The following is a 54,864-nucleotide window of genomic DNA, read 5'->3' as shown; positions in this document are numbered from 1 at the left end:
ACTGGTCGAGCGCGGTCTGGCGGTCTGGTCCGGCGACAGCGAGGAAGGAAAGCCGACCCAGCTGATCGTCCGCGGCCGGGCCAATCTGCTCGAAGGCCTGGCGGATGTTGCCGATCTCGATCGTTTGCGGCTGCTTTTCGACGATCTCGAAAAGAAGGACAGTCTGATCGAGATTCTTGATCTCGCCGAAAAGGGGCCGGGCGTCCGGATCTTCATCGGCTCGGAAAACAAGCTGTTTTCGCTTTCCGGCTCGTCGCTCATCGTGGCGCCTTATCGCGACGGCGAGGACCGCATCGTCGGTGCCGTCGGTGTCATCGGGCCGACGCGGCTCAATTATTCCCGCATCGTGCCGATGGTGGATTACACCGCGCAGCTGCTTGCCAGGCTGTCGCGCTGAATTTTGCGGCCGGACCGGCCCAAGTTTCCCAGCAAGCCTTGATTTTTCCACCTTAAACCTCGATATCGGGCACAAATCCAAGCCCGTAAATCGAAGTCAAGAATAACCGGAGACCGTCATGACCGACGAAACCAACAAGAACGGACCTGACGCAACTGCCGCGGAGAACACCGCGGAAGCCGTAGCATCTGCTCTTGAGGACGCGGCCAACCAGAAGAATGCCGAGGCGCCTGCCGCCGAACCTGATCCGCTGGAATTGCTGAAGGCCGAGAACAACGAGTTGCGCGACCGTTTCCTGCGGCTTGCCGCTGAGATGGATAACCTGCGCCGCCGCACCGAACGCGAAATCAAGGACGCTAAGTCCTATGCGGCGGCCGGCTTTGCGCGCGACATGCTCGCCGTTTCGGACAACCTGCGCCGGGCGCTGGACGCCGTGCCGACCGAAATGCGCGCCACGGCAGATGCCTCGCTGACCACGCTCCTGGAGGGCGTCGAGATGACTGAACGCTCGATGCTGTCCGCTCTGGAGCGCCACGGCGTGAAGAAGATCGATCCTGAAGGCCAGAAGTTCGACCCGAATTTCCACCAGGCTATGTTCGAAATCCCGAACCCTGCTGTCCCGAACAATACCGTCGTCCAGGTCGTCCAGGCCGGTTTCACGATCGGTGAACGCGTGCTGCGGCCCGCTATGGTCGGTGTCGCAAAAGGTGGACCGAAGGCGGAGGCCTCTGCAGAAGCCGCCGGTGAGAAGAGCGCCTGAAGTCTTTGAGAAGCAGGCGATAAGCCTGCTTCTCATTCTAGGCCGGACACTCCCGTTGGTGTTTGCTCGTCGGACTGGCGATTGTTCCAGATCCGTTGAGTTTCCACGCATAATCCCCGCGAAATGCGGCTCAAAAACAAAACCGCCCGGCGCTTTGACAGCGGCCGGGCGGTTCGTTTCGTCCCCACGAATGCATATGCCGTCAGGCGGCGTGGTTGGCCTGTTCCTCGTTGAGGAAGGCATAGATCGCCGAAGCGGAATCGGTCTTGCGCAGCTTGGCGACGAGATCCTGGTCGCGCAGGACGCGGGCGATGCGCGACAGGGCCTTCAGGTGATCGGCGCCGGCGCCTTCGGGTGCCAGCAGCAGGAACACCAGATCGACCGGCTCGTCGTCGAGCGCTTCGAAATCGACCGGCGCTTCAAGGCGTGCGAAAATACCCTTGATCGACGAGATGCTGTTGAGCTTGCCGTGCGGGATGGCGATGCCGTGGCCGACGCCGGTGGAACCGAGCCTTTCGCGCTGCAGGATGATGTCGAAGATTTCTCGTTCGCTCACGCCTGTCAACTTGGAAGCCTTGGCCGCCAGCTCCTGCAATAGCTGCTTTTTGGAGTTTACCTTTAGGGCAGGAATAATCGCATCTTGCTGCAGCAAATCTGCCAATGCCATTCTCTTCATCCTTCGTGCCGCAAGAGCTTGTGCCCTAGGCGAAGGGGAGCGCCGTCTCCGACGCTCTCCCCAAGTTGTTAGTTCTTGATATTGGTGGAATCGATCCAGCCAATATTGCCGTCATTGCGGCGGTACACAATGTTCAGATGTTCCTTGCCGGGGCTGCGGAACAGAAGAACAGGCTCGTCTGTCATATCAAGTGCCATGACGGCGCTTGCGACCGTCATTGTCTTCAACTGCTTCGAACTTTCCGCGACGATGGTCGGCGCGAAATCCTCGGGCACTTCCTCCCCTTCATCCGGTACGCTGTCCATAACAGTGTAGGCAACTTCCGCATAACCATTCACATGGTTGCCGGCATGATGATCCTTGAGCCGCCGCTTGTAGCGGCGCAGACGTTTTTCGATCCGCTGTGCTGCGGCATCGAAACTGATCTGCGGATCATTCGCCTCGCCGGCCGCATGCAGGACGATCCCGGTATCGAGATGCACCTTGCAGTCGGCAGAAAAGCGCGAACCAGCCTTTTCCACGATGACTTGGCCTGAGTAGCCTCCGTCGAAGTATTTTGTAACCGCTTCTCCGATTTGGTCCTCGATCCTTTGACGGAACGAATCGCCAATTTCCATATGCTTACCGGATACACGCACACTCATGGAGTTCTTCCTTCTTGTCGTGACTTGCGTGTTCCAGTCTACGCCAAGCCGTCCCCGCATCCAAGCCGTTCACATGCGACTGGGCCAAATTGCTGCAATCGATGCCTGTCTGGATAATGGGATACGTTTCGTGCCATGCCCCGTGCAGTTGCGGCGGGCTTCTAGCGCCCGATGTTTTAAATGTCAACGGCAGCGGACCTCGGGATTTCTACGTAGGCCTGTGGAAACCCGGGTGTTTCGCCGGTATCTCAGAACGCCGCGACCCCCGCGATCGCGCGCTTTTCGCGACGGCGCTGGACGGAAGAAGGAATGTTCATCGCCTCGCGGTACTTCGCGACGGTCCGGCGCGCGAGCTCGACCCCGCCGCGTTTCAGGCTGACGACGATATCGTCGTCGGAGAGCACCGTCTCAGGCGTCTCCTGGGCAATCAACAGGCGAATCCGATGGCGCACGGCCTCCGCCGAATGGCTGTCGCCGCCCTCTTCGGCCGAGCCGATCGACACCGTGAAGAAATATTTGAGTTCGAACAGCCCCCGCGGCGTCAGCATGTATTTGTTGGAGGTTACGCGGCTGACCGTCGATTCATGCATCTTGATCGCTTCGGCGACGGTCTTGAGGTTGAGCGGGCGCAGGTGATCGACGCCGTGCATCAGGAAGGCATCCTGTTGCCGGACGATTTCGGCGGCCACCTTCATGATCGTCTTGGCCCGCTGGTCGAGGCTGCGCGTCAGCCAATTGGCATTCTGCATGCATTCGGAAAGGAAGTTGTGGTCGTCCCCGTTTTTCGGGCAGTGCTTGGACACCGTCTGGAAATAGCTGTGGTTTACCAGGACGCGCGGGAGGGTGTCCGGATTGAGCTCGACCATCCAGCTGCCGTCGGGCGCCGCGCGCACAACGATATCCGGCGAAATCGTCTCAGACATGCCGCGCTCGAAGCCGGCGCCGGGCTTCGGGTTGAGACAGCGGATTTCTGCCAGCATGTCGATGAGGTCTTCGTCGTCGACGCCGCAGATCTTTCGAAGCGAGGCGAAGTCGCGTTTGCCCAGCAGATCCAGATGTCTGATCAGCGCATCCATGGCCGGGTCGAGCCGGTCTTTTTCCCGAAGCTGGATTGCCAGACATTCGCTGAGCGATCGCGCGAAGACGCCCGGCGGATCGAGCGTCTGCAGCGAGCGGAGGATGGCTTCTACATTCTCGGCGCTTTTGCCGAGGCGGGCGGCAATCTCCTCGATGTCGCCGAGCATATAACCGGCCTCGTCCAGCTGATCGACGAGATGCTGGGCAATCAGGCGGTCGGCCGCATCGACGATCAGGAAGGGGATCTGCTGGTTCAGGTGATCGCGTAGCGTCACTTGGCCGGCGACGAAATCATCCAGGTCGTAGTCTTCGCCGGCATCGCCGCCCGGCATCGATTTCCATTGGCTGAGCAGTTCCGGGGCGTCGGCGCGCCGCGCCGGGCCATCGTCGGGGAAGACGTTTTCGAAGCCCGTGTCGAGCCCTTCGCCAAGCCTTTCGGCGCTGATGGAGGAGGACCCCTCGTACCAGCCGCTATCGACTTCGGCCACTGCCGAACTCTCGCGGCCTTCGGTCGGGTCAAAGTCGTCGGCGGTTTCGAAGCCTGTTTCCGCGTCGTTTTCGCTCTCGTTTGACGTAATTTCGAGCAGCGGGTTCTTTTCGACTTCCTGGGCGATGAACTGGTTGAGTTCGAAATGCGTCATCTGCAGCAGCTGGATGGATTGCATCAGCTGCGGCGTCATCACCAGCGATTGGGTTTGGCGTAGGAAAAGATTAGCGGATAAACCCATGGCGGACGCGAAACTCCCGTGCAATCCCCTTGAACCACCCGGTCATGGATGGCGGACGCTCGTTTTCGGCCAAGCCCCCACAAGGCCGAATTTGCATCTGGCACAAGAATTGCTTTTTTGAAAGATTTGGTCAAGCGCTGCAGTGCGGGAAAGTAAATTTCTTTGGCGCGCTGCAGCGACCGGAACAGCGTCTAGAGGCTGAACTTGTCGCCGAGGTAGAGGCGGCGAACGTCCGGGTTGTTGACAATGTCGTCCGCCCGGCCGTGGGTCAGCACTTCGCCCGCATGGATGATGTAGGCCCGGTCGATCAGGCCCAAGGTCTCGCGGACGTTGTGGTCCGTTATCAGAACGCCAATCCCGCGTGCCGTCAAGTGGCGCACGAGGTTCTGGATGTCGGAAACCGAAATAGGGTCGACGCCCGCGAAAGGTTCGTCGAGCAGCATGAAAGCGGGGTCGGTCGCCAGCGCTCGGGCAATTTCAAGGCGCCGGCGCTCACCGCCGGAAAGCGCAACGGCCGCCGTTTTCCGAAGCTGGCTGATATGGAACTCTTCCAGCAGTTCGTCGAGCTTGCGTTCCCGCTTGTCCTTGTCGGGCTCGTGGACTTCCAGCACCGCCCGGATGTTTTCCTCGACGGTCAGGCCGCGGAAGATCGATGCTTCCTGCGGCAGATAACCTACGCCCAACCGGGCGCGGCGATACATCGGCATGCGGGTGACTTCGTTGCCGTTGATCGCAATCATGCCTTCGTCCACCGGCACAAGGCCGGTGATCATGTAGAAGCAGGTCGTTTTGCCCGCGCCGTTCGGCCCGAGCAATCCGACGGCCTCGCCACGGCGCACGACCAGCGACACGCCGTTGACGACGCGACGCGTGTCATAGGTCTTCGAAAGCCCATGCGCGACAAGCGTGCCCTCGTAGCGCGCTTTATCGCGTACGACGAAGGGTTCGGGCGCGGACGGCTTCCTTGCCGACAGACTGGTGATGAACGGTATTTTCACGTCAAATGTCTATTATTGCTTCGGTCGCGATTTCGGATCGAGCAGGATCTCGACACGCCCGCCACAGGCGTCAAGCTTGGCCTGGCCGGTTTCCATCAGGACGGTGAGTTTGCAGCCCTTGAAGACGTTGGGACCTTCAGACAGTACGACCTGTTTGCCGGAAAGCACGAAGGTTTGGGATTTCATGTCGAACTCGCCCTTTTCGGCGGTGGCCTGCTGGGTGCCCGAGGTCAGGAATACCGTCTCGTCGAGGAATATCTTGTCGATATTGGCGTTGCCCGAGGTCACCGAGCCACCTTCACCCGTATAAAGAACCGTCATCTTGCCCGCCTTCATCGTGGTCGTGCCCTGCACGACCTGGACGTTGCCGGTAAAATAGGCCTTCTTTTCCTGCTCCTTGATCTCGAGTTGGTCACTCTGGATCTGGATCGGTTGGTCGCCGGAAAGCTTCAGGCCTTCCATTTGGCTGGTGGTCGTCTGGGCATGTGCGGTCGCTGCTAGACAGGAAATAAATCCTGCCGCGATCAGAACTGCGGCATTGCGTGTAAGAAGGCGGCGATTGATCATGACGGCCGGGCTCTACTTGCCTTTGTTGCGGATGGTGGCTGGATCGAGATGGACGCGAACCTGGCCTTTGAAGGTGATGGTATGTCCCTTATCCGTTATCTTTAAAGACTCTGCAACGATAGAGCCTTCTTTCATGGCGATATCGACGTGCTCGGGTGAATTCATCACACCAGCATTGATATCGAGATGGGCGGACTTGAAGCGGGCGGTGATCCCGTTGCTCAGATTGACGTCGAACGGAGAGTTCAGATCGAGCATGTCCGTGCCGCGGTCGAAGTCGGCGCCGGTCGCGATGACCCTCGCGATAACGTCGTCGTTGACCGGTACGGCGGCCTTGACGTCCTCGAGCGTGATCATGTTCGAATTCTTGATATCCTGCAGCGCACGGCTGGCGGTCATCGAGTAGCTGATGCCGTCCTTGTTGCGGCCAGAAATCGCCGGTCGTTCCATGACGATCTTGCCGTTTTCGATCCGCGCGTTTTCAATCGAAAGGTTTTCCGGCAGGTAGGCGCGGACGATTGAGATAGCGATGAAGGCGGCAGAAATCACGCCGGCCAGGATCGGCAGCAGTATCTTGAGCTTACGCACGAGCGAGGAATGCGCCAGCGCCGCCTGGTAGGCATCCGCGCGCGGCTCCAGCGCCGCAGTAAAGCCTGCCGTTTTTCGAATATGCTGCAGCATGAGTGCCGGGTTGTTCCTTCTAGCTCGTTTCCACGCCCCATCTCGGCAATGCCGATGGAACCGGTAGGAGCTTTGCTTTGTCCGCCAATATGGTTTTTATTCAATCAACAAACAATAATGGGCAACATAAAAACGTGATGTGAGCCGCTGCAAAACGCGCTAGAGAGCCTATTTAGCAACGACGGTTCGTCTCGAAGGGTGATTTTATGGATCAAATGGCAATCGCGGACCGGCGCTCCCTGCGCCGCAAGCTGAGTTTCTGGCGGGTCGTTGCACTTGTCTTCCTGGTCGGTATCGGTTTTGCGCTCTATCGTGCCGTTGCCGGCGAGAGTGCCGGATCCGCCTTGCCTCATGTCGCCCGCATCGAAATCTCTGGTTTGATCACCGATGACAAGGAATTGCTGGAGCGCCTCGCCAAGATTGCCGAAAGCAGCCAGGCCAAGGCGTTGATCGTCTCGATTTCCTCGCCGGGCGGGACGACCTATGGCGGCGAACGCATCTTCAAGGCGATCCGCAAGGTTTCCGAAAAGAAGCCGGTCGTTTCCGATATCCGCACGCTGGCCGCATCTGCCGGCTATATGATTGCCACCGCCGGCGACCAGATCGTCGCGGGCGAAAGCTCGATCACCGGTTCGATCGGCGTGATCTTCCAATATCCGCAGGTCGATGAGGTGATGAAGAAGGTCGGCGTCTCGCTGGAGGAGATCAAGTCGGCGCCGCTGAAGGCCGAGCCGTCGCCCTTCCATCCCGCGAGCGAGGAAGCCAAAACGATGATCCGCAGCATGGTGATGGACAGCTATGCCTGGTTCGTCGATCTCGTTGCCGATCGCCGCAAGATGCCGCGCGACGAGGTGCTGAAGCTCGCGGATGGCACGATCTTCACCGGTCGCCAGGCACTCAACGTCAAGCTGGTCGACAAACTTGGCGGCGAGGAGGACATCCGCGACTATCTGGAATCACGGGGCATCTCGAAGGACCTGCCGATCGTGGACTGGAAGGAGCGTAAATCTTCCTCGTCCTTCTGGCTCGCGAGTGCCATCAGCGAGGTGTTGAACCTCTCCGGTCTCGGCCAGGCAATCACTCCCGACGTCCTTCGCGTCTTCGGCGCCGACAAGTTGTTTCTTGACGGTCTTGTCTCCGTTTGGCAGGTTGGGCGCGGTTAAAAATCTAAACTTTTCAGGGGGCAACCGTGATCAAGTCAGAACTGGTGCAGATCGTTGCGGCTCGCAATCCGCATCTCTACCATCGCGACGTCGAGAACATCGTCAATGCCGTGCTCGACGAGATCACAGATGCCTTGGCAGGCGGAAATCGTGTCGAACTGCGAGGCTTCGGCGCGTTTTCGGTGAAGAATCGTCCCTCACGGTCCGGTCGCAACCCGCGCACCGGCGAGAGCGTGTTTGTCGAGGAGAAATGGGTTCCGTTCTTCAAGACAGGCAAGGAATTGCGCGAGCGCCTGAATCCGGGTCTCGACGACGAAGAGGATTGATCCTTCGCGCGCGGCTTTCGCCGCCCTTGAAACCCCACAAAGCGCGCCTATTCTGCAACAGATGCTGGTAAAACAGCAGACAGTCTGCTGCCGGAGATTCACATGGATAAGTTCAAAAGGATCGTCTCGCTCGTGGTCTTCGTGCCGCTCGGCATCGTGCTGATCGTGCTCGCAGTCGCGAATCGCCAGATGGTCACCCTGGCGCTCAACCCCTTCCGGCCTGAAGACGGCATGTTGGCGGTCAGCGCACCCTTCTTTCTATTTCTGTTCCTGGCCTTGCTGATCGGCATGTTCATCGGCTCGTTCGTGACTTGGTGGAGCCAGGGCAAACATCGCAAACAGGCTCGCGTCGAAGCACGCGAAGCGGTCCGATGGCAGAACGAGCACAAGGCTGCCGTTGCTGGACGGCCGGCCTCGGCGCAACTTCCTTCGAAATGAATTCAGGCAAGGTAAAAATTAGGCTTGCGCGGCCTTGGCTACCACAGCCTTGTTGAAATCCGCGAAAAACTGGCCGGCGAGCTTCTGCGATGTCGAATCGATCAGTCGCGAGCCGAGCTGCGCGATCTTGCCACCCACCTGAGCTTTGGTGGAGTAACGAAGCAGCGTGTCGCTGCCGTCGTCGACCAGCGTGACAGTGGCGGAACCCTTGGCGAAACCTGCGATGCCGCCCTTGCCTTCGCCTGAGATCGTGTAGCTTTCCGGCGGGTTGATATCGGAGAGGGTCACCTCGCCGGAAAAGCTCGCCGAGACCGGGCCGACCTTCAGCTTGACGGTTGCCGAAAGCTCGGTCGGAGACTTCTGTTCGAGCGTCTGGCAACCGGGGATGCACTGGCGGAGGATTTCCGGATCGTTCAACGCCGCCCAGACCACTTCGCGGGGTGCTGCAATACGTTCTTCGCCGCCCATATCCATGTGATGATCCTCCGTCCACCGTTGCTAGACTTATTGCAAGGGCGATGATCTTTGCCAAGGGGGACAAAAGGCGGACACGCCGGAGCCTCAATAAAACACGCCGCCATAGGCTCCCCGGCTTTGAAGAATGGCCGGCAAATGCTATCTGCTGCCCAAGTCTCAAAAATCCAAGCGGATGAACGTATTGAAGAACAAGGAAAGGCGGCCGGGTGAAAAAGCCCGGAGCGAGGCCGGCAACAGGTCCTCCCGCGGGTACGCCGCCGCAAAACCCGCGTCGGCCGCAGCACCGGCGGAAACCCGCCCGCTTTTGCCGCGCAGCGGCGAGCGGCCGCCCGAGCGCGTGCCGATCATTCTCGAATCGTCCGGTGCCGGTGATTTTCACCTGGTCGACAGCGGCAACGGGCTGAAACTCGAGCAATACGGTCCTTACCGCATCGTCCGGCCGGAAGCCCAGGCGCTCTGGCAGCCGTCACTTCCCGCCCACGTCTGGGAAAAGGCGGATGCACTCTTCACCGGCGATACGGATGAGGACGGCATGGGTCGCTGGCGCTTCACCAAGGAAGCCCTTGGCGAAACCTGGCCGTTGTCGCTGCTCGGCACCGATTTCCTCGGTCGCTTCACGTCCTTCCGCCATGTCGGCGTCTTCCCGGAGCAGATCGTCCACTGGGAGTGGATGAAGAACTGCATCGAGGAGGCGAAACGCCCGGTGAAGGTACTGAACCTGTTCGGTTATACGGGCGTTGCCTCGCTGGTCGCGGCAGCTGCCGGCGCCGAAGTTACCCATGTGGATGCCTCCAAGAAGGCGATCGGCTGGGCGCGAGAAAACCAGTCGCTCGCCCGCCTCGACAAGGCGCCGATCCGCTGGATCTGCGAGGACGCCATGAAGTTCATCCTGCGCGAGGAGCGTCGCGGCAACCGCTACGATATCATCCTCACCGATCCGCCGAAATTCGGCCGGGGCCCGAATGGTGAAGTCTGGCAGCTTTTCGATCATCTGCCGCTGATGCTCGACATCTGCCGCGAACTGCTGTCACCGAAGGCAATCGGCCTGGTGCTGACCGCTTATTCCATCCGCGCCAGCTTCTACTCCATCCACGAACTGATGCGCGAGACGATGCGCGGCGCCGGCGGCGTCGTGGAATCGGGCGAGCTCGTCATCCGTGAGGCGGGGCTGGACGGCAAGACGCCGGGCCGCGCGCTTTCCACATCTCTTTTCAGTCGCTGGGTGCCGGCATGACCGACGATTTTCAGAAATCCGGACCACGACGGGTCGGTCAGGTGAAGGAAGTCACTTCGCTTTCCAATCCGATCATCAAGGACATCAAGGCGCTCACCAACAAGAGAGACCGCGAAGAGAGCGGCACCTTCATGGCCGAGGGCCTGAAGCTCGTCATCGACGCATTGGAGCTCGGCTGGGAAATCCGCACGCTGGTCTATGCCAAGGCGGCCAAGGGCAAGACGCTTGTCGAGCAGGTTGCGGCAAAGACCGTCGCCCATGGCGGCCTGGTGCTGGAGGTCAGTGAGAAAGTGCTCTCGTCGGTCACCCGCCGCGACAACCCGCAGATGGTGGTCGGCATTTTCGAGCAGCGCTGGAAGAAACTTGAGGACCTGAGGCCGGGCAGGGACGAGACGCTGGTGGCGCTCGACCGTGTGCGCGACCCCGGCAATCTCGGCACCATCATCCGCACCGCCGATGCGGCAGGCGCTACCGGAGTGATCCTGGTCGGCGAATGCACCGACCCGTTTTCGCTGGAAACCGTGCGTGCCACCATGGGTTCGGTCTTCGCGGTGCCGGTTGTCAAATGTTCGGCGGAAGAATTCCTGAGCTGGCAGAAGCGCTCCGGCACCCAGGTCGTGGCGACCCATCTCGCTGGCGCCGTCGATTATCGCACCGTGGATTATTCGAGAAAGCCGGTCGTGCTGCTGATGGGCAACGAGCAGTCCGGCCTGCCGGACAATCTTGCCAGGGCCGCCGATCGCACCGTTCGCATTCCTCAGCAGGGCAGGGCAGATTCGCTCAACCTCGCCGTTGCGTCCGCCGTGATGCTCTTCGAGGCCCGCCGCCATCTGCTGACCCTGGACGACAAGAAATGACCGGACGCGTAGCCCTTCTTTCGCGGCCTCCGGTGGCTCTGATCGTCATCGTCCTCGCCGTCATTCTCGATCAGGTGGTGAAGATTGCCGTCGAGAATTATCTTCCGATGCAGGAAGCAGTGCCGCTGGTGCCGCTTTTGGCGCTCTACCGTACCTATAATCTCGGCGTCGCCTTTTCCCTTCTGTCCGGCATGGAGCGGGAATTCATCGTCGGCATGCGGGTGCTGATCGTCGCCTTCGTGCTCTGGCTCTGGCGCCGCACCCCGAAGGAGCGGCCTTTCGCCCATGCCGGGTTCACGCTGATCATCGCTGGCGCGATCGGCAACCTGATCGATGGTTTCGCCTATGGTCACGTGATCGACTACATCCTGCTCCACACCGAGACCTGGTCCTTCGCGGTCTTCAACCTGGCGGACAGTTTCATCACCATCGGGGCAGGCCTGGTGATCCTCGACGAGCTGGTCGGGCCGAAAAAGGTGGATCAGTAAAATTTTACCTGATTGCTCTAAGGATTGGGAAAGAAACCTCGTTAGTCTTTCCCAATGCGAGATATTGCCGACATACATGAACGTATCTCCAAGGCGTTCGGGTCTTCCCCGGCGGCCGACATGGCCGAACCCGTGGTCGAAAAGGTCGTGCCCGCATTTGGCGTGCAGCGGGGTGAGGGAAAGCCTGCATCACGCAGCGTATTTGCCTCGCTCTTTTCCCGGATCTCCGAGTGGCGCCGCCAGCGCACGGTTCCCCGGCTCCAGCACGCCTTGAAGAATGCTGAGGCGGCCAGCGCTGCGAAATCCCGGCAGATCGCCACCGTCGTCCATGAAATCCGCACGCCGCTCAACGGCATTCTCGGCATGACCCATCTTCTCGGCCAGACCAAGCTGACGGCGGAACAGCAGAACTATCTGAGCGGCATTCGCCAGTCCGGTTATGCCCTGGCGCAGCTCGTCGAAGATCTCCTCGACTATTCGACGCTGGAAGCCGGCCGTTTCCGGCTCAACAACCGGGCGGAAAATCTCCGTCATCTCATCGAAAACGTGGTCGAGATGCTGGCGCCGCGCGCCCATGAGAAGCGGATCGAGATCGCCGCGACGGTGGCCGCTGATCTGCCCGACCTCCTCGATTTCGATCCGGGACGTATCCGGCAAGTGCTTTTCAACGTCATCGGCAATGCCGTGAAATTCACCGCCCATGGCGGCGTACTGGTGCAGGCTGCGGTCGATGACGGCAATGTCGCTATCGCCGTCATCGATACCGGTCCCGGCATGGCGCCAGAGGAGCTGAACCAAGTTTTCGGTGAGTTCGAGCAGGCAGGCTCCGCGGAGGCCCGCAGCGGCGGCACCGGTCTCGGTCTAGGCATTGCCTCCCGCATCCTGGCGGAGTTCGGCGGATCGCTTTCCGTCGCCAGCCAGAAGGGGGCCGGCAGCACGTTCACCATCCGCTTCCCCTTGCATTTCGCGGAAACGGCGCAATCGGGCACAGGCGAACGCAACCAGTTGCTCGCGATGTCCCGCGTTCTGCTTCTGGCGCCGGAAGGGCCTGCCGCGAAGGCGACGGTCGCGACGATCGAAACGCTTGGCGGTCGCTGCCGGCACGTCGCCAACACGGCCGACGCGCAGATGCTGATCGACCGCGCCGAGACAGGGCCGCTGGCCTATACTGACCTGATCGTCGATCACCGGCTTGCCTCCGATTATGCCAATGAAAAGGCGCATGCGCCGCTTCATCGCATCCTGCTCGTCAACCCGGAGGAACGCGCTTCCCAGCCTCAGGATTTCTTCGATGCCTGGCTCATCCGGCCGCTCCGGGAAAAATCCCTGATCGATGTCTTGAGCGGCCGCCTGCGCGGCTTCGGCACACGCGACGCGCTCAACGATAACCAGGCCATGCCGCCGCCGCCCGTCATCGAAAAGCATGGCGAAGGGCTCGACGTGCTGCTCGGCGAGGACGATCCCGTCAATGCGCTGATCATCCGCTCGGTTCTGACAAAGGCCGGACATCGCGTCCGTCTCGTCGGTGATTTCCCCAACCTGATCGAGGCGGTACTCAACCGGGACACGCCGCTCGATCTCATCATTTCCGACATGTACATGCCTGGAGGGGATGTTTTCAACCTCCTGGCGGCACTGCGTGGCGAGGAGCAGAACGGCGTCCGGTCTCTGGTTCCGGTGATCGTGCTGACGGGCGAGAGCCGCGAAGCGACGCATCGCGAGGCGCTTCTGAATGGGGCCAGCCGTGTCTTCGCAAAGCCGGTCGATCCGCTGACGCTACTGGAGGAGGTTCGAATTTTGGGAGTTCTCTCCACCGAGCGCCAACAGGCGCGTTGACGCGACCACTCCTGGAACCTATTATGACAATGGATGTCACGTTCTTGTCGCAGAGAAGTGATTTAAGGCGGTGATCAAACCGGGACGGGGAGAATCACCTTGGCAATCGAACTCCTGAACCGTGAAGTGATACCTGAAACAAACCAGGCGCCGGCCTCTGCTCCGGTAAGCGGCGATGTCTTCGGCCGCATTGGCACGCTCGAAACTCGGCTTGCCCGCAGCGAGCGTGAAATCGATGCCGCGCAGGCGGTTCGCTATCGCGTCTTCGTTGAAGAAATGCACGCGACACTCAGCCCCGACGCCATGCGCCGCCGCCGCGACGTCGATGCCTTCGATGCGATCTGCGACCACCTTCTGGTCGTCGACAATGCAATCGAGGGTGACATCGAAGATCAGATCGTCGGCACTTACCGCCTGCTGCGCCAGGAAGTGGCGTTAGCCAATAACGGCTTCTATTCGGCATCGGAATTCGACATCGAGCCGCTGCTTGCGCGTCATCCCGACAAACAGTTCATGGAGCTCGGCCGCTCCTGCGTACTGCCCGACTACCGTACCAAGCGCACCGTCGAACTGCTCTGGCAGGGCAATTGGGCCTATTCGCTGAAGCACGGCATGAACGCGATGTTCGGCTGCGCGTCCTTCCCGGGCGTTTCGCCCGAAGAACACGCCATGGCGCTGTCTTTCCTGCACCACACGGTCTCGACCAAGGGCGATTGGGCGGTTTCGGCACGGCCGGAACTCTATCGCCCGATGGACCTGATGCCGATGGAGGACGTGAATACCCGCAAGGCGCTTTCCTTGCTGCCGCCGCTGATCAAGGGATATCTGCGCCTCGGCGCCATGGTAGGCGACGGTGCGGTTATCGACCACGCTTTCAACACCACCGACGTTTTGATCGTCCTGCCGATCGCCTCGATCTCCGACCGCTACATCAGCCACTTCGGCGCCGATGCGGGACGGTTCGCGAGCTAACGGACAAGCCTTATGGGACCGTCGTATTGTGCGATGGTTTCATCCGAAGTCAGCAGCAGCATGCCTTCGGAAATACTCTGCGCGATGAGAATCCGGTCGAACGGGTCCTTATGGATCGGAGGTAGGCTCTCGACAGCAAGAGCATGCTCGGTGCTCACGTGTAATTCCTGAAATCCATTGTCGAGCAAAGCGCGATGTAAAACGCGCGGACTGATATTGAAACCACTACGATTGAGCGCTCGTTTGATAATCAGCTCCCAGAGGCTGGCGGCACTGAAGAAAAGCTCATTTTCCTCATCTTCAATGATGGCGCGCATTTCGTCGGTGAGCTTTGGCGCATCGTCGGCGAACCAAGCGAGGATATGAGAATCCGGGAGAACTCTCATTCTCCGTAAAACATCTCTTCAATTTCCTTGGCGAACATTGTGTCGAAATCGTCGGGAACGGATGCATAGCCTTTTAGAAAGCCAGCCCGTCTTTTCTTCTTCGGCGCTTCCTCCAGCGGCACGACCCTCACCATCGGTTTGCCGGCCTTGGCGATGACGAAAGCTTCCCCGTTTGCTGCCTCTTCGACGAGGCGCGACAGATGGGTTTTGGCTTCATGAATGTTGATAGTTTTCACAAGCAAACCGCCGGGTGGACTTAGTCCACTCGGAGGTTGATTGTAAGAAAACCACTTACGTCCCGGCGTTGTAAGCCGCGATTGCTGCCATATTGACGATATCGCTGTCCTTGGCACCCATCGAGGTGATCTGTACCGATTTGTCGAGGCCGACGAGCAGCGGACCGATCACTGTCGAAGCGCCGAGTTCCTGCAGCATGCGGGTCGAGATCGAGGCCGAATGGATCGCCGGCATGACGAGCACGTTGGCTGTTCCCGAGAGCCGGCTGAACGGGTATTGCTCCATCCGGTGCGGGTTGAGCGCCACGTCCGCGGCCATCTCGCCGTCATATTCGAAATCCACGCGACGCTGGTCGAGGATCTTGACCGCCTCGCGAACCCGCTCCGAACGCTCGCCGATCGGCTGTCCGAAGGTGGAATAAGCAAGCATCGCGACACGAGGCTCGTAGCCCATGCGCTTTGCGACGCGCGCGGCTTCGACGGCGATATCGGCGAGATCCTCCGCATTCGGCATATCGTGGACGGCGGTATCGGCGACGAAGATCGTCCGGCCGCGTGAGATCACCAGCGATACGCCGATCACCTTGTGCCCTGGCTTCGGATCGATGCAGCGGCGGACGTCCTGAAGCGCCGTCGCATAATTGCGGGTCGTGCCGGTTACCATCGCATCCGCGTCGCCGATGGCGACCATGGTCGCGGCGAAGTGGTTGCGATCGTTGTGGATCAGGCGCTGGACGTCGCGATAGAGGAAGCCTTCGCGCTGCAGGCGCGCGTAGAGATGATCGATATAGGCATCGAGCCGATTGGAAAGACGCGCGTTGACGATTTCGACGCCGGTGCGGTCGAGGTCGATGCCCGCCTTTTCCGCCGTCGTGCGGATGACGTCGTCGCGGCCGAGAAGGATGGCAGTGCCGAGCTTCTGGGTGGTGAAGGAAATCGCCGCGCGCATGACCTGCTCTTCTTCGGCCTCGGCGAAGACAACCCGTTTCGGAAAGCGGCGAACGCGTTCGTAGATGCCCTGCGTCGTCGCGGCAATCGGATCGCGACGGGCGGAAAGTTCCCGGCCATAGGCGGCCAGGTCGGCGATGTTCTTGCGGGCGACGCCGCTTTCCATCGCAGCTTCCGCGACGGCAACCGGGATCGCCGAGATGAGGCGCGGGTCGAACGGAACGGGGATGATGTATTGTGCACCGAAGCGGGGGCGGTTGCCCTGGTAAGCGGCGGCGACATCATCCGGCACGTCTTCGCGGGCGAGATTGGCGAGCGCATTGACGGCAGCGATCTTCATCGCATCGTTGATCTGGCTTGCCCGGACGTCGAGCGCGCCGCGAAAGATATAGGGGAAACCGAGGACGTTGTTGACCTGGTTCGGATAGTCCGAACGTCCGGTCGCCATGATTGCGTCGTCGCGAATGCGGGCGACCTCTTCCGGGGTAATTTCCGGATCGGGATTGGCCATCGCGAAGATGATCGGCCTGTCCGCCATCGAACGGATCATCTCTTCGGTAAAGGCGCCCTTCTGGGAAAGGCCGAGCACGACGTCCGCGTCCTTCATGGCCTCGGCGAGGGTCCGCTTGGCGGTGTTCACCGCATGGGCGGACTTCCACTGGTTCATGCCTTCGGTACGGCCCTGATAGATGACACCCTTGGTGTCGCAGAGAATGACATTTTCCGAATTGAAGCCCATCGCCTTGATGAGTTCGACGCAGGCGATCGCCGCGGCGCCGGCGCCGTTGCAGACGAGCTTGGTGGTCTTGAGGTCTCGGCCGGTCAGTTCCAGCGCGTTGATCAGGCCAGCGGCGGCGATGATCGCCGTGCCGTGCTGGTCGTCATGGAAAACCGGGATGTCCATCAGCTCGCGCAGGCGGCTTTCGATGATGAAGCATTCCGGCGCCTTGATGTCCTCGAGGTTGATGCCGCCAAAGGAAGGGCCGAGGAAGCGCACGCAGTTGATGAATTCGTCGACGTTTTCGGTATCGACCTCAAGGTCGATCGCGTCGACGTCGGCGAAGCGCTTGAACAGCACGGCTTTGCCTTCCATCACCGGTTTCGAGGCGAGCGCCCCAAGATTGCCGAGACCGAGGATCGCCGTGCCGTTGGAGATGACGGCGACCATGTTGCCGCGTGTCGTGTAGTCATAGGCGGTTGCCGGGTTTGCGGCGATGGCCAAGACCGGCACGGCAACGCCCGGCGAATAGGCAAGCGACAGGTCGCGCTGGGTCGCCATCGGCTTGGTGGGATTGATTTCGAGTTTACCGGGGCGGCCTTCCGAATGGAAATCGAGTGCTTCCTGTTCGGTTACGGAAGCGCGCGAACGTGCGGCCTTCTCCGTGGCCTTGTCCTTAGCAGGCATGTCTCCTCCAGCTTTTTGTGGGCAGCCGTCCTCTAGGCCGCGGCAGATGTTGTCTTTCAGGTGTCTTCATCGATAGTGTCGCAAGTTCCAGCGCGCAACAAAAAATCGGTTCCGTGACCCAGTTTGAAAGATTCCCCATCGACGCCCTGAATACTGCCGAGCTTGCCTCGGAGGAAAGCCGCGCCTCGGCAACGCCGATGATGGAGCAATATATCGAGATCAAGGCGAACAATCAGGGTTCGCTGCTCTTCTACCGCATGGGCGATTTCTATGAGCTCTTCTTCGAGGATGCGGTCGATGCGTCTCGCGCGCTCGGCATCACGCTCACCAAGCGCGGCCAGCATCTCGGCCGCGAAATCCCGATGTGCGGCGTGCCGGTGCATGCCGCCGACGACTATCTGCAGAAGCTGATCTCGCTCGGTTTCCGCGTCGCAGTCTGCGAACAGGTGGAAGACCCGGCGGAGGCCAAGAAACGCGGCTCGAAATCGGTGGTGAAGCGTGACGTCGTGCGGCTGGTGACGCCGGGCACGATTACCGAGGAAAAGCTCCTCTCACCGTTCGAGTCGAATTACCTGATGGCGCTCGCCCGCATCAAGGGAGCCGCCGAACCGCTTCTGGCGCTTGCCTGGATCGATATCTCGACCGGCGTCTTTCGGCTGGCGGAGACCGATCAGTCCCGGCTGCTCGCCGATATCCTGCGCATCGATCCACGCGAACTGATCCTGCCGGACACGATGTTTCATGATGCCGAACTGAAACCCGTCTTCGACGTGCTCGGCAAGGTCGCGGTGCCCCAGCCGTCCGTGCTCTTCGACAGCGCCAGCGCCGAGGGCCGCATCACCCGTTATTTCGGTGTCGGCACGCTCGACGGGTTTGGCAATTTTTCGCGCGCCGAACTCGCCGCCGCCGCGGCAGCCGTCGCTTATGTGGAAAAGACCCAGATCGCCGAACGTCCGCCGCTCGGGCGCCCCGAGCGCGAAAGCGGCGCCTCTACGCTGTTCATCGACCCGGCGACCCGCGGCAACCTGGAACTGACCAAGACCTTGTCGGGCGAGCGTGAAGGCACGCTCCTGAAGGCGATCGACCGTACGGTGACCGGCGGCGGGGCTCGCCTGCTCGCTGAACGGCTGATGTCGCCGCTGACGGATCCCGACCGCATCAACCGGCGTCTCGATTCCATCTCTTTCCTGCTGGAAGAGCCCTCACTCTGCAGCGAGCTGCGTTCCGGGTTGAAGCACGTGCCGGATATGCCGCGCGCCCTGTCGCGCCTGGTGCTCGACCGCGGCGGCCCGCGTGATCTCGGCAGTATCCTGCAGGGGCTGGAAGCGGCCCGCGGTGTCGCGGGCTTTCTCGACAGGGCCATGCTGCCCGAGGAACTGGGGCAGGCGCTCGACGACCTGAAGGCTTTGCCGCTTCATCTGGAATCCATGCTCGGCAACATGCTGGCGCGGGAACTGCCGCTTCTGAAGCGCGACGGTGGGTTCCTCGCCGATGGCGCCCATTCGGACCTCGACGAGGTGCGGGCGTTGCGCGACCAGTCGCGGCGGGTGATTGCCGCGCTCCAGCTCCAATATGCCGAGGAAACCGGCATCAAGTCGCTGAAGATCAAGCACAACAACGTGCTCGGTTATTTCATCGAGGTGACCGCCGGCAATTCCGGGACGATGACCGATACGCCTGAAGGCAAGGCGCGGTTCATCCACCGCCAGACCATGGCGAGCGCCATGCGCTTCACGACGACGGAACTTGCCGATCTCGAAAGCCGCATCGCCAATGCCGCCGACAAGGCGCTGACGATAGAGCTCGAAGCCTTCGACAGCATGGTCGCAGCCGTGACCTCGGAGGCGGAGACGATCAAGGCCGGCGCTCGGGCGCTGGCGGTGATCGACGTCGCGGCGGGCCTTGCCATGCTCGCCGACGAATGGAGCTATCGCCGTCCGACAGTGGATGCCTCGCGCATGTTCGCGATCGAAGGTGGTCGCCACCCCGTGGTCGAACAGGCGCTACGCAAACAATCGGTCGGCCCGTTCATCGCCAATGATTGCGATCTCTCGCCGCATAATGGCGGTGAGTTCGGTGCGCTCTGGCTGCTCACCGGCCCGAATATGGGCGGTAAGTCGACCTTCCTGCGCCAGAACGCGCTGATCGCCATTCTCGCCCAGATGGGGTCCTTCGTGCCGGCGGCCTCCGCCCATGTCGGCATCGTCGACCGGCTTTTTTCGCGCGTCGGCGCTTCGGACGATCTGGCCCGGGGACGTTCCACCTTCATGGTCGAGATGGTCGAGACCGCCGCCATCCTCAACCAGGCGAGCGATCGTTCGCTGGTCATCCTCGATGAGATCGGCCGTGGCACGGCGACCTTCGACGGCCTGTCGATCGCCTGGGCGGCGGTCGAGCACCTGCACGAGGCAAACAGATGCCGCGGCCTCTTCGCCACCCACTTCCATGAGCTGACCGTGCTTTCGGAGAAGCTGAACCGGCTTTCGAACGCCACGATGCGGGTGAAGGAATGGGATGGCGAGGTGATCTTCCTGCACGAAGTCGGCCCCGGTGCTGCCGATCGCTCCTACGGCATCCAGGTCGCACGGCTTGCAGGCCTGCCCGACTCGGTGGTCGCCCGTGCCCGCGACGTGCTGACCAAGCTCGAGGATTCCGACCGCAAGAACCCCGCGAGCCAGCTGATCGACGACCTGCCGCTCTTCCAGGTCGCCGTCCGCCGCGAAGAAGCCAAGCGGGCCGGGTCTTCCAAGGTCGAGGATGCACTGAAGGCCATCAACCCGGACGACATGACGCCCCGCGAGGCCTTGGAGGCGCTCTACGCGCTGAAGAAGCAGCTCAAGGCCTGACGTTTCGACAGCGATCTGAAGGTGCGCGATCCTGCGTTATCCACCGGTGAGGGATCGTGCCGGATCGCCTTTTGGGAACCCTCGATCCGCATGGCCATTTCGGCCCGGAACATGTTAATGCCTTCAGCTCATGATTCAGGCCGCTTTTACCGGGGCTCCACGTGCTGTCTGTTCCCCTGCCATTCCTTGCCGGCCTTGTTTTCGCGCTGACCCTCTACCGCAGTCTTAAGGGCGTCGAAACGTCTGGCTCGCGTCGTTACTTCTTCGCCTTCCTCATCCTCTATGCCCTGCAGGGTGTGATCGTCGGCCTGCATTTTGGCTACGGCGTTAAGGCGCTCGCACCGATCCAGCCGATAACCGCCGCGCTCATGCCGCCGCTTGCCTTCCTGGCATTCCGAGCATTGGTGGACGAACGGCTCGAACAGCCCTGGCTGCATGTCCTGCCGCCCTTGGCGACGGGTCTCGCTGTAGGTTTCCTCCGCGATCTCGTTGATCCATTGTTGCTGGTGATCTTCTTCGGCTATGGCATCGCACTCTGGCGCCTGACGCTCTCGGATGGCGCGGACGTGATGGCGCAAGCATCGCTTCCGCGCATGAGACCAGCGTTGCGCGCCGCCCGGTTGACCGCCGGGCTGATGCTGTTTTTCGCCATCAGCGATGCCTCGCTGGCCGTCTACACTAATATCTACGGCTCCGGCGATGTGCCGTTGGCAGTCACGATCATGAATCTGGCGGCGATCGCAGCTGTGATCGTCTACTATTTTTCACCCGATTTTTCGTCGGCCAAACCGGCTGCAGCTTCGCCTTCCATCGAGCCGACGCAGGAGGATAAGGCCGCGCTATCTCGCATCGAGGCGGCTCTGGAAGAGGGCGAGCTCTACAAGAGCGAGAATCTGAGCCTTGCCAAGCTTTCCCGCAAGGCAAGGCTTCCCGCCCGCGAGGCCTCTGCCGTCATCAATCGCGCGACCGGGTTGAATGTCTCGCAATTCGTCAACGACCGCCGTATCGCCGAAGCCTGCCGCTTCTTGCGGGAGACCGAACGGACGGTGATCCAAGTGATGCTGGACGTCGGCTTTTCGACGAAATCGAACTTCAACCGTGAATTCCGCCGCGTGACGGGCATGAGCCCCAAGCAATGGAGAACCGAGGCAAGGGCCGCACAAGACGGCGGTGCGATAAAAACACGGCCTTGAACTTCAAAGCGGGAAGCAACAACTTTGAAACGTCCAATGATGATAATCGTTGGTCAAGGTGCCTCAAAAAGATTATAGCCTCCCTCCGCAGGCCGGGCACCGGCAGGATAATATGGCCAGACACGACATCGATTTTTCTGAACTTCTCGACGTGGCCCGTCTTCGGGCCGATTGCAGGGCGATCGTCAAGGACAAGGATCGCCCCCAGCTGGAATTGCGGGCGGCGCTTCTGCCGATCCTGCGCCGGGCAAGCGTCGAGGGCCGCGAAAAGGCCCGCCAGCTTCTTTCCAAGGACGGCAGCGGGTTGAATTGCGCCCGCCGCATCTCCTGGCTCCAGGACCAGCTGATCCGCGTTCTTTACGAGACGATCGCCGAAGGCCTTTATACGGAGGGCACGGATATCGCCGTGGCAGCCGTCGGCGGTTATGGCCGCGACACGCTGGCGCCGGGTTCGGACATCGACCTCCTGTTCCTGCTGCCTCCGCGAAATACCGAGACCATGCGCAAGGCCGTCGAGTTCCTGCTCTACGTGCTGTGGGACATGGGCTTCAAGGTTGGCCACGCGACCCGCACCGTTGAAGAATGCATCCGTCTCTCCAAGACGGATATGACGATCCGCACCGCCATTCTCGAAAGCCGCTACATCTGCGGCCGCGAGGCGCTGGTGAACGACCTCGAGAGCCGTTTCGACAACGAAATCGTCGCCGATACCGGTCCGGAATTCATTGCCGCCAAACTTGCCGAGCGCGACAATCGCCACGAGAAGGCCGGCGATACGCGTTATCTGGTCGAGCCGAACGTCAAGGAAGGCAAGGGCGGCCTGCGGGACCTCCACACGCTCTTCTGGATCGCCAAATATTACTACCGCGTCCGCGAGACGACCGAACTGGTGAAGCTGGGCGTTCTCTCGCGCGAAGAAGCCCGCTCGTTCGAAAAGGCGGACGACTTCCTCTGGGCGGTGCGGTGCCAGATGCATTTCCTGACCGGCAAGGCCGAGGAACGTCTTTCGTTCGACATCCAGCGCGAGATTGCCGAGAGCCTCGGTTATCACTCGCGCCCCGGCCTTTCCGCCGTCGAACGCTTCATGAAGCACTATTTTCTCGTGTCGAAGAATGTCGGCGATCTGACCCGCATTCTCTGCGCAGCACTCGAAGAGCAGCAGGCGAAGGCGGCACCCGGCCTTACCAACCGCGTCATCTCGCGTTTCACCAAGCGTCTTCACAAGATCCCCGGCACCGTTGAATTCGTGGTGGACCGCGGTCGCATCACGCTTGCCGATCCGAATGTCTTCAAGCGCGATCCGGTCAATATCATCCGCTTTTTCCATGTGGCCGATATCAACGGGCTTGAGCTCCATCCCGATGCCCTGAAGCGTATGACCCGCTCGCTTTCGCTGATCGACAACGAGGTGCGCGAGGACGAGGAGGCCAACCGGCTTTTCCTCTCCATGCTGACCTCGCGGCGTGATCCGGCACTGATGCTGCGTCGGATGAATGAGGCGGGCGTGCTCGGCCGCTTCATTCCGGAATTCGGCAAGGTCGTCGCGATGATGCAGTTCAACATGTATCATCATTATACGGTCGACGAGCACCTGATCCGCTCCGTCGAAGCGCTGTCGGAAGTCGACAGGGGCAAGGCCGCCGATATCCACCCGCTCGCCAACAAGGTGATGCCGAGTGTGGAAGAGCGCGAGGCGCTTTATGTCGCCGTGCTGCTGCACGATGTCGCCAAGGGCCGCCAGGAGGATCATTCGATCGCCGGCGCCCGCATCGCCCGCAAGCTTTGCCCGCGTCTCGGCCTCAATGCCAAGCAGACCGAACTCGTGGTCTGGCTGATCGAAGTGCATCTCCTGATGTCGATGACAGCCCAGACCCGCGACCTGCACGACCGCAAGACGATCACCGACTTCGCCGAAAAGGTACAGTCGATGGACCGGCTGAAGCTGCTGTTGATCCTGACCATCTGCGACATCCGTGCCGTCGGCCCGGGTGTCTGGAACGGCTGGAAGGGCCAGCTGCTGCGCACGCTCTATTACGAGACCGAGCTGCTGCTCTCGGGCGGTTTCTCCGAGGTATCGCGCAAAGAGCGTGCCAAGGTTGCCGAAGAGGAACTCTTCAAGGCGCTGGCCGACTGGAGCGCCAAGGACCGCCGCACCTATTCGAAACTGCACTACCAGCCCTACCTCCTGTCGGTCTCGCTGGACGACCAGGTCCGTCACACGAAGTTCCTCCGCGACACCGACAAGGCGGGCCAGGCGCTCGCCACCATGGTGCGGACGGACAGTTTCCACGCCATCACCGAGATCACCGTCCTGGCGCCGGACCATCCCCGCCTGTTGTCGATCATCGCCGGCGCTTGCGCCGCGGCGGGCGCCAACATTGCCGACGCACAGATCTTCACGACCTCGGACGGGCGGGCGCTCGACACCATTCTGATCAACCGCGAATTCCCGGTGGACGAGGACGAGTTGCGCCGCGCCGGCACGATCAGCCGGATGATCGAGGACGTGCTGTCGGGCAAGAAGCGCCTGCCGGAAGTCATCGCGACGCGCGCTAAGTCCCGCAAGCGCAACAAGACCTTCACCATTCCGCCGTCCGTCATTCTCTCGAACGGCCTGTCGAACAAGTTCACGGTCATCGAGGTGGAATGCCTCGACCGCACCGGCCTGCTGGCGGATATCACCGCCGTGCTTGCCGATCTCTCGCTCGACATCCATTCGGCACGCATCACCACCTTCGGCGAAAAGGTCATCGATACCTTCTATGTCACCGATCTCGTCGGCCAGAAGGTCGTGAACGAGAACCGCCAGGGTAATATCGCGGCGCGGCTGAAGGCTGTGATGTCCGAGCAGGAGGATGAACTGAGGAGCGGCATGCCGATGGGCATGATCGCGCCGGCCCCCAATCCGGACCAGGCGTCGCAGCCGCGCAAGTCCAAGGCAAGCGTGTGAGTTTCGTCCGATGAGTCCCGCCCGATGAGCTTAGTCCGGAAATTCGCAACCGTCGGCGGAGCGACCCTCGGCAGCCGGATTTTCGGTTTTGCGCGCGAGACCTTCATGGCGGCGGCGCTCGGCACCGGCCCGATGGCCGACGTTTTCTACGCCGCCTTCCGTTTCCCGAACCTCTTCCGCCGGCTGTTTGCCGAGGGCGCCTTCAACGCTGCCTTCGTGCCGCTGTTTTCGAAAGAGATCGAGGCGAACGGCGTCGAGGGTGCCAAGCGTTTTTCGGAAGAAGTCTTCGGCGTTCTGTTCTCGGCTCTGATGATCATCACAATCGTCATGGAACTGATGATGCCGTGGCTGGTGGAATGGATCATCGCACCGGGTTTCGCCGACGATCCCCAAAAGACCTCCATCACCATCCGCTTAGCGGCGGTGATGTTCCCCTATCTGATGTGCATGTCGCTGACGGCGATGCTGAGTGGCATGCTGAATTCGCTGCATCATTTCTTTGCTGCCGCCATCGCCCCGGTTTTCCTGAATGTGGTGATGATCGGTGCCTTGTTCTACGGCCTCTGGATCCATGCGGATCCGCTGACCATCGCCTGGTATCTCTCCTGGAGCGTGCTGGCGGCCGGCCTCCTGCAGCTTGCCGTGGTCTATGCTGGCGTGCGCCATGCCGGCATCAACATCGGCTTCCGCCGGCCGAAGATGACGCCGAACGTCAAGCGCCTCCTCGTGCTTGCTGTGCCGGCGGCCGTGACCGGCGGCATCACCCAGATCAACCAGATCATCGGCCAGGCGATCGCCTCCGGCAAGGAAGGCGCGATCGCCGCCCTCCAATATGCCGACCGCATCTACCAGCTTCCGCTGGGCGTGGTGGGCGTCGCCGTCGGCGTCGTGCTCTTGCCGGAACTTGCGCGTGCCCTGAAGGGCGGGCATCTCAAGGAGGCTGCCAATACCCAGAACCGCTCGATCGAATTCGTGCTGTTCCTGACCCTTCCGGCTGCGGCCGGGCTCTGGATCCTGTCGGAAGCGATCATTCGCGTGCTTTATGAGCGCGGCGCCTTCTCCGCCGAAAACACCTCGGTCGTCGCCTCCGTCCTCGCGATCTACGGCATAGGCCTGCCGGGGTTCGTGCTGATCAAGGCGCTACAGCCCGGTTTTTATGCCCGCGAGGACACAAGGACGCCGATGCGTTTCACCATGCTCTCGGTCGTCATCAATTCTGGCCTGGCGATTTCGCTTTTCCCGCTGATCGCCGAGCGCGGCATTGCCACAGCCGAAGCTGCGGCCGGCTGGACGAACACCGTGCTGCTGTTTTCGACGCTCGTCTGGCGCGGCCATCTCGCCTGGGAATGGGCGCTCGCCAAGCGCACGGCTCTGTTGCTCGTCTCGACAGGTATCATGTCCGCAGCGCTGATCTTTGCGCTCCGCTATGCCGGGTCGTGGCTGACCCCGGATGCGCTGCTGATCCATCAGGTCGCGGCACTTGCCTGCCTGCTTGTGCTGGCGATCACCGTCTATTTCGCCTGCGCCTTCCTGATCGGTGGCGCCGATATCGGCATGATACGCCGGAACGTGCAACGGAAACCGAAGACCTAGCCTCGTTTCCGCCCGCCGCAATACGCCCATTGGCGTTTCGGTCCGACGTCCACATGCACGATGCCGTTGCAATAGCGGCCGATGCCGCCGATACCCGGTGCGCTGGCTGCGGCTGCGAGGATTGCTCGCTCCGACACGCCCGGCACCCGGATATCGGCCGCATAACAATGACTGTGCTGAGACCCGCCGGAATGCGGCCGATGGCCCGACGTGACCATAGGCTTATGGCCGGTCTCGCGCGCGATATGCGCAAGGATGGCCCCCAGTTTTTCCGGAAAACAACTTGTGCGAACGCTGATCCGCTGCACGGTGAAGAAAGCTGAATAATCGTGCTTGAAGGAAGTGCTTCTGCGTTTCTGATTTTCGCCGGCTTCGGCGGCGACATTGAGCCCTAGCGTCAAAAGGCAGAAAAGCGCGACGCGAAATATGATGCGCATGGGTATCCCCCGTGGACAGACCGTGTCGTTCATGACCGGTTAACTGTGATACGCTTGGGTATTTCCTTTCCAAAATTGGCGCGAATAAGGAGGCTTTTGCTCAGAAATGGGATTCTGCCTGCCTAAAAGACTAACATCCGTTAATCTATTCGGAGATGGGTGGAGAAAAATTTTCCCATTAGGCGTATTGACTTAGGAGTTGTACGCCTAATGAGGTAGGTGTTTCTCGGCCCTACCTCGAATGATATGTGGACTGCTCTTTTGTCGCTGTAGTGTTTCGCGAGGCCTCCTGAATGGAGCTCCTCGCACCGCCAAAGCCACCACGGCCGGCAACCCGCGGGTGGCTTAATCACTCGAATTCGGAGCTTCCGCATGCCTGTCCAATCGCTGTTTCTCGTGGCCCTGATTGTCGACGATTACGATCGCGCGAAGGATTTCTATTGCGATGTGCTCGGCTTCGACTGCCTGGAAGACAGCGTGCAGCCGGAGGGCAAGCGTTGGGTCGTGGTGAAGCCGAAGGGCGGCGAGGGTGCGGCACTGTTGCTGGCTGAGGCCGCCACCGACACGCAGAAGGCGGCAATCGGCAACCAGACCGGCGGCCGGGTCGGCTTCTTCCTGAATACCGACGATTTCGCCCGCGATCATGCCGCCATGACGGCCAAGGGCGTCCGCTTCCTTGAGGAGCCGCGCCACGAGGTTTACGGTTCGGTGGCGGTGTTTGCCGATCCCTACGGCAACACCTGGGATCTGATTGAACCCGCGGTTTCCGCGGCCTCTTGATCCTCCGCGCTTCGCCGTGCATAAGCCCGCGCGTTAGCAACATGACCCTACGGGTCTGGGGCCCTCCACCAGCCTAATTGAGGACGATATGAATACCTTCAAGCCGCTTGTCTTTTCCGGCGTCCAGCCGACCGGCAATCTCCATCTCGGCAACTATCTCGGAGCGATCCGCAAGTTCGTGGCGCTGCAGGAAAACAACGACTGCATCTATTGCGTCGTCGACCTGCACGCGATCACCGCGCAGCTCGTCCATGACGACCTGCGGGGACAGATCCGCTCGATCGCCGCCGCCTTTATCGCTTCGGGCATCGATCCGAAGAAACATATTGTCTTTAACCAGTCGGCCGTGCCGCAGCATGCGGAACTCGCCTGGGTCTTCAATTGCGTCGCCCGCATTGGCTGGATGAACCGCATGACCCAGTTCAAGGACAAGGCCGGCAAGGACCGCGAGAACGCCTCGCTCGGCCTGCTCGCCTATCCGAGCCTGATGGCGGCCGACATCCTCGTCTACCGTGCCACCCACGTGCCGGTCGGCGACGACCAGAAGCAGCACCTGGAGCTTGCCCGCGATATCGCCCAGAAGTTCAATATCGACTTCCAGGAAAAGATCCGCGCCGCCGGCACCGGTGTCGACATGGTCGTTGGCGAGGAGCCGATCCATGGCTTCTTCCCGCTGGTCGAGCCACTGATCGACGGGCCGGCGCCGCGCGTCATGTCGCTGCGTGACGGCACCAAGAAGATGTCGAAATCCGATCCTTCGGACCTGTCGCGCATCAACCTGATGGACGATCCGGAAGAGATCGCCAAGAAGATCCGCAAAGCCAAGACCGATCCGGAAGGCCTGCCGAGCGAGCTCGAAGGCCTCAAGGGCCGCCCGGAAGCCGACAATCTCGTCGGCATCTATGCAGCCCTTGCCGACAGGACCAAGGCCGACGTTCTCGCGGAATACGGCGGCCAGCAGTTCTCGGTCTTCAAGCCGGCGCTTGCCGATCTCGCCGTGCAGGTGCTTTCGCCGATCACCTCGGAAATGCGCCGCCTGATGGACGACACGACCCATATCGATGCCATCCTCAAGGATGGTGGCGAGCGCGCCCGCGCCCGCGCCGAGAAAGTCATGGGAGATGTCTTCGACATCGTCGGCTTCCTGCGCTGAGATTATCGGCGCCTTTCAAGTCACGCAAAGATTGCATACCCGCCACGGCATTCGTGGCGGGTTTTCATTTTTTTCGGTTGGTATAAGTTCCGCATCACGACTGCTTCGGTCGACTACATGCGAAGGAGGGGAAGCATGGTTTCGAAACGGCTTTCGCGGCTTGAAGGGCACCGGCGCAAGTTCATGGCCGTCATCGACGGCACGCCGGAATGCGAAAAGGCGGTTCATTACGCCGGACGCCGCGCCAAGAACTCCAACGGGGGGCTTGTTCTGCTTTTCGTTATTCCCGAGGGCGATTTCCAGCAATGGCTGGGCGTCGAGCAGATCATGCGTGCCGAGGCTCGCGAAGAAGCGGACGCGGTGATGGCAAAGGCCGCCCAGAAGGTGCGCGATACGATCGGCATCGATCCGGAAATCGTCATCCGCGAAGGCAACGCCAGCGAACAGATCATCCAGCTGGTCGAGGAAGACCGCGATATTGCGGTCCTTGTGCTGGCGGCCGGTTCCACCAAGGAAGGGCCTGGACCCCTGGTGTCCGCCGTTGCTGCCTTCCCGATTCCCGTCACCGTGCTGCCCGACACGCTGACGGCCGAGGAAATCGACGCGCTGGCCTGATTGCGGACTTGATCTTGCGCAGGCAAAGGAGCACTTGAACGAAAAGCTGATACGGCTTATCTTCTTTTGAAGAGTTCTAAATTTGCGAGGGGCGTCGTGCCCCAGGAGAGACGAGATGTTCATTCAGACGGAAGCCACCCCCAACCCGGCGACCCTGAAGTTCCTGCCCGGCAAAGTCGTCATGGATAAAGGCACCGCCGATTTCCGCAATGCCGGCGAGGCGGAAGCATCTCCGCTGGCTGAGCGGCTGTTCGGCATCTCCGGCGTGACCGGCGTCTATTTCGGCTACGACTTCATCACCGTCACCAAGGAAAGCGCCGAATGGCAGCACCTGAAGCCGGCGATCCTCGGTTCGATCATGGAGCATTTCATGTCCGGCGCGCCGGTCATGGGTGGTGCGTCCACGCTTGCGGAAGCATCCGACGTGGAAGGTGAGTTTTTCGACGAGGACGACGAAACGATCGTCGCGACGATCAAGGAACTGCTCGAAACCCGCGTCCGCCCGGCCGTCGCCCAGGATGGCGGCGACATTACCTTCAAGGGTTTCCGCGACGGCACGGTCTATCTCAACATGAAGGGTGCATGCTCGGGTTGCCCGTCTTCCACGGCGACGCTGAAGCACGGCGTGCAGAACCTGCTGAAGCATTTCGTTCCGGAAGTGCAGGCCGTCGAAGCTCTCTGAGCCCGCCGGCACCGTTGAATGATTATTCTCGCCATCGATACTGCAGGGGTGGATTGCTCCGCAGCGCTCTATGACAGCGCCGCGGGCAAAATGCTGTCTGAGATCACCGAGACGATCGGCAAGGGCCATGCCGAAAGGCTGATGTCGGTCATCGACGAAGCGCTCGCCGCCGCCAATCTTTCCCTCAAAGCCGTCGAGCGCGTCGCGGTCGTCATCGGCCCCGGCTCGTTCACCGGCATTCGCGTCGGCGTTGCTGCCGCCCGTGGTTTCGCTCTCGCGCTCGGCGTCGAATCGGTCGGCGTGACCACGTTGGAGGCCTTGGCGCTCAAGTTTCTGGGCGAACATCCCGACCAGCCGGTCGTGGTTGCCATGGATGCCAAACGCAACGAGATCTACACCCAGGCGTTTTCCGCCAAGGGTGAGGCGTTGAGCCAACCCGCAGCGCTTTCGCCGGAGGATACTTCGGAACTTGCCCGGTCTCTTTCGGCGGCAATGACCGGCTCCTGGGTCGAGCATTCCCTTGGTAAGGGAATGGCCGAATATGACGGGCGGGATCGCTTCGACATTGCCGTCGTCGCGCGCATCGCTGCCGAAAAACCTGCGGATGCGCAACGCCCTAAACCGTTGTATCTTCGTGGACCCGATGCGAAACCGCAGACCGGTTTTGCCCTTGCCCGTTCGTGAATGTACAGACTGCGCCGATGCTCGACGATTACCTGACCTGGAAGCCGTATTTCGAAGTCGTGCCGATGGAGGCCGGCGATTGCCTGGAGATCTCCGAGCTGCATGGCCAGCGGTTTCCGCGCCAATGGAGCGATGGCGAATTCCAGAACCTCCTCCTGCAGCACAATGTCTTCGGTTTTGTTGCCCGCCAGACCAATGCGTTCTTCTCGAAGCCGCTCGGCGGTTTCGTTCTTTCGCGTGAGGCTGCCGGCGAGGCAGAGATTTTGACGGTCGCCGTCAACGAGAAATTCGGTCGGGTGGGGCTTGGCTGGCGTCTGATGCAGGCGGCCTTGCGCGAGGCTGCGTCGCGCGGCGGCGAGAGCATGTTCCTGGAAGTGGAGGCAGCCAACCGCCCCGCCGTCGAGCTTTACCGCAAGCTCGGTTTCCGGAAAGTGGGCGAACGCCCCGCCTATTACGCCGGGCCGGATGGGACGCGCTCCACGGCGCTTGTCATGAGCCGCGTTCTTCGTTAGTCCGTTAGTTTCTACGGGAACGTTTCGAAAGCCAAAACGACATGACAGACCTTTCCAAAACCCTGGAGGAGCTGTGTGCCGAAAAGGGCATGCGAATGACGGATCAACGCCGCGTGATCGCGCGTATCCTGCAGGAATCCGTTGACCATCCCGATGTCGAGGAACTCTATCGCCGGTCCTCGAAAGTCGACCCGCGTATCTCGATCTCGACGGTTTACCGCACGGTAAAATTGTTCGAGGACGAAGGGATCATCGAACGTCACGATTTCCGCGACGGCCGCTCGCGTTACGAGACCGTGCCTGAAGAACATCATGACCATATGATCGATCTCAAGACCGGTACCGTCATCGAGTTCCGCTCGGCGGAAATCGAGGCGCTGCAGGAACGCATCGCCCGGGAGCACGGCTTCCGTCTCGTCGGCCACCGGCTGGAGCTTTACGGCATCCCGCTGGACAAGGACGATAAGTGATTACCTGGGCGCGGATCGGCTTCGTTTTTGTCGTTCTTTTCGCAGTTACGCTGATTTTGTGGCCGTTCCAACTCCTGGGCCTCGCCCTCGACCTCAAGATCCGCCGCTATATCCCGCGCTACTGGCATCGGACCGCCTGTTTCCTGCTGGGCATCCGTATTCATGTTCACGGAACATTGGAGCGTCGCCGGCCGCTGATGCTTGCCTGCAATCATGCGTCATGGAAGGATATTCTCGTGCTCGGGGCGATCGCCGACGTCGTCTTCATCGCCAAGATGGAGGTGTCGGAATGGCCGGTCTTCGGCACGCTCGCCAAGCTGCAGAAGAGCATCTTCGTCGCTCGCGAGCAGAAGCGTCGGACCGGCGACCAGGTGAACGAGATTGCCGAGCGGATGGCTGCCGGCGAGATCGTCGTGCTCTTTCCCGAAGGCACCACCTCCGACGGCAACCGGCTTCTGGAGGTGAAGTCGTCACTGTTCGGGGCCGCCGCCGCCGCGGTCCAGCACACGCCGGAAGGTGTCGTGCATGTCCAGCCGGTGGCGATCGCCTATACCCGCATCCACGGCATGGCCATGGGCCGTTACCATCGGCCGATCGCCGCATGGCCGGGCGATATCGAACTGGTGCCGCATCTGCTCGGCGTCCTGAAGGAAGGGGCGCTCGACGTGGACGTGGCTTTCGGCGAGACGATCGAATTCCGCGCCGGTGACAACCGCAAGCATCTGAGTATGGCCGTGACGAGCCGGCTTCGGCGCATGCTGAACCGCCATCTGCGGGGCCGTGACTACGAAGCGCTATAGGAAATGCTTCATTTCCGGGTCTTCTTGCGGTATGGAGCGAGCCATGAACGAACACGTCTCCCTTTCCGTGCCCGCCGACGAGCCGGCCCAGCGCCCGAATTCCCGCAAGGTCTTCATCAAGACCTACGGCTGCCAGATGAATGTCTATGATTCAGGCCGGATGAGCGATGCGCTCGCGGGCGAAGGTTACGTGCCGACAGAAGAGATGGGCGAAGCCGACCTCATCCTCCTCAACACCTGCCACATCCGCGAGAAGGCGGCCGACAAGGTCTATTCGGCGCTCGGGCGTCTTCGCGACATGAAGAAGGCACGCGCTGCCGAAGGCCGGGAGCTGATGATCGGCGTCGCCGGCTGCGTCGCCCAGGCCGAAGGCGAGGAAATCATCCGCCGTGCGCCGGCCGTCGACGTGGTGATCGGCCCGCAGACCTATCATCGCCTGCCGGAAGCGCTGAGACGCGCCCGCGGCGGAAAGCCGGTCGTGGATACTGAATATGCGGTCGAGGACAAGTTCGAGCACCTGCCGGTTACCGAGAAGGCGAAGATTCGCGCCCGCGGCGTCACCGCTTTCCTCACCGTGCAGGAAGGCTGCGACAAGTTCTGCACCTTCTGCGTGGTGCCTTACACCCGCGGTTCGGAAGTTTCCCGCCCCGTCCAGCAGATCGTCGACGAAGCTTGGCGGCTTGTCGACGGCGGTGTGCGCGAGATCACGCTGCTCGGCCAGAACGTCAATGCCTGGCGTGCGCAAGGTCCGAAAGGCGGCGAATGGAGCCTCGGCGACCTGCTTTATCGCCTGGCGGAAATCCCTGGCCTTGCGCGTTTGCGCTACACGACCAGTCATCCGCGCGACATGGACGATCGGCTGATCGAGGCGCATCGCAACCTGCGCACCCTGATGCCCTATCTGCATCTGCCGGTTCAGGCAGGTTCGGATCGCATCCTGAAAGCCATGAACCGCCGTCACACGGGTGCCGAATACCTCCGTCTGATCGAGCGCATCCGCGATGCCCGGCCGGACATCGCCATCGCCGGCGATTTTATCGTCGGTTTCCCCGGCGAGACGGATCGGGACTTCGAAGATACGCTGCGCCTCGTCGAGGACGTGAACTACGCCCAGGCCTATTCCTTCAAATATTCGACCCGTCCCGGCACGCCCGGTGCCGACCTCGGCGATCAGGTGCCGGAAGAGGTGAAGGCGGAGCGGTTGGAAAGATTGCAGGCCCTGCTCTTGAAACAGCAGGCCGAATTCGCCAAATCTTGCGTCGGAAAAGTCATCGACCTGTTGCTGGAAAAGCCCGGTCGCATGCCAGGACAGATAATCGGACGCTCTCCCTGGCTTCAATCTGTGAATGTTGATGCAAAAACATCGCAAATCGGTGACATTATCCAGGTACGAATCAGTGGAACCGGCCCGAACAGCTTGTTTGCCGACCCGGCAGAGAGTTTAATAGGAGCCTGAGCTAACATCGAGGAGCTTGCCCTACTTGAACGGACGTGAATTGGTTTCTTCATCCGCGCGCCAGCCCCGCACCGCCGCTACCGACGCCAATCACTTTGTCCTGACGTTCGAGAACAATAGGTTCGCCAGCGAGCTTTTCGGGCAATTCGATCAGAATCTCAAACTTCTCGAAGAGCGGCTTCATATCGATGCCCGGGCGCGCGGCAATTCGGTGGCGATCTCCGGCGATCTGACGGCGACCAACCAGGCGCGCCGGGCGCTGGATTTCCTCTACGAACGCATCCAGAAGGGCGGGTCGGTCGAGACCTCCGACGTCGACGGCGCGATCCGCATGGCGCAGGCGGCCGACGACCAGCTGCAGCTGCCGACGCTTGAGAAAAAAGCCAAGCTCTCGATGAGCCAGATTTCCACCAAGAAAAAGACGGTCGTCGCCCGCACCCCCACCCAGGACGCCTATATGCGGGCGCTGGAACGCTCGGAACTCGTGTTCGGCGTCGGCCCGGCCGGTACCGGCAAGACCTATCTCGCCGTCGCTCATGCCGCCCAGCTTCTGGAACGCGGGGCTGTCGATCGCATCATCCTGTCACGTCCGGCCGTCGAAGCCGGCGAGCGTCTGGGCTTTTTGCCCGGCGACATGAAGGACAAGGTCGATCCCTATCTGCGGCCGCTCTATGACGCCCTTTACGACATGATGCCGGGCGACAAGGTGGAGCGGGCGATCACCGCCGGCGTCATCGAAATCGCCCCGCTCGCCTTCATGCGCGGCCGCACGCTCGCCAATGCTGCGGTCATCCTCGACGAGGCGCAGAATACCACGTCGATGCAGATGAAGATGTTCCTGACCCGTCTTGGCGAAAATGCCCGGATGATCATCACCGGTGACCCGAGCCAGGTCGATTTGCCGCGTGGCGTGAAATCAGGCTTGGTGGAGGCGTTGCAGATCCTGAAGGGCGTCGAGGGCATCTCGGTGATCCGCTTCAAGGATACCGATGTGGTCCGTCATCCGCTGGTCGGCCGCATCGTCCGGGCCTATGATGCGCAATATGCCGTCCACGAGGAAAGCGAGGAAGTCGACCGGTAATGGTCGGCTCCAAACCTTATGCCCCAACTCGACATACAGATCAGCATTGAAGACGAGGGCTGGCCCGAGGAGCCGGCCCTTTTGGCCTTGAGCGAAAAAGCGCTTGGGGCGGCTGCCGAATTCCTGGCGAAGGAAGAGAAGCAACCTTTTCCGAAAATCGCCCCCGAACTGTCGCTGGTCTTTACCGACGACGCGGCGATCAAAGAGATCAACGCCGAATGGCGCGGCAAGGATAAGCCGACCAACGTATTGTCTTTCCCGGCTTTTCCGCTCGAACCAGGCAAGATGCCGGGCCCGATGCTGGGAGATATCGTCATCGCTCGCGAGACGGTTGAGCGGGAAGCGGTTGATCTCGACAAGAGTTTCGATGATCATCTGACCCATCTGCTCGTCCACGGTTTCCTGCATCTGTTCGGTTACGACCATATGCAAACGGACGATGCGGAGAGAATGGAAGCGTTGGAGACTCGCATTTTGGCCGCCCTTGGCCTATCTGACCCCTATGCGGGGCAGGACCCGATAATATAGTCTGGACCAATGAACGACTTTTCGACAAACCCGACCCGTGAGGGCAAGGACGCCGACTCGAGTTCCTCGGAAGAGGGCAGTAGTCCGTCTCGAGCGGAAGCTCAAAAACACCAAAGCTCTTTCTGGTCGCGCGCCGTCAGGCTGCTCAGGCCGTCGCAGGGCGAGAAGCTCCGCGAGGACCTCGCCGACGCGCTGATGACCGATACCAATATCAGCAATGCCTTCTCGCCCGAGGAACGGGCGATGCTGCACAACATTCTCCGGTTCCGCGAGATCCGCGTGGAAGACATCATGGTGCCGCGTGCCGATATCGAGGCGGTCGATATGACCATGACGATCGGCGAGCTGATGATCCATTTCGAGGAAACCGGTCGCTCGCGCATGCCGGTCTACAACGACACGCTCGACGACCCGCGCGGCATGGTCCATATCCGCGACCTCCTCTCCTATCTCGCCAAGCAGGCTCGCAACAAACGCCGCACCAGCGCGCGCGCCGCGCCTACGCAGCCGATGCCGCTTGCCACCGACAAGCCGGAAAAGGCCGAAAAGACGGTGCGCACCCCGCGGCCTGCCTTCGACCTCGGCCGTGTCGACCTCGAACAGACGGTTGCCGAGGCCGGGTTGATCCGCAAGATCCTGTTCGTGCCCCCCTCGATGCTCGCTTCCGACCTGATGCAGAGCATGCAGGCGGCGCGTACCCAGCTGGCGCTCGTCATCGACGAATATGGCGGGACCGACGGCCTCGTCACCCATGAGGACATCGTCGAAATGGTGATCGGCGATGTCGAGGACGAACATGACAATGAAGAGGTCATGTTCTCCCGCACCAGCGAGGACGTCTTCGTCGCCGATGCGCGTATCGAACTGGAAGAGATCGCCAAGGCGATTGGTTCCGATTTCGACATTCGCGACCGCCTTGAAGACGTCGATACGCTGGGCGGCCTGATCTTCTCCGCGCTTGGTCGCATTCCCGTGCGCGGCGAGGTGGTGCAGGCGGTGCCCGGCTTCGAATTCCAGATCCTGGAGGCCGATCCTCGCCGCATCAAGCGCGTACGGATCCTGCGCAGGCGCACGCTCGCGCGCCGCCGGCAGAAAGGCGATGGCGAGATGCTGCTCACCGATCAGACGCCGACGACTGCCCTGCTGCCGGCGCCATCCGCTCAGGACGCCGACGGACGCAATCACCAGGCCTGAGTGATCCCTGAAGTGTCCGCGCCTCTTTGACCTCACGACAAGCCCGCCATTTTTTGAAAGACTGCAGCCGCTGATTCGGGGGCGGAAGGAAACATAGATGGAGCGGCTGGCGGGCAGGATCATGCTTCTCTGGGGCTTCCCGCGCGTCGTCGCTGCTTTTCTCGCAGGAGCGATCGGTGCGCTCGCGCTGCCGCCCTTCGGTTTCTTCGCGGCGTTCTTCATCTCCTTCACGCTGCTCGTCTGGCTGATGGACGGTTCCACCGGCAATCCGGATGGTGGATGGTTCGCGCGGTTTCGTTCGGCCTTTTGGATCGGCTGGGTTTTTGGCTTCGGCTATTTCGTCGCCGGCCTCTGGTGGCTTGGCAATGCGCTGCTGGTGGAAGCTGACGAGTTTGCCTGGGCGCTGCCGCTCGCGGTTCTTGGCCTGCCTGCCTATCTTGCCCTATTTTACGGTCTTGCGACGGCGATCGCCCGCATCTTCTGGTCGGATGGTTTCGGGCGGATGGCCTCGCTCGCCTTCGGTTTCGGCCTTGCCGAATGGCTGCGTGGCTTCGTCGCTACCGGTTTCCCTTGGAATGCGGTCGGTTATGGCGCGATGCCGATGCCGCTGATGATGCAATCGGCGGCGGTGCTCGGCATTTTCGGCGTGACGGTTCTTGCCGTCTTCGTGTTTTCAGCCCCCGCCCTGATCGGCACTAAAAAGGGCATGCGGACCGGGCTAACGCTCGCGGCCTTGCTGTTTGCCGCCCATCTCGGTTATGGCGCCTATCGTTTGCACATCGCCGACGCCGCGCCGGCCCCGGCCGCCGATAGCCAGCCGGTCGTCCGCATCGTTCAGCCGGTAATAGACCAGGCGCGAAAACTGGACGATGCCGAACGGGCGGCGATCTTCGAGGAACATCTTGCGTTGTCGGCTTTGCCGCCCGAGAACGGTGGCAAGCGGCCGGACATCATCGTCTGGCCCGAAACCTCGGTGCCCTTCATTCTGACCCAGAACCCGGATGCGCTGACCCGCATTGCCGAGGTGCTGCAGGATGGTCAGGTCCTCATCACCGGCGCGGTCCGCTCGGAAGATGCCGGCGCGGGCTTCGCGCCGCGTTTTTACAATTCGATCTATGTGATCGACAGCCAAGGCCAGATCGTTTCGGCCTCCGATAAGCTGCATCTCGTCCCGTTCGGGGAATATGTCCCATACGAGGATCTGCTGCGCAATCTCGGCATCCCCGATGCCATCGCCATGCCGGGCGGCTTCAGTGCCGCGCCCGTGCGGGCCATGCTGACCCTGCCGGGTGGCAGGGTCTTCTATCCGCTGATCTGTTACGAAGCGATTTTCCCGGACGAGATCGGGCCGGACGTGGAGCGGGCGAGCGCGCTTTTGAATATTACCAATGACGGCTGGTTCGGAGCGACGCCGGGACCGTATCAGCACTTCCAGCAGGCTCGAATCCGCGCCGTCGAAAACGGTCTGCCGCTGATTCGCGGGGCGAATACCGGCGTTTCGGCGGTTGCCGACCCCTTTGGAAGGCTGATTCGGGGTATGGATTATAATCAAAAAGGCGTGATTGACGCAACCTTGGGCAGCATTTCAATCCCGCATTGGGATATGAAAGCTCGGGAACAGCACTTCTGGTTGGTTCTTGTGACGATGTTGTTGATTGCAGGCGTCTCGCGCGTTGGTTTTAATTTTCGGACGAATTGACCAAAAACCCCTAAAATTGCATAGTGGTCTCAGCCTTTCGTCTCGCCATATGCTTCAAACGTTGAGCCTGTTGTGACCAGCCGCGCGAAGTGTATCACCACACGCAGACCGGGTTGTGAGGATTAAACAACAAACGTCGTCAGGACATCGTTATGATTGAAAACAAAAAGAAGCCGAACCCGATCGATATTCACGTCGGGAGCCGGATTCGCCTTCGCCGAACCATGCTCGGAATGAGCCAGGAAAAGCTGGGTGAAAGCCTTGGCATTACCTTCCAGCAGATTCAGAAATACGAAAAAGGCACCAACCGCGTTGGCGCCAGCCGTCTGCAGAATATTTCCAGCATTCTCAACGTGCCGGTATCCTTCTTCTTCGAGGATGCACCGGGCGATCAGGGCGGTCAGGGCGGCATGGCGGAAGCCTCGAGCTCCAACTACGTGGTCGATTTCCTCTCCTCCTCCGAGGGCCTGCAACTGAACCGGGCTTTCGTGAAGATTTCCGACCCGAAAGTTCGTCGGCGTGTGGTTGATCTCGTAAAAGCTCTGGCAGCGGATGCCGAGGTCGAATAACGACCTTTCGATATCAGCACGAAAGCGGCCGCAAGGCCGCTTTTTTGTTGCCTATTCCAAGGTGAGGAGTGTTGCCGGAATACCTAACTTGTACACATAAAGATATATTTATGTCGTTGTACGCTTGTGTTTGTCGGTGAAAATCACTACACAGGTGCGTCGTTTCTTTGAGGGGAATCCCGTAATGCGCGCAAGTTATCTGTTCACCAGCGAGTCGGTTGCCGAGGGCCATCCGGACAAGGTTTGTGATCGTATCTCCGATGAAATTGTAGATCTTGTGTACCGCGAAGCGGCCAAGACCGGCGTCGATCCCTGGACCGTGCGCATTGCCTGCGAAACGCTGGCGACCACGAACCGTGTGGTGATCGCGGGCGAAGTCCGCCTGCCGCCGAGCCTGATGAAGAAGGACAAGGACGGCAAGGACGTCATCAATCCCTCGAAGTTCAAGTCCGCTGCCCGCAAGGCTATCCGTGACATCGGTTACGAGCAGGACGGCTTCCACTGGAAGACGGCCAAGATCGACGTGCTGTTGCATTCCCAGTCCGCCGATATCGCGCAGGGCGTTGACAGCGCTGCCGACAGGCAGGGCGATGAAGGCGCCGGCGACCAGGGCATCATGTTCGGTTACGCCTGCAAGGAAACGCCGGACCTCATGCCGGCGCCGATCTATTATTCCCACAAGATCCTGCAGCTTCTCGCCATCGCCCGCAAGAAGGGCGAGGGTGACGCCGGCAAGCTCGGCCCGGACGCCAAGAGCCAGGTGACCGTGCGTTACGAAAACGGCAAGCCGGCCGCCGTCGACTCGATCGTTCTTTCCACCCAGCACCTCGACGAGAGCTGGGATTCCAAGAAGGTCCGCGAGGTCGTGGAACCTTATATCCGCGAAGCGCTCGGCGACCTGCCGATCGCCAGGGATTGCAAGTGGTACATCAATCCGACCGGCAAGTTCGTCATCGGCGGCCCGGATGGTGACGCTGGTCTTACCGGCCGTAAGATCATCGTCGACACCTACGGTGGCGCAGCCCCCCACGGCGGCGGCGCATTTTCCGGCAAGGACACGACCAAGGTCGACCGTTCGGCCGCTTATGCTGCTCGCTATCTGGCAAAGAACGTCGTCGCTGCCGGCATCGCCGACCGCTGCACGATCCAGATTTCCTACGCGATCGGCATCGCCCAGCCGCTGTCGATCTATGTCGACCTGCATGGCACGGGCAAGGGTGTGACGGAAGACCAGGTGGAAGCCGCCATCCGCAAGGTCATGGACCTGTCGCCGACCGGCATCCGCCGCCATCTCGACCTCAACAAGCCGATCTACGCCAAGACGTCGGCTTACGGCCACTTCGGCCGCAAGGCCGGCCGTGACGGCTCCTTCTCCTGGGAGAAGACCGATCTGGCGAAGCCGCTCAAGGATGCGCTGAAGGAAGAGCCCCTCAAGGCAGCCTGATCGGCCTTTACGGATAGCTCCGTAAAACTGTAAAGCGGGTGCCTCCTGGCGGAGACGCCCGCTTTTATCGTGAGAGACCAGCCCATGACCGAACCGCAGCACCCGAGCCGCAGCACCGAAGCCTTCTTCGGGCGCCGCAAGGGCAAGCAGCTCCGCGAGCGCCAGGCGGAAGGGATTGCAACTCTGCTGCCTGCACTGAAGCTCGATCTTGCGGCGCCCGCGCCCGCCGCGCTTTCAGAGATATTTCCCATTCCGGTGGAGGAGCTGCGGCTGGAGATCGGCTTCGGCGGCGGCGAGCACCTCGTCCACCGCGCGCAGGAAAATTTAAAAACCGGCTTCATCGGCGTCGAGCCTTTCGTCAATTCCATGGCGAAGCTTTTGTCGCGCGTCGACGAACTGGGGCTCAAGAATATCCGGGTCTATGACGACGACGCCACGCAGGTGCTCGACTGGCTGCCGGATGCATCGCTCGATCGCATCGACCTGCTCTATCCGGACCCGTGGCCGAAGCGGAAACATTGGAAAAGGCGGTTTGTATCTGCGGTCAATCTCGACCGATTCCACCGCGTGCTGAAGCCGGGCGGTCTGTTCCTGTTCGCATCCGACATCGACACCTATGTCAACTGGACGCTGATCCATTGCCGTGACCATGGCGGATTTCAATGGCAGGCGGAGCAATCTTCCGACTGGCTGACGCCCTTCGCCGGCTGGCCAGGTACGCGATACGAAAACAAGGCCCGCCGAGAAGGCCGTTCCTCGGCCTATCTGACGTTCAGGAAAGCCTGAAAGGTCAGTGCAGGCTGACGGTCTTCAAGTCGTCTTCAGCTGCCTTGAAGAAGGTGCTGGAGCGATTGTCGGTCAGAAGAATCGGCGTGCCATCTGCGCCGAACAGGGCCCAAAGATCGAGACTGGGATCGATATCTGGGGCTTCAGGGAAGCAGCGGGACACTTCGTCCGACCGCATCTTGCGAATATATCCGACCTCTCCAGCACCCAGATGAGCAAGTTCGGACAGCGTCAAACGCGTATTCGCTTCTTTCAGGAGCATTCCAGCCTCCAGCATTGAGGGGCAACGGCATTGGCGCCGTTGACCTACTCTGAGACGGAAATGTTAATTTTTCGCACCATGCGCGCGGGCTCGGGGCGGATAAGGTCAACCGATAGCAAACCGTTCTTGAGCGAGGCGCCGGAAACCTGCATTCCGTCGGCGAGCACGAACATACGCTGGAACTGCCGCGCGGCAATGCCGCGGTAAAGATAGTCGCGCTCACCCTGCTCCGTCTGACGTCCACGGATGACGAGGTGGTTTTCTTCCGTCGTCACCTCGAGCTCGGCTTCGGAAAAGCCGGCGACGGCCAGCGTGATTCGCAGCCGTTCGGGTGCGCCGGAAGCATCTGCCCGGACGCGTTCTATATTGTAGGGAGGATAACCGTCGTTCGCCTTCGCAAGGCGTTCGAGTGTCTTTTCCATGGCGTCGAAGCCCAGAAGCAGAGGGCTCGCAAACGGCGTCATTCGGCTCATCGTACAGTCCTTGCAACAAGCGACCATGTCGGCGCCCGTCGGGCGGCCCGCCAACTCCGCCACTATATGGGAGGTTCCGGCGGCGACCGCAAGGATGAGCGCCGGGGCTGATGGTCACGGCTGCTTCATGCCGGTCATGCGGCACTTGACAGAATGTCAGCTTGTGGACCACTACCCCGGAAAAAGGAGCATTCATGCAGCGCAGGAAGATCATCATCGATACGGACCCGGGTCAGGACGACGCCGCAGCGATCATGCTTGCGTTTGCGAGCCCGGACGAGATCGAGGTGCTTGGTCTCTGCGCGGTCGCCGGAAACGTGCCGCTTTCCTACACCAGCCGCAACCTCCGGATCGTCTGCGAACTCTGCGGCAGGCCGGATGCGCCGGTGTATGAAGGCGCGCTGAAGCCAACCAAACGCCCACAGGTGACCGCCGAACACGTCCATGGCAGGACCGGCCTCGACGGTATCGAATTGCCCGAACCGACAATGCCGGTGAAAGCCGCGCACGCCGTCGATTTCATCATCGAGACCCTGCGCGCCGAGCCGGCCGGAACCGTGACGCTCTGCACGCTCGGACCGCTCACCAATGTCGCGCTCGCCCTTCAGAAAGCACCGGACATCGCGGCGCGGGTGAAGGAACTGGTGATGATGGGCGGCGGCTTTTTCGAGGGCGGCAACATCACGCCGGCTGCCGAATTCAACATCTATGTCGATCCCGAAGCGGCAAAGACCGTGTTCGCCTCGGGCATGCCGATCGTCATGCTGCCGCTCGACGTCACCCATCAATTGCTGACGACCAAAACCCGTGTCGAGAAGATCGCCGCGCTCGGCACCCGTCCAGCGGAGGTCCTGGTCGCGTGGCTTGCCTTTTTCGAGCGATTCGACATTGAAAAATACGGCTCCGATGGCGGCCCGCTGCATGACCCGACGGTCATCGCCTACCTCATCAAGCCTGAACTCTTTTCGGGCCGGGACTGCAATGTCGAGATCGAAACGCAATCGGAACTGACGGTCGGCATGACCGTAGTGGACTGGTGGCACGTCTCCGGCCGCAAGCCGAACGCCAAGGTCATGCGCCATGTCGATGCCGATGGCTTTTTCGAATTGCTGACGGAGCGGGTTGCTCGGCTCTAAGGCGGAATAAGCGGGCAAAGAAAAAGCCGCCGTTTGAAGGGCGGCTTTTATACGTTCAGCTTTAGGTGCGATCAGAATTCCTGCCAATCGTCCGCTACGACGGCGGCCGAACCGTGGGAGATCGCAGCCCTTGGCGCCGGCTTGGCACGTGGTGCCGGTGCGGGCTGGCTCGGTCGCGTTGCCCGCATGGTTTGGGCGACCTGACGCAGCGCCTGCGGCGCGCTTTGGACGTGGCCAGTCGCGTGTGCCGAAACACGGAACCGCGCGACCAGCGACTGCAGCGTTTCCGCTTCCGTACTCAGCACCGTGCTCGCGGCGGTCGTCTCCTCCACCATCGCAGCATTCTGCTGGGTCACCTGGTCCATCTGGTTGACCGCCGAGTTGACCTCCTTGAGGCCGACCGCCTGTTCGCTCGCGGAAGCCGAGATCTGGCGGATCAATCCGTTGATCTGCATCACCTGCACTGCAATTTTCTGCAGCGTATCGCCAGCCTTGCCGACCAGTTCCACGCCGTCGCTGACCTGGCTGGTCGAGGCGTTGATGAGCGCCTTGATTTCCTTGGCGGCGTTTGCGGAACGCTGGGCGAGTTCGCGGACTTCCTGTGCGACGACAGCAAAACCCTTGCCGGCCTCGCCGGCGCGGGCAGCTTCCACGCCGGCATTGAGGGCGAGCAGGTTGGTTTGGAAGGCGATCTCGTCGATCACGCCGATGATGCGGGAGATTTCCTGCGAGGACCTGGCAATGCCCTGCATCGAGGCGACGGCCTTCTGCACCACTTCGCCCGACTTTTCCGCATCGTCACAGGCGAGGTTGACCGTACCGGCGGCCGAGCTGGCGTTCTCGGCGCTCGAGTTTACCTGCGCGGTGAGCTCGTTGAGTGCGGCTGCGGTTTCCTCGAGGCTGGCAGCCTGCTGCTCGGTCCGGCGCGACAGGTCCTGAGCGCTGGTTGTGATCTCGCGGCTGCCATTGCCGATATTGTAGACGGTCGAACTCACCGTCGCGATCGTCTCCTCAAGACTTTCCAGCGCCTTGTTGAAGTCGATCTTCAGCTTGGCATAGTCGCCCGGGAAATCGTCCTGGATGCGATAGCCGAGATTGCCATTGGAGAGTTCCGCAAGGCCATTGGCAAGCGAGGTGACGACGCGCTGCTGCTGCCGGGCGTTCGCTTCGCGCTCGCCTTCGGAACGGCGGCGCTCGCTTTCCGCCGCATGGCGCTGCGCTTCCGCCTCCGTTTCGAGCCGCCGGCCGTCCGCCAGCGTGTGGCGGAAGCCTTCGAGCGCGCCGGCCAGCGAGCCAATTTCATCGGTGCGATCCTGGCCCTCCACCGGCTGTTCGAAACGGCCCTTGCTTAAGGTATCGACGCTGCCGAGCAGCGCCCCCAGAGGCCGCCGCACGAAGACGGTGCTGCCGAAATAGAGGGTCGCGATGCAGGCCCCCATGATGACGATCCCGCCGAGCACCATCATCAGTGTCTGGTCCTGAACCGGCGCGGCAATCACGCTCTGCGGCACGTCCAGGACGATCGCCCAGGTGGCGTTGAGGTCCGGGACCGTGAACGGATAGACGACGCGTTCAAAGGGTTCCGCCGCATCGGCGGTCAGGTTGTCGAGCTGGACCGGCTGGTTCGACTTCAACGCGGCCAGCAGCTCGCTCGTTTTTTCGCCTTCGACCGGCTTCATCAGCTTGTCGGGATTGACAGGCACGATCCATTTACCGCCTTGCGACACCAGCAGAACCCGGCCGGAGCCGAACGGCCGCATCGCCTGGAGTTTTTTTGTCAGGGTTGCCATCGACACGTCGAGGCCGGCAACACCGAGGAGCTTGGAGCCGGACATGACGGGGTAGGCGACAGAGCTCATGGCGACAGCATCGCCCGTCGTGCTTTCGATATAGGGTTGGGTGAGCGAGCCTTTCTTCGAGGTCGCCGCGAGCGAATACCATTCCGCCTGGGTGTCAATGTCGAAGACGCTATAGGCGATATCGCCGGTGCGGCTCTTGGTCCAGTAAGGGGCGAGCTCCCCCTTCTTGTTGGCGCCCATCTCCTTGTTGCCGACGAGCTCCGCGTTCTTCCCGTCGAATACGCCCGGAACTTCCGCGAACCAGCTGCCATAGGCAAACGCATTCTGCTCCAGGTTGGCCTTGAGAGCGTCGGTGACGCCCTTGCGGTCGAGATAACCCGCGGCATGGCCGCGGCCGATCACGCCCGCCATCGAGCGTGCCGCGCCGGCAAGCTGGCCCATGTCGACGGCGACTTCGTTGGCGATGGAACGCGCCTCGGCCTGCGCCTGCGCCATGGTCAGCGTCGACACGCGGTTGCGGGTTTGGGAGATCAGGAAGAAGTTGGAGAGAACCAGAACGACGGCGATTACCAGGCTCGTTACCAGTATGAGCTTCGTGGAGAGCGACTTGATCTTGAGCGAAAACATCGATTGCCTCGCGTTGCGGACAGAGGGGGGGCTCCTTCATGGAGCTGCCGCGAGGCGGATCGAATCTCGTCCCCGCTGAGATATCCGCGACCCTAAAAGCGATATGTTAATGTTGGCTAAAATTGTAAATATGTTCTCCCACGGCGCAGCGAGAGTAGCGGGGAGTACCCGATCAAAGCAGCTTAGACCCTGGCATCGACCGCCTCGGCGGGCGGGATCGATGGCTGGGCGCCGCGGCTGAGGCAGGCGAGCGAACCGGCCACCGCGGCGCGGCGGAGCGCTTTCGCAAAATCGAGCCCCTGCTCGAGGCTGGCGGCCAGGTAACCGCAAAACGTGTCGCCGGCGCCGACCGTATCGACCGGTTCGATCTTCAATCCCTCGGCGGCGATGATCTCCCCGTCGCGGATCGCGACCACGCCGTCGCCGCCGAGCGTGACGACGTATGTCTGGCCGGTTTCCGCGTGCAGTTTTTTCAACATCTCCTGGCGCGCCGCAGCGTCCGGGATCGGGCTTCCGGCCAGCAATTCGAATTCGGTTTCATTGGCGACGACGATATCTGCAAGCCGGGCCAGCCGGGCCGCATCGCCGGTCAGCGGCGCAGTGTTGATCACCGTCTGAATGCCTTTGGCACGCGCTGCGTTGAGCGCCGTCTCTACCGTCCCGGTCGGAACTTCGAGCTGCAGCATCAGGATGTCGCCGATATTCATGGCTTCGACCGCCGCCTCGGCCTGCGCCGCGCTCACGGTACCGTTGGCGCCGGCCACCACCGCGATCATGTTTTCGCCCGTGCCACCCACTAGGATCAGTGCCGTGCCCGTTGGATCGGTTACGCGCGCGACCGCTGAGAGGTCTACCTTGGCGTCATCGAGAAGTGCCAGCGCCGGCGCAGCAAAACCATCTTCCCCAACGGCTCCCACCATATGCACGGAGCTTCCGGCACGGCGCGCTGCGAGCGCCTGGTTGGCGCCCTTACCACCGGCGGCCGTCGCAAAATTCGATCCCGCAACCGTCTCGCCCGGCTGGGGCAGACGTTCGGTCGTGGCGATGAGGTCCATGTTGATGGAGCCGAGGACGGTGATCATGGGCAGGCCTGCTTGCGTAAATTAAAGTCGCGCGACACTGCCCGAGAGGATCACTCCTCGTCAACCACCCGCAGCTTGAGCAGGCCGGTACGGCTTTCGACCGCCTTGGCCTGGGGCCGATCGCGGGCCACCTCGGCTTCGTGGGGCGCCTCCAATTCGAGAGCCTCTATCTTGGCGCCGCGGCGGTTGAGCTTGTCGGTGGAGGTGAGGATCTGCTCGACATCCTTCTGCGCCGCGAAGAAATGCGCCTGAAGCTTGCGGGTGCGGTCGTCGAGCCGCGAAAGATCCTCGATCAGCAGCGCCACTTCGCCCTGGATGAGATGTGCCTGCTCGCGCATCCGTTGATCCTTCAGCACGGCCTGGATGACCTGGATGGACAGCATCAGCAGCGAAGGCGAGACAATGACGATCCGGGAACGCTGCGCCTTCTGCACGGCGCTTTCGAAATGTTCGTGGATCTCCGCGAAGATGGATTCCGACGGCACGAAGAGGAAAGCCATTTCCTGCGTCTCGCCCGGGATCAGGTACTTTTCCGAGACATCGCGGATGTGAACCTCAAGGTCCCGCTTGAAGGCCTGGGCGGCGGCCCTTCTGGCTTCGGGTGCCGCGGCCTCGCGAAATGCATTCCAAGCTTCGAGTGGAAATTTGGCATCGATCACCAAAGGCGGAGCGCCGTTCGGCATCCTGATCGTGCAGTCCGGCCTGGTGCCGTTCGAAAGCGTGGTCTGGAAACCGTAGGCGCCCATCGGTAATCCGTCGGCAATGATCGCTTCCATACGGCCCTGACCGAAGGCGCCTCGCGTCTGCTTGTTCGAGAGGATCGCCTGCAGACCGACGACGTCCTTTGCCAGCGTTTGAATATTGTTCTGTGCAGCGTCGATCACCGCCAGCCGTTCCTGCAGCCGCTGCAGGTTCTCATGCGTCGACTTGGTCTGTTCGGTAATCGTCGCGCCGATCCGGTGCGTCATGCCATCGAGCCGCTGGCTGACCGACTGGTTGAGTTCCGATTGCCGCGTCGAAAGCGTCTCCGCCATCGCTGACAGCCGTCCCTGCATCTCGCTTTGCGCTCTCAGAAGTTCGGAAAGCCGGGCCTCGCCTTCCATCACCCGCAACGCCGCATCTTCCTGCCGCCGAAGCGATGCGCGCCGGACCAGGAACAGCCATAACAGTAGCAATGCCGCTCCACACATCACCGCCACGACGGCAGCGCGCGGATCGTCGAAGAAACGGGAAAGGCTCGCGACAAGATTATCCATGGCGGGAAACTAACAGAATTTTGCCACTTGAAAAGATCAAAACGTGAACATTCCGCTTCCTCGGTCCGTAATTTCTATTCCTTCGGAAAAAAAGATGGGTTATGGGAAGCCATGACGATCAAGCCTCTGATTATTCTGCCTGACCCGATCCTGCGTCAGGTTTCCAAGCCGATAGAGCGTGTTGACGCAGAGCTTCTGAGGCTCGCCGACGACATGCTGGAGACCATGTATGACGCGCCGGGCATCGGCCTTGCGGCGATCCAGATCGGCGTGCCGCGCCGCCTGCTGGTCGTCGACATCGCGCGTGAGGGTGAGGAAAAGCAGCCGCAGGTCTTCATCAATCCGGAGATCGTCAGATCCTCCGACGAAATCGCGGTCTACGAAGAAGGCTGCCTGTCCATTCCGGAATATTACGCCGAGGTCGAGCGGCCCGCGACCGTCAGCGTCAAGCATCTGGGCCGCGACGGCAAGGAATATGTGGTAGAGGCCGATGGCCTGCTCGCCACCTGCCTGCAGCATGAGATCGATCACCTGAATGGCGTGCTTTTCATCGACCATATCTCCCGCCTGAAGCGCGAGATGGTGATCAAGAAATTCACCAAGGCTGCCAAGTCCAAGGCGGTCTGAACCGTCGCTCGGGCGATCCGAGTTAAGAAGGCGCGGTCTCTTGAGACGCGGAACGACCATGTCTCTTCGCATCATCTTCATGGGAACGCCGGAATTTTCCGTGCCGACGCTGCAGAGCCTGAAACATGCGGGCCATGAGATCGTCGCCGTTTATACCCAGCCGCCGCGCCCGGGCGGCCGCCGCGGGCTCGATCTGGTGAAGTCGCCGGTCCATCAGGCCGCCGAACTGCTGGGCATTCCCGTTTTTACGCCGGCGAATTTCAAGGATCCCGATGAGCGCGAGAAATTCCGCGGGCTCGAGGCGGATGTTGCCGTCGTCGTCGCCTACGGCCTTCTTCTGCCGGAAGCGATCCTGACGGGCACACAGCTCGGTTGTTACAACGGCCACGCTTCGCTCCTGCCGCGCTGGCGCGGTGCCGCGCCGATCCAGCGGGCGATCATGGCGGGTGACAAGAAGACCGGCATGATGGTCACGCAGATGGAAAAGGGCCTCGATACCGGCCCCGTCGCGCTGACGAGGGAAGTGGAAATCGGCGAGAACATGACGGCGGGCGAGCTGCACGACAAGCTGATGCTGGTCGGAGCCCGTGCGATGGTCGAGGCGATGGGGAAACTCGAAGCCGACGACCTGCCGCTGACGCCGCAATCGCCGGAAGGCGCGCTTTATGCCGCCAAGATCGACAAGGGCGAGACGCACATCGATTTTTTGAAGACCGCACGTGATGTGCATAACCACATCCGCGGTCTGTCGCCGTTTCCGGGCGCATGGTTCGAGGCGGAGATCAACGGCAAGCCGGAGCGCGTAAAGGTTCTCCTCTCGGAAGTCGGCGAGGGGCAGGGTGAGCCCGGAACGGTTCTGGACGGCGCACTGACCCTTGCCTGCGGCGCGGGCACGGTGAATCTCCTCAGATTGCAGAAGGCCGGGGGCAAGCCCCTGGCCGCGGCGGAGTTCCTGCGCGGGATGCCGCTGGGGCCTGGCACGAGGCTCTCCTGATGCCGCGATTCCGCATGATCGTCGAATATGACGGCACGCCCTATGTCGGCTGGCAGAAGCAGAAGAACGGGCATTCGGTACAGTCGGCACTTGAAACTGCCATCCTGTCCTTGACCAAGGAGAGCGTGGTGGTCAAGGGCGCCGGACGCACCGATTCCGGCGTTCATGCGCGCGGGCAGGTGGTGCATGTCGATCTCACGCGGTCGTGGCAGCCACACCGGCTGCGCGACGCGCTGAATGCCTATCTCGGCATGGCCAGGGAGAAAGTCGCCATCGTCGGCGTGCAGGTTGTCGATGATACGTTCGACGCTCGCTTTTCGGCCGTCCGGCGATATTACCTCTACCGTATCATTTCACGGGCTGGCCCATTGGCGCTGGATGCCAAGCGTGCCTGGTGGGTCACCAAGGATCTGGATCATGAAGTCATGCATGCTGCCGCCCAGACGCTGGTCGGAAAGCACGATTTCACGACCTTTCGTTCGGTTCATTGTCAGGCGAAAAATCCCGTCCGCACGCTGGACATACTGGATGTCACGCGTAGCGGCGACCTGATCGAAATCCGCGCGACGGCACAGAGTTTCCTGCACAATCAGATACGGTCGCTCGCCGGCACACTGAAACTGGCCGGCGAAGGCCGCATGACGCCGGCGGATGTCCGCGCAGCACTGGACGCCCGGGACCGCAAGGCCTGCGGGCCGGTGGCACCGCCGGAGGGACTTTATTTCATGCGGGTCGATTATCCAGGCGACCCCGTAGAGCCCTGAAGCGCTGGCTTCGTCAGAGCGGATAGATGCCGAGGAAGCGCTGCAGCGCTTCGGTCAGGATCATGCTCGGCACGATCAGCACCAGCACCAGCGTGGTGATCATCAGCGGCTGCGGCCCGCAGATCATCCGCATCACCCGCGATATCGCGATGATCATCACGAGCAGCAGCGCGAAATGGACCAGCGCCAGGGCGGTATCGAGTCTCGACGGCAACAGGAAACGCAGGCTCAGCAGGCCGTAGAGATAGGCGAAGGGAACCGAGAGCCAGTTGACGGTGACGACGACCGCCGGAAACTTTCGGGCGATGCCGAGCAGTGAGCAGAGTATGCCGGCAAGGATCAGCGGCACCAGCCAGTTGAAGATTTCCAGCATTGCCATGCGAACGAAGAAAATCCCGCCGATCCGGGCGCCGGACGGCATGCCCTCAAGCAGATAGTCGCGCCACCACAGCCACGAGATGAACGCGCCCGGCAGGCACCAGACGAACGCCCAGAACGAGCGCATCATGCCGCGATCGGAAATGTCGAGCAGGCGGAAACCCTGCGCATCGCCGCGGATCAGCAGCCAGAGACCGCTCAGATAAAGTCTGACTTCAGCATAGGAGGGCAAGGCGGCCTCCTCGCAAAACGGCGAAATCACGCATCAGGTTAACGAAACCCCCATGATATTCTCCAGTTCGCGCGCAACAAACATGTCGGTCAGGAGCACAAGTCCCAGGGTGGCAATGCGGATCATCACCGGGCCACCCATGACTGTTCTTAGAACGCACCAGGCGAGGAAAAGCGCGGCGATCAGAATGGTTGCCGCCAGAATTATCGAAGCGTAACCGGCAAGCCCCATGGCGCCACCTTGCTGGGCAGATAGGAAAGCGATGGGCGAATAAACCGCATGGATCGCATAGGCGAGCGGGACGGCAAACCAGTTGCGCACCACGATCAGGATCGGCACGAGCGGCATGAAGCGCAGAATGAAGCCGAGGGCGATGAGCGCCGCGGCCGGCACGACCCATTGGGCCGCTTCGAGGACCAGCATCTTCAGGAAAAAGATGAAGGAATAGTCCTCGCGTTGAGGGAAATGACGAAGGTATTCCATCCGCTGAACGATCCAGCCGACAATCAATGCCGGCGCGCACCAGCCCGCCGCCCAGAACGAACGCAATACGCCCTGGTCCGAAATGTCGAACGGTCGCAGACCGCGCGCATCGCCCCTGATCAGCAGCCAGAGACCGCCGAGGTAGAGCCTGACTTCATGATAGGAGGGCATTATCGAACCAGCGGGAGATGAAGGTCCCATAGATTTGGGTGAGCGTCTCCAGATCGGCAAGGGCTACGCGCTCATCGATCATATGCATGGTCTGCCCGACAAGGCCGAATTCGACGACCGGGCAATAATCCTTGATGAACCGGGCATCCGAGGTGCCGCCTGTCGTCGAAAGTTTCGGCACCTTGCCGGTCACGTTTTCGACGGCACCCGATAGCGAAGCGATCAGGGCATTGTTGCGGGTCAGGAACACGTGGCTCGGGCGTTCTGCCCAGGTGATGTCGTAGCGCGCCGGATCGCGCTCCGGGCGCAGCGGGCTACCAATCGCTGCTGCGTCGAGCCGCCTGACGATCTCGGCTTTGACCGTATCGGCGGTCCAGGTGTCGTTGAAGCGGATGTTGAAGGCGAACGCCGCCTTGGCCGGAATGACGTTGGTCGCCGGATTGCCCACATCGACGGAGGTCACTTCCAGATTGGAGGCAGGGAATTCCGCCGTGCCGCCGTCGAAGGGCGGATTCATCAGCACTGAGGCGAGCGGCAGCAGGCCGCGTACCGGATTGTCGGCAAGGTGCGGGTAGGCCGCATGGCCCTGGACGCCGAAGACGGTGACCTTGCCGGAGACCGAACCACGCCGGCCGATCTTGATCATGTCGCCGAGCGCATCCGGATTGGTCGGCTCGCCGACCAGGCAGGCATCCCAGGTCTCGCCCCTCTCGGCCGCCCATTTCAGCAGCTTCTCGGTGCCGTTGACGGCCGGGCCTTCCTCGTCGCCGGTGATCAGGAAGGAGATCGAGCCTCTTGGCGCGCCATGCAGATCGATATGGCGGGCGACCGCTGCGACGAAACAGGCGATGCCACCCTTCATGTCCACCGCGCCGCGGCCGAACAGCTCGCCGCCGACGATCTCGGCGGCAAAAGGCGGCTTACTCCAAGACGTCTCGTCTCCCGGCGGCACTACGTCCGTGTGGCCGGCAAACATCAGATGCGGGGCGTCGGTGCCGAGCCGGGCATAGAGGTTCTCGATGTCCGGCATGCCGGGTTCCGTCGCCACCATCCGCTCGACCTTGAATCCGAGCGGAAGCAGCATCGCCTCGAGCGCCGCAAGCGCGCCGCCCTCGGCAGGCGTCACCGAGGGGCAGCGGATCAGAGTCTGGAGATTGGTGATGGGATCGGCAGCAGACATTTGATCGGATCAGTCCCGCAGCAGTTCGTTGATGGCGGTCTTGGAACGGGTCTGCTCGTCGACGCGCTTGACGATCACGGCACAATAAAGGCCCGGTCCCATGTCTCCGTTCGGGAACGGCTTGCCCGGCATCGTGCCGGCGACGACGACAGAGTAGGGCGGCACTTCGCCATAGCTGATCTCGCCGGTGGCACGATCGACGATCTTGGTCGACTTGCCGATGAACACGCCCATTCCGAGCACTGAGCCCTGGCGGACGATGCAGCCTTCGACCACTTCCGAACGGGCGCCGATGAAACAATTGTCCTCGATGATGGTCGGGCCGGCCTGCATCGGCTCCAGCACACCGCCGATGCCGACGCCGCCGGAAAGATGCACGTGCTTGCCGATCTGGGCGCAGGAGCCGACAGTCGCCCAGGTGTCGACCATCGTGCCTTCATCGACATAGGCGCCGAGGTTGACGAAGGATGGCATCAGGACGACGTTCTTGGCGATATGGGCCGAGCGCCGCACGACAGCGTTCGGCACGGCGCGGAAACCGGCAGCGCGGAACTGGTTTTCACCCCAGTTCTCGAATTTGGAAGGCACCTTGTCCCACCAGGTGGAGGCACCGGGGCCGTTCTTGACCACTTCCATGTCGTTGAGGCGGAAGGACAGCAGAACGGCCTTCTTCAGCCATTGGTGCACGGTCCAGGTTCCGCCTTCGCCGCGGCTTGCGACCCGCGCCTGACCGCTGTCGAGCAGGTTGAGCGCTTCCTCGACCGCATCGCGGATTTCCCCTTTGGTCGAAACCGTCACGCCGTCGCGGTTGTCGAAGGCGGTCTCGATGGTCTTTTCGAGGGAAGAGAAGTCGGGGCTGCTCATGGGAAATCCTTAAACGTCACTCTGTATCGTGATGGTGGGAGAGGTGGCCATTTGGTGTCTTTTGATCTAAGCGACCGCCACTCAAGCGTCAATGTGAATTGGCGTCAATGCATTTGACGCCGGAAGGATCATGCGAATGGCAAAGGCGAAGAAGGATGGCCCGCGACGCAAGGACGGGGCCTGGGATCCGCTGAAGGACAACAAGGCGGACAAAAACGACGCCGCAGTCCAGCCGAGGACGCCGCAGACGGAATCGCACTCTTATCGCCTCGCCTATGCGGATGACGAGTTTCTCAGCCGCGAGGAGCTTCGCCCCGTCCGTCTCCAGCTCGAGCTGATGAAGACGGAAATGGCGCTCGCCGAGCGCGGCATCAAATCGACCGTGGTGCTGTTCGGCGGCGCGCGCATCCCGGCGCCCGGCCAGAGCGCCTGGGCCGCCCGCAACGATACGCAGCGCCAGAACCTCGAAGCGGCCTCGGTCTACTACGAGGAGGCGCGCAAGTTCGCCGCCCTCTGCGGCAGGCATTCTGCAAGCTACAATCATCAGGAATATGTGGTGGTGACCGGTGGCGGGCCGGGCGTCATGGAGGCCGGCAACCGTGGTGCGGCTGATGCCGGCGCGCCGAGCATCGGCCTCAACATCATGCTGCCCCACGAGCAGGCCCCGAACCGCTACGTGACGCCGGAACTCAGCTTCAACTTCCACTATTTCGCCATCCGCAAGATGCATTTCATGATGCGGGCGAAGGCAGTCGTCGTTTTCCCCGGCGGGTTCGGCACGCTGGACGAAATGTTCGAGGCGCTGACCCTCATCCAGACCAAGCGCATGGAACGCATGCCGCTCATCCTGTTCAGCGAAGCCTTCTGGCGCGGCATCATCAATTTTGGCGCGCTGGCGGAATTCGGGACGATCGCTCCGGACGACCTCAACCTCATCAGTTTCGTGGAGACCGCGGAAGAGGCGTGGAAGATCATCTCGGATTTCTACGAGCATTGAAGGCTTGATTGAAAGTCGCGAAGTTCGCGACTAGATTGTCGCTAGAGGATGGTACCGATGAGCGATGAAGTCGTAGATCTGAATTTTCTGGCCAAGCTTGGGCAGCGGACAAATGACGAGGTTCGCGCCCTTCGCAAGGAGGTTTCTGAAATCAGGACCCTGGCGATCCAGACTTATGAATTTTCAAAGCGCCTGGAACGACGTCAGGCGGAAGTTCGGGATGATCTCGAGCTCTCTATCAAAATCGAACTTGGCGGAGCTTTGTCCCACATGCAGTCGACGATCGAGCAGTCGCTTGTCCGCATCGAGGACAAGGTGGAGGAGGTCGCGGACCGAGTGACCGCAGTCGAGCACAGACCTTCCTGATTGCGGGCTTTATCTGATCGGAGAAATAAAAGAACCCGCCCCTTGGGGAAGGGGCGGGTCCTTTGGACGACTGTCGGAACTAGTTCCAAGGGGGCGGAGAACTAGAGGGGGCGGTCCGGCAGGTCGTCGATGGAAATGGTTCCATCCTTGTTGGTGTCCATGCGGGCGAACAGCTTGTCGGATGCGGCAGAAGCTTCCGCCTTGGTGATCTTGCCATCCTTGTCTTCATCGACCATGCGGAACATGCCTTGGCCCATCATCTGGCGGCCATGCGGGCGTTCCCAGCGGGCGTCCTCGCGGCTCCAGCCATGGCGGCCCTGGCCGTCGCGGTTCCAGGCGGAATGATCGCGGTCGCGGCGATGGTCGCCACGCCGATCGGCCATGTCACCGTTGGACTGGTCGTCCTT

57 protein-coding genes (2 of these 57 cut by a window edge) are annotated in these 54,864 nt (G+C 61.3%); 36 read left to right on the top strand and 21 right to left on the bottom strand.

From position 1 onward, the window contains the following. A protein-coding gene (gene hrcA, locus AC1DLT_RS06780) for a heat-inducible transcriptional repressor HrcA (protein WP_038539103.1) crosses the window boundary here: on the top strand, positions 1-397 show its end. The gene continues 683 nt to the left of window position 1, outside the view; the window shows 397 of its 1,080 coding nt (coding positions 684-1,080); the start codon falls outside the window, past its left edge; its stop codon occupies positions 395-397. Positions 398-515: 118 nt separating this feature from the next. Then, positions 516-1,157: a nucleotide exchange factor GrpE gene (gene grpE / locus AC1DLT_RS06775; protein WP_477486258.1), complete on the top strand. Its 642-nt coding sequence runs from the start codon at positions 516-518 to the stop codon at positions 1,155-1,157. A 202-nt stretch (positions 1,158-1,359) separates the two neighbouring features. On the opposite strand, the gene ptsN is transcribed toward grpE, so the two are convergent. The 6 genes from ptsN to lptC all read right to left on the bottom strand — a co-directional run bounded on the left by ptsN (position 1,360) and on the right by lptC (position 6,528). Further along, positions 1,360-1,824 carry a PTS IIA-like nitrogen regulatory protein PtsN gene (gene ptsN / locus AC1DLT_RS06770; RefSeq protein ID WP_038539110.1) on the bottom strand — a complete coding sequence of 155 codons (465 nt, stop codon included), beginning with the start codon at positions 1,822-1,824 and terminating at the stop codon, positions 1,360-1,362. A 77-nt stretch (positions 1,825-1,901) separates the two neighbouring features. After that, positions 1,902-2,477, bottom strand: a complete 576-nt coding sequence (gene hpf / locus AC1DLT_RS06765) for a ribosome hibernation-promoting factor, HPF/YfiA family (RefSeq protein ID WP_038539113.1) — start codon at positions 2,475-2,477, stop codon at positions 1,902-1,904. 248 nt (positions 2,478-2,725) lie between these two features. Beyond that, entirely contained in the window at positions 2,726-4,282 is a 1,557-nt protein-coding gene (rpoN, locus tag AC1DLT_RS06760; protein ID WP_477486257.1) for an RNA polymerase factor sigma-54, read from the bottom strand. Between the two features lie 191 nt (positions 4,283-4,473). Then, a complete protein-coding gene (gene lptB, locus AC1DLT_RS06755; RefSeq protein ID WP_065814785.1) occupies positions 4,474-5,256 on the bottom strand; it encodes an LPS export ABC transporter ATP-binding protein in 783 nt (260 codons plus the stop codon). A 36-nt stretch (positions 5,257-5,292) separates the two neighbouring features. Then, positions 5,293-5,847 (bottom strand): LptA/OstA family protein, encoded by a 555-nt coding sequence (locus tag AC1DLT_RS06750; protein WP_038583353.1) that lies wholly within the window; start codon positions 5,845-5,847, stop codon positions 5,293-5,295. A gap of 12 nt (positions 5,848-5,859) precedes the next feature. Beyond that, entirely contained in the window at positions 5,860-6,528 is a 669-nt protein-coding gene (gene lptC / locus AC1DLT_RS06745) for an LPS export ABC transporter periplasmic protein LptC (RefSeq protein WP_477486256.1), read from the bottom strand. 206 nt (positions 6,529-6,734) lie between these two features. On the opposite strand from lptC, the gene sppA reads away from it, so the two are divergent. The 3 genes from sppA (at position 6,735) to AC1DLT_RS06730 (ending at position 8,455) form a co-directional block, all read left to right on the top strand. After that, positions 6,735-7,691, top strand: coding sequence for a signal peptide peptidase SppA (gene sppA / locus AC1DLT_RS06740; RefSeq protein WP_477483936.1), 957 nt, complete (start codon positions 6,735-6,737; stop codon positions 7,689-7,691). Between the two features lie 26 nt (positions 7,692-7,717). Beyond that, positions 7,718-8,017 (top strand): integration host factor subunit beta, encoded by a 300-nt coding sequence (locus tag AC1DLT_RS06735; protein WP_007759833.1) that lies wholly within the window; start codon positions 7,718-7,720, stop codon positions 8,015-8,017. 102 nt (positions 8,018-8,119) lie between these two features. Next, positions 8,120-8,455, top strand: a complete 336-nt coding sequence (locus AC1DLT_RS06730; protein WP_038539136.1) for a lipopolysaccharide assembly protein LapA domain-containing protein — start codon at positions 8,120-8,122, stop codon at positions 8,453-8,455. An 18-nt stretch (positions 8,456-8,473) separates the two neighbouring features. Here the strand turns inward: AC1DLT_RS06730 and AC1DLT_RS06725 are convergent, their stop codons facing one another. Beyond that, positions 8,474-8,929, bottom strand: coding sequence for an SRPBCC family protein (locus AC1DLT_RS06725; RefSeq protein ID WP_038539139.1), 456 nt, complete (start codon positions 8,927-8,929; stop codon positions 8,474-8,476). Positions 8,930-9,104: 175 nt separating this feature from the next. Between AC1DLT_RS06725 and AC1DLT_RS06720 the strand changes: the two genes are divergently transcribed. The 5 genes from AC1DLT_RS06720 to olsB all read left to right on the top strand — a co-directional run bounded on the left by AC1DLT_RS06720 (position 9,105) and on the right by olsB (position 14,319). Beyond that, on the top strand, positions 9,105-10,166 hold the full coding sequence (locus AC1DLT_RS06720; protein WP_477486255.1) for a class I SAM-dependent methyltransferase: 1,062 nt from the start codon (positions 9,105-9,107) through the stop codon (positions 10,164-10,166). Beyond that, positions 10,163-11,023 carry a TrmH family RNA methyltransferase gene (locus AC1DLT_RS06715; protein WP_477486254.1) on the top strand — a complete coding sequence of 287 codons (861 nt, stop codon included), beginning with the start codon at positions 10,163-10,165 and terminating at the stop codon, positions 11,021-11,023. The genes AC1DLT_RS06720 and AC1DLT_RS06715 overlap by 4 nt, the downstream gene beginning before the upstream one ends. Continuing rightward, positions 11,020-11,511 (top strand): signal peptidase II, encoded by a 492-nt coding sequence (gene lspA / locus AC1DLT_RS06710; protein ID WP_477486253.1) that lies wholly within the window; start codon positions 11,020-11,022, stop codon positions 11,509-11,511. The genes AC1DLT_RS06715 and lspA overlap by 4 nt, the downstream gene beginning before the upstream one ends. 120 nt (positions 11,512-11,631) lie before the next feature. Further along, the gene (locus AC1DLT_RS06705) at positions 11,632-13,347 is read left to right on the top strand and encodes a hybrid sensor histidine kinase/response regulator (RefSeq protein ID WP_477486252.1); all 1,716 of its coding nucleotides are present in this window, start codon (positions 11,632-11,634) and stop codon (positions 13,345-13,347) included. 99 nt (positions 13,348-13,446) lie between these two features. Further along, the gene (gene olsB / locus AC1DLT_RS06700) at positions 13,447-14,319 is read left to right on the top strand and encodes a l-ornithine N(alpha)-acyltransferase (protein ID WP_038539147.1); all 873 of its coding nucleotides are present in this window, start codon (positions 13,447-13,449) and stop codon (positions 14,317-14,319) included. Here the strand turns inward: olsB and AC1DLT_RS06695 are convergent. Genes AC1DLT_RS06695 through AC1DLT_RS06685 form a run of 3 tightly spaced genes read right to left on the bottom strand, consistent with a single transcriptional unit; the run spans position 14,316 to position 17,294 of the window. After that, positions 14,316-14,705, bottom strand: a complete 390-nt coding sequence (locus tag AC1DLT_RS06695) for a type II toxin-antitoxin system VapC family toxin (RefSeq protein WP_477486251.1) — start codon at positions 14,703-14,705, stop codon at positions 14,316-14,318. The two genes, olsB and AC1DLT_RS06695, sit on opposite strands and share 4 nt — an antisense overlap. Beyond that, on the bottom strand, positions 14,702-14,941 hold the full coding sequence (locus AC1DLT_RS06690; protein WP_038539154.1) for a type II toxin-antitoxin system Phd/YefM family antitoxin: 240 nt from the start codon (positions 14,939-14,941) through the stop codon (positions 14,702-14,704). The genes AC1DLT_RS06695 and AC1DLT_RS06690 overlap by 4 nt, the downstream gene beginning before the upstream one ends. Before the next feature lie 55 nt (positions 14,942-14,996). After that, a complete protein-coding gene (locus tag AC1DLT_RS06685) occupies positions 14,997-17,294 on the bottom strand; it encodes an NADP-dependent malic enzyme (protein ID WP_151040519.1) in 2,298 nt (765 codons plus the stop codon). A 197-nt stretch (positions 17,295-17,491) separates the two neighbouring features. Between AC1DLT_RS06685 and mutS the strand changes: the two genes are divergently transcribed. The 4 genes from mutS to murJ all read left to right on the top strand — a co-directional run bounded on the left by mutS (position 17,492) and on the right by murJ (position 25,876). After that, entirely contained in the window at positions 17,492-20,140 is a 2,649-nt protein-coding gene (mutS, locus tag AC1DLT_RS06680) for a DNA mismatch repair protein MutS (RefSeq protein ID WP_477486491.1), read from the top strand. 161 nt (positions 20,141-20,301) lie between these two features. Next, positions 20,302-21,333, top strand: coding sequence for a helix-turn-helix domain-containing protein (locus tag AC1DLT_RS06675; RefSeq protein ID WP_477486250.1), 1,032 nt, complete (start codon positions 20,302-20,304; stop codon positions 21,331-21,333). Positions 21,334-21,445: 112 nt separating this feature from the next. Then, positions 21,446-24,283 (top strand): [protein-PII] uridylyltransferase, encoded by a 2,838-nt coding sequence (locus tag AC1DLT_RS06670; RefSeq protein ID WP_477486249.1) that lies wholly within the window; start codon positions 21,446-21,448, stop codon positions 24,281-24,283. Between the two features lie 24 nt (positions 24,284-24,307). Further along, positions 24,308-25,876 carry a murein biosynthesis integral membrane protein MurJ gene (gene murJ / locus AC1DLT_RS06665; protein WP_247136688.1) on the top strand — a complete coding sequence of 523 codons (1,569 nt, stop codon included), beginning with the start codon at positions 24,308-24,310 and terminating at the stop codon, positions 25,874-25,876. Here the strand turns inward: murJ and AC1DLT_RS06660 are convergent. Continuing rightward, a complete protein-coding gene (locus AC1DLT_RS06660; protein WP_038539169.1) occupies positions 25,873-26,313 on the bottom strand; it encodes a peptidoglycan L,D-endopeptidase MepK in 441 nt (146 codons plus the stop codon). The genes murJ and AC1DLT_RS06660 overlap by 4 nt on opposite strands. A gap of 372 nt (positions 26,314-26,685) precedes the next feature. Here AC1DLT_RS06660 and AC1DLT_RS06655 point away from each other — a divergent pair, with 372 nt between their 5' ends. From AC1DLT_RS06655 to trmB, 16 genes are all read left to right on the top strand, one after another. After that, the gene (locus tag AC1DLT_RS06655) at positions 26,686-27,093 is read left to right on the top strand and encodes a VOC family protein (RefSeq protein ID WP_038539173.1); all 408 of its coding nucleotides are present in this window, start codon (positions 26,686-26,688) and stop codon (positions 27,091-27,093) included. A gap of 88 nt (positions 27,094-27,181) precedes the next feature. Continuing rightward, positions 27,182-28,246, top strand: coding sequence for a tryptophan--tRNA ligase (trpS, locus tag AC1DLT_RS06650; RefSeq protein WP_038539177.1), 1,065 nt, complete (start codon positions 27,182-27,184; stop codon positions 28,244-28,246). A 135-nt stretch (positions 28,247-28,381) separates the two neighbouring features. After that, positions 28,382-28,861 carry a universal stress protein gene (locus AC1DLT_RS06645; protein WP_038539180.1) on the top strand — a complete coding sequence of 160 codons (480 nt, stop codon included), beginning with the start codon at positions 28,382-28,384 and terminating at the stop codon, positions 28,859-28,861. A gap of 115 nt (positions 28,862-28,976) precedes the next feature. Further along, positions 28,977-29,543: a NifU family protein gene (locus tag AC1DLT_RS06640; protein WP_007756066.1), complete on the top strand. Its 567-nt coding sequence runs from the start codon at positions 28,977-28,979 to the stop codon at positions 29,541-29,543. Between the two features lie 18 nt (positions 29,544-29,561). Then, positions 29,562-30,227, top strand: coding sequence for a tRNA (adenosine(37)-N6)-threonylcarbamoyltransferase complex dimerization subunit type 1 TsaB (tsaB, locus tag AC1DLT_RS06635; RefSeq protein ID WP_038539185.1), 666 nt, complete (start codon positions 29,562-29,564; stop codon positions 30,225-30,227). A 17-nt stretch (positions 30,228-30,244) separates the two neighbouring features. Further along, entirely contained in the window at positions 30,245-30,739 is a 495-nt protein-coding gene (locus AC1DLT_RS06630; RefSeq protein WP_038539188.1) for a GNAT family N-acetyltransferase, read from the top strand. Positions 30,740-30,780: 41 nt separating this feature from the next. Then, the gene (locus AC1DLT_RS06625) at positions 30,781-31,209 is read left to right on the top strand and encodes a Fur family transcriptional regulator (RefSeq protein WP_038539194.1); all 429 of its coding nucleotides are present in this window, start codon (positions 30,781-30,783) and stop codon (positions 31,207-31,209) included. Next, the gene (olsA, locus tag AC1DLT_RS06620) at positions 31,206-32,009 is read left to right on the top strand and encodes a lyso-ornithine lipid O-acyltransferase (RefSeq protein ID WP_038539197.1); all 804 of its coding nucleotides are present in this window, start codon (positions 31,206-31,208) and stop codon (positions 32,007-32,009) included. The genes AC1DLT_RS06625 and olsA overlap by 4 nt, the downstream gene beginning before the upstream one ends. Positions 32,010-32,052: 43 nt before the next feature. Next, on the top strand, positions 32,053-33,465 hold the full coding sequence (gene miaB, locus AC1DLT_RS06615; RefSeq protein WP_038548606.1) for a tRNA (N6-isopentenyl adenosine(37)-C2)-methylthiotransferase MiaB: 1,413 nt from the start codon (positions 32,053-32,055) through the stop codon (positions 33,463-33,465). A 25-nt stretch (positions 33,466-33,490) separates the two neighbouring features. Further along, positions 33,491-34,546, top strand: a complete 1,056-nt coding sequence (locus AC1DLT_RS06610) for a PhoH family protein (RefSeq protein ID WP_038539202.1) — start codon at positions 33,491-33,493, stop codon at positions 34,544-34,546. An 18-nt stretch (positions 34,547-34,564) separates the two neighbouring features. Next, complete coding sequence (gene ybeY / locus AC1DLT_RS06605) at positions 34,565-35,074, top strand: rRNA maturation RNase YbeY (protein WP_038539206.1); 510 nt, start codon at positions 34,565-34,567, stop codon at positions 35,072-35,074. Positions 35,075-35,083: 9 nt separating this feature from the next. Further along, positions 35,084-36,268, top strand: a complete 1,185-nt coding sequence (locus AC1DLT_RS06600) for a hemolysin family protein (RefSeq protein ID WP_038583408.1) — start codon at positions 35,084-35,086, stop codon at positions 36,266-36,268. A gap of 97 nt (positions 36,269-36,365) precedes the next feature. Then, entirely contained in the window at positions 36,366-37,967 is a 1,602-nt protein-coding gene (gene lnt / locus AC1DLT_RS06595; protein WP_477486248.1) for an apolipoprotein N-acyltransferase, read from the top strand. Between the two features lie 152 nt (positions 37,968-38,119). Next, complete coding sequence (locus AC1DLT_RS06590; protein WP_037079404.1) at positions 38,120-38,536, top strand: helix-turn-helix domain-containing protein; 417 nt, start codon at positions 38,120-38,122, stop codon at positions 38,534-38,536. Positions 38,537-38,720: 184 nt separating this feature from the next. Further along, entirely contained in the window at positions 38,721-39,980 is a 1,260-nt protein-coding gene (metK, locus tag AC1DLT_RS06585) for a methionine adenosyltransferase (RefSeq protein ID WP_247136693.1), read from the top strand. Positions 39,981-40,064: 84 nt separating this feature from the next. Then, positions 40,065-40,766 carry a tRNA (guanosine(46)-N7)-methyltransferase TrmB gene (gene trmB / locus AC1DLT_RS06580; RefSeq protein ID WP_038539221.1) on the top strand — a complete coding sequence of 234 codons (702 nt, stop codon included), beginning with the start codon at positions 40,065-40,067 and terminating at the stop codon, positions 40,764-40,766. A gap of 4 nt (positions 40,767-40,770) precedes the next feature. Here trmB and AC1DLT_RS06575 read toward each other — a convergent pair whose 3' ends face one another. Then, on the bottom strand, positions 40,771-41,028 hold the full coding sequence (locus AC1DLT_RS06575; RefSeq protein WP_038539224.1) for a BQ00720 family protein: 258 nt from the start codon (positions 41,026-41,028) through the stop codon (positions 40,771-40,773). Between the two features lie 44 nt (positions 41,029-41,072). Beyond that, positions 41,073-41,501, bottom strand: a complete 429-nt coding sequence (locus AC1DLT_RS06570; protein ID WP_477486247.1) for an Hsp20 family protein — start codon at positions 41,499-41,501, stop codon at positions 41,073-41,075. A gap of 194 nt (positions 41,502-41,695) precedes the next feature. Here AC1DLT_RS06570 and AC1DLT_RS06565 point away from each other — a divergent pair, with 194 nt between their 5' ends. Further along, entirely contained in the window at positions 41,696-42,637 is a 942-nt protein-coding gene (locus tag AC1DLT_RS06565) for a nucleoside hydrolase (protein WP_477486246.1), read from the top strand. A gap of 71 nt (positions 42,638-42,708) precedes the next feature. Here the strand turns inward: AC1DLT_RS06565 and AC1DLT_RS06560 are convergent, their stop codons facing one another. The 3 genes from AC1DLT_RS06560 to AC1DLT_RS06550 all read right to left on the bottom strand — a co-directional run bounded on the left by AC1DLT_RS06560 (position 42,709) and on the right by AC1DLT_RS06550 (position 47,335). Then, the gene (locus AC1DLT_RS06560; RefSeq protein WP_477486245.1) at positions 42,709-45,063 is read right to left on the bottom strand and encodes a methyl-accepting chemotaxis protein; all 2,355 of its coding nucleotides are present in this window, start codon (positions 45,061-45,063) and stop codon (positions 42,709-42,711) included. A 182-nt stretch (positions 45,064-45,245) separates the two neighbouring features. Further along, positions 45,246-46,145, bottom strand: coding sequence for a ribokinase (locus AC1DLT_RS06555; protein ID WP_477486244.1), 900 nt, complete (start codon positions 46,143-46,145; stop codon positions 45,246-45,248). 50 nt (positions 46,146-46,195) lie between these two features. Then, positions 46,196-47,335, bottom strand: coding sequence for a DNA recombination protein RmuC (locus AC1DLT_RS06550; protein ID WP_477486490.1), 1,140 nt, complete (start codon positions 47,333-47,335; stop codon positions 46,196-46,198). A 177-nt stretch (positions 47,336-47,512) separates the two neighbouring features. Between AC1DLT_RS06550 and def the strand changes: the two genes are divergently transcribed. The 3 genes from def to truA are packed head-to-tail and all read left to right on the top strand — an operon-like array spanning position 47,513 to position 49,786. Then, positions 47,513-48,028 carry a peptide deformylase gene (gene def / locus AC1DLT_RS06545; RefSeq protein ID WP_247034423.1) on the top strand — a complete coding sequence of 172 codons (516 nt, stop codon included), beginning with the start codon at positions 47,513-47,515 and terminating at the stop codon, positions 48,026-48,028. A 58-nt stretch (positions 48,029-48,086) separates the two neighbouring features. Next, positions 48,087-49,022 carry a methionyl-tRNA formyltransferase gene (fmt, locus tag AC1DLT_RS06540; RefSeq protein WP_477486243.1) on the top strand — a complete coding sequence of 312 codons (936 nt, stop codon included), beginning with the start codon at positions 48,087-48,089 and terminating at the stop codon, positions 49,020-49,022. After that, on the top strand, positions 49,022-49,786 hold the full coding sequence (gene truA, locus AC1DLT_RS06535; protein ID WP_477486242.1) for a tRNA pseudouridine(38-40) synthase TruA: 765 nt from the start codon (positions 49,022-49,024) through the stop codon (positions 49,784-49,786). The genes fmt and truA overlap by 1 nt, the downstream gene beginning before the upstream one ends. A gap of 13 nt (positions 49,787-49,799) precedes the next feature. On the opposite strand, the gene AC1DLT_RS06530 is transcribed toward truA, so the two are convergent. The 4 genes from AC1DLT_RS06530 to dapD are packed head-to-tail and all read right to left on the bottom strand — an operon-like array spanning position 49,800 to position 53,094. Beyond that, complete coding sequence (locus AC1DLT_RS06530) at positions 49,800-50,396, bottom strand: hypothetical protein (protein WP_477486241.1); 597 nt, start codon at positions 50,394-50,396, stop codon at positions 49,800-49,802. A 33-nt stretch (positions 50,397-50,429) separates the two neighbouring features. Further along, the gene (locus AC1DLT_RS06525) at positions 50,430-51,050 is read right to left on the bottom strand and encodes a hypothetical protein (RefSeq protein ID WP_477483959.1); all 621 of its coding nucleotides are present in this window, start codon (positions 51,048-51,050) and stop codon (positions 50,430-50,432) included. Next, entirely contained in the window at positions 51,034-52,230 is a 1,197-nt protein-coding gene (dapE, locus tag AC1DLT_RS06520) for a succinyl-diaminopimelate desuccinylase (protein WP_477486240.1), read from the bottom strand. The genes AC1DLT_RS06525 and dapE overlap by 17 nt, the downstream gene beginning before the upstream one ends. Before the next feature lie 9 nt (positions 52,231-52,239). Then, complete coding sequence (dapD, locus tag AC1DLT_RS06515; protein WP_038539254.1) at positions 52,240-53,094, bottom strand: 2,3,4,5-tetrahydropyridine-2,6-dicarboxylate N-succinyltransferase; 855 nt, start codon at positions 53,092-53,094, stop codon at positions 52,240-52,242. 136 nt (positions 53,095-53,230) lie between these two features. Between dapD and AC1DLT_RS06510 the strand changes: the two genes are divergently transcribed. Continuing rightward, entirely contained in the window at positions 53,231-54,091 is an 861-nt protein-coding gene (locus tag AC1DLT_RS06510) for an LOG family protein (protein WP_038539257.1), read from the top strand. A 57-nt stretch (positions 54,092-54,148) separates the two neighbouring features. Continuing rightward, on the top strand, positions 54,149-54,457 hold the full coding sequence (locus AC1DLT_RS06505) for a hypothetical protein (protein WP_038539260.1): 309 nt from the start codon (positions 54,149-54,151) through the stop codon (positions 54,455-54,457). A 101-nt stretch (positions 54,458-54,558) separates the two neighbouring features. On the opposite strand, the gene AC1DLT_RS06500 is transcribed toward AC1DLT_RS06505, so the two are convergent. Beyond that, positions 54,559-54,864 carry the final stretch of an EF-hand domain-containing protein gene (locus AC1DLT_RS06500; RefSeq protein ID WP_038539266.1) on the bottom strand. It continues 351 nt past the right edge of the window, so the window shows 306 of its 657 coding nt (coding positions 352-657); its start codon lies beyond the right edge, outside the window; it ends in the stop codon at positions 54,559-54,561.

The sequence above is a fragment of the Neorhizobium sp. 05N33 genome (assembly GCF_056397445.1).
This window is presented reverse-complemented; position numbering and strand designations above follow the sequence as displayed.

Excerpts from the sequence above, each read along its gene's own strand:
- grpE (WP_477486258.1), top strand. The coding sequence starts at position 516 with ATGACCGACGAAACCAACAAGAACGGACCTGACGCAACTGCCGCGGAG.
- ptsN (WP_038539110.1), bottom strand. The coding sequence starts at position 1,824 with ATGGCATTGGCAGATTTGCTGCAGCAAGATGCGATTATTCCTGCCCTA.
- hpf (WP_038539113.1), bottom strand. The coding sequence starts at position 2,477 with ATGAGTGTGCGTGTATCCGGTAAGCATATGGAAATTGGCGATTCGTTC.
- rpoN (WP_477486257.1), bottom strand. The coding sequence starts at position 4,282 with ATGGGTTTATCCGCTAATCTTTTCCTACGCCAAACCCAATCGCTGGTG.
- AC1DLT_RS06750 (WP_038583353.1), bottom strand. The coding sequence starts at position 5,847 with ATGATCAATCGCCGCCTTCTTACACGCAATGCCGCAGTTCTGATCGCG.
- lptC (WP_477486256.1), bottom strand. The coding sequence starts at position 6,528 with ATGCTGCAGCATATTCGAAAAACGGCAGGCTTTACTGCGGCGCTGGAG.
- sppA (WP_477483936.1), top strand. The coding sequence starts at position 6,735 with ATGGATCAAATGGCAATCGCGGACCGGCGCTCCCTGCGCCGCAAGCTG.
- AC1DLT_RS06730 (WP_038539136.1), top strand. The coding sequence starts at position 8,120 with ATGGATAAGTTCAAAAGGATCGTCTCGCTCGTGGTCTTCGTGCCGCTC.
- AC1DLT_RS06725 (WP_038539139.1), bottom strand. The coding sequence starts at position 8,929 with ATGGATATGGGCGGCGAAGAACGTATTGCAGCACCCCGCGAAGTGGTC.
- AC1DLT_RS06720 (WP_477486255.1), top strand. The coding sequence starts at position 9,105 with ATGAACGTATTGAAGAACAAGGAAAGGCGGCCGGGTGAAAAAGCCCGG.
- AC1DLT_RS06715 (WP_477486254.1), top strand. The coding sequence starts at position 10,163 with ATGACCGACGATTTTCAGAAATCCGGACCACGACGGGTCGGTCAGGTG.
- lspA (WP_477486253.1), top strand. The coding sequence starts at position 11,020 with ATGACCGGACGCGTAGCCCTTCTTTCGCGGCCTCCGGTGGCTCTGATC.
- AC1DLT_RS06705 (WP_477486252.1), top strand. The coding sequence starts at position 11,632 with ATGGCCGAACCCGTGGTCGAAAAGGTCGTGCCCGCATTTGGCGTGCAG.
- AC1DLT_RS06695 (WP_477486251.1), bottom strand. The coding sequence starts at position 14,705 with ATGAGAGTTCTCCCGGATTCTCATATCCTCGCTTGGTTCGCCGACGAT.
- AC1DLT_RS06685 (WP_151040519.1), bottom strand. The coding sequence starts at position 17,294 with ATGCCTGCTAAGGACAAGGCCACGGAGAAGGCCGCACGTTCGCGCGCT.
- mutS (WP_477486491.1), top strand. The coding sequence starts at position 17,492 with ATGATGGAGCAATATATCGAGATCAAGGCGAACAATCAGGGTTCGCTG.
- AC1DLT_RS06670 (WP_477486249.1), top strand. The coding sequence starts at position 21,446 with ATGGCCAGACACGACATCGATTTTTCTGAACTTCTCGACGTGGCCCGT.
- murJ (WP_247136688.1), top strand. The coding sequence starts at position 24,308 with ATGAGCTTAGTCCGGAAATTCGCAACCGTCGGCGGAGCGACCCTCGGC.
- AC1DLT_RS06660 (WP_038539169.1), bottom strand. The coding sequence starts at position 26,313 with ATGCGCATCATATTTCGCGTCGCGCTTTTCTGCCTTTTGACGCTAGGG.
- AC1DLT_RS06655 (WP_038539173.1), top strand. The coding sequence starts at position 26,686 with ATGCCTGTCCAATCGCTGTTTCTCGTGGCCCTGATTGTCGACGATTAC.
- trpS (WP_038539177.1), top strand. The coding sequence starts at position 27,182 with ATGAATACCTTCAAGCCGCTTGTCTTTTCCGGCGTCCAGCCGACCGGC.
- AC1DLT_RS06645 (WP_038539180.1), top strand. The coding sequence starts at position 28,382 with ATGGTTTCGAAACGGCTTTCGCGGCTTGAAGGGCACCGGCGCAAGTTC.
- AC1DLT_RS06640 (WP_007756066.1), top strand. The coding sequence starts at position 28,977 with ATGTTCATTCAGACGGAAGCCACCCCCAACCCGGCGACCCTGAAGTTC.
- tsaB (WP_038539185.1), top strand. The coding sequence starts at position 29,562 with ATGATTATTCTCGCCATCGATACTGCAGGGGTGGATTGCTCCGCAGCG.
- AC1DLT_RS06630 (WP_038539188.1), top strand. The coding sequence starts at position 30,245 with ATGCTCGACGATTACCTGACCTGGAAGCCGTATTTCGAAGTCGTGCCG.
- AC1DLT_RS06625 (WP_038539194.1), top strand. The coding sequence starts at position 30,781 with ATGACAGACCTTTCCAAAACCCTGGAGGAGCTGTGTGCCGAAAAGGGC.
- miaB (WP_038548606.1), top strand. The coding sequence starts at position 32,053 with ATGAACGAACACGTCTCCCTTTCCGTGCCCGCCGACGAGCCGGCCCAG.
- ybeY (WP_038539206.1), top strand. The coding sequence starts at position 34,565 with ATGCCCCAACTCGACATACAGATCAGCATTGAAGACGAGGGCTGGCCC.
- AC1DLT_RS06600 (WP_038583408.1), top strand. The coding sequence starts at position 35,084 with ATGAACGACTTTTCGACAAACCCGACCCGTGAGGGCAAGGACGCCGAC.
- lnt (WP_477486248.1), top strand. The coding sequence starts at position 36,366 with ATGGAGCGGCTGGCGGGCAGGATCATGCTTCTCTGGGGCTTCCCGCGC.
- AC1DLT_RS06590 (WP_037079404.1), top strand. The coding sequence starts at position 38,120 with ATGATTGAAAACAAAAAGAAGCCGAACCCGATCGATATTCACGTCGGG.
- metK (WP_247136693.1), top strand. The coding sequence starts at position 38,721 with ATGCGCGCAAGTTATCTGTTCACCAGCGAGTCGGTTGCCGAGGGCCAT.
- trmB (WP_038539221.1), top strand. The coding sequence starts at position 40,065 with ATGACCGAACCGCAGCACCCGAGCCGCAGCACCGAAGCCTTCTTCGGG.
- AC1DLT_RS06575 (WP_038539224.1), bottom strand. The coding sequence starts at position 41,028 with ATGCTCCTGAAAGAAGCGAATACGCGTTTGACGCTGTCCGAACTTGCT.
- AC1DLT_RS06570 (WP_477486247.1), bottom strand. The coding sequence starts at position 41,501 with ATGAGCCGAATGACGCCGTTTGCGAGCCCTCTGCTTCTGGGCTTCGAC.
- AC1DLT_RS06565 (WP_477486246.1), top strand. The coding sequence starts at position 41,696 with ATGCAGCGCAGGAAGATCATCATCGATACGGACCCGGGTCAGGACGAC.
- AC1DLT_RS06560 (WP_477486245.1), bottom strand. The coding sequence starts at position 45,063 with ATGTTTTCGCTCAAGATCAAGTCGCTCTCCACGAAGCTCATACTGGTA.
- AC1DLT_RS06555 (WP_477486244.1), bottom strand. The coding sequence starts at position 46,145 with ATGATCACCGTCCTCGGCTCCATCAACATGGACCTCATCGCCACGACC.
- AC1DLT_RS06550 (WP_477486490.1), bottom strand. The coding sequence starts at position 47,335 with ATGTGTGGAGCGGCATTGCTACTGTTATGGCTGTTCCTGGTCCGGCGC.
- def (WP_247034423.1), top strand. The coding sequence starts at position 47,513 with ATGACGATCAAGCCTCTGATTATTCTGCCTGACCCGATCCTGCGTCAG.
- fmt (WP_477486243.1), top strand. The coding sequence starts at position 48,087 with ATGTCTCTTCGCATCATCTTCATGGGAACGCCGGAATTTTCCGTGCCG.
- truA (WP_477486242.1), top strand. The coding sequence starts at position 49,022 with ATGCCGCGATTCCGCATGATCGTCGAATATGACGGCACGCCCTATGTC.
- AC1DLT_RS06525 (WP_477483959.1), bottom strand. The coding sequence starts at position 51,050 with ATGCCCTCCTATCATGAAGTCAGGCTCTACCTCGGCGGTCTCTGGCTG.
- dapE (WP_477486240.1), bottom strand. The coding sequence starts at position 52,230 with ATGTCTGCTGCCGATCCCATCACCAATCTCCAGACTCTGATCCGCTGC.
- dapD (WP_038539254.1), bottom strand. The coding sequence starts at position 53,094 with ATGAGCAGCCCCGACTTCTCTTCCCTCGAAAAGACCATCGAGACCGCC.
- AC1DLT_RS06510 (WP_038539257.1), top strand. The coding sequence starts at position 53,231 with ATGGCAAAGGCGAAGAAGGATGGCCCGCGACGCAAGGACGGGGCCTGG.
- AC1DLT_RS06505 (WP_038539260.1), top strand. The coding sequence starts at position 54,149 with ATGAGCGATGAAGTCGTAGATCTGAATTTTCTGGCCAAGCTTGGGCAG.